The organism is Bacillus sp. PSXD-155 (assembly GCF_049310765.1).
GTDB classification, from domain to species: Bacteria; Bacillota; Bacilli; order Bacillales; family Bacillaceae_G; genus Bacillus_A; species Bacillus_A cereus.
The window spans coordinates 1-57,671 of record NZ_JBMOWC010000005.1; the positions used below are offsets into that span (position 1 = coordinate 1).

Below are 57,671 nucleotides of genomic sequence, written 5' to 3' on the forward strand. Positions count from 1 at the left end.
CCCATCTGTTTGTTCAATACGTCCCAAAAGATAAGAAGGTTTTTTTTCATTAGTAATACCTGTTAAAAAAACATAATGATTTTCCGGTATAACCCCTAGTTTTAAATTTTTATTTGAAAGTTTATCTTCTATTGTAATATCATTTGTATCTATCTGCCCCTCGTAGAAATCATCACCAGTTTTATTCCCAAAAAATACTTGTTCAAAAATAGTATTTTTCTTAACTTCTTTTAACTCAATGCTTTTTAAATTTTCTTTTTCCGTTAAAGTATCTTCAATATTTACAATTGGTTCATTCACTTCTTTTTGACAAGAAACTAAAAAACAAATACCCAATAAAAAAAAACTAAATAAAATATATCTTGAAATAAACTTCACTATAGCTCCTCCGATTTTTGATTTAAATATTAGAAAAAGTCGTATAATTCCTGATCTGGATTATACGACTTTTTCTAGTATTATAAAAGTAAATAATTTCAAATCAATATTCAGTATAAGATCCACCAGGTCTTCTGCTATCAGGACTCCAAGCAGTAGGATAAGCATTATTTTCCCTAGAATAACCACCAAATCTAACAGGAACATTTTTCCCATAGTCTTCATATGCAGAATTTTGGAAAAGATAAGTTTTACCAGGTTTAACTGTTCCTTCATGATCACCTGATACATTTACCCATTTTCTATTATTTGCTTTTCTATTTTTATCCGCTTCTGCCCAAACGTTGAAAGAACCACCGCCATTATCACTACTCTTAACACGCATATACATAGAAGAAGGATTTTCTTTAGCACGTGCAGTAGTATAATCATATGCATTCCAAAGTCTAAAAGTAAAACTCACATGACTATCACTAGTATCAGCTTTAGCTGGTTCAGTTAAAGCGAAACTACTAGCTAAAATACCTAAAGATAAAACAGATCCAAACATAAAACGACTTTTTTTCTTAATACTCAATACAAGCACCTCCAAAAATTTAAAATATTTCAATTGGTTTTATTTTTTCCCACACAAGGAATAAATTAACAAATTTAAAATACTTAAATATTATATCAAGATAAAGTGATATTAACAAAACAATATTTAAGATATGCAATATTACATATTTCCTTCCTATGCCTGTTTCAAATAATAAAGAGCCACTCTCCCTTGCAAGTTTTCAATTCCCTCACATTGTTTTGACAAAACAATGTCTAAAAATAGCTTCTTAACAAAATGAGCTACTTATAAAGTTTTAACACTTGCATTGCAACATAAATCTTCAAAATCTCAATACAAAAACAAAAATATACAAAAAAGCGCAGCCTCATTCGGCTGCGCTTTTGAATTATTATTTAGTTTCGATTAAACCGTATTTCCCATCTTTACGGCCATATACAACATTAGTTTCATTTGTATCAGCATTTGTGAAGACGAAGAAATTATGTCCTAGCATATCCATTTGTAGGATCGCTTCTTCAACGTCCATCGGTTTTAAATCGAATCGTTTTGTACGTACAAGTTCTAATTCATCCTCTTCTACCGCATCCAGAACAGCTACTGCTTCTGGAAGGATAAAGTTCGTTTTCACAGAACCTTTCTCACGTAACTTACGATTTACCTTTGTTTTATGTTTACGAATTTGTCGCTCAAGTTTATCAACTACTAAATCGATAGCAGCGTACATATCGCTATTAGTTTCTTCTGCACGAAGTAATAAATCAGTAAATGGTATTGTTACCTCGACACGTTGCTTGTCAGAGTATACTTTTAAATTAACTTTAATCTCTGGGAATGTATCAAAATAACGCTCTAACTTACTTAGTTTTTTCTCTACATATTCCTTTAATGCTGGAGTTACTTCAATATTTTCACCACGAATGTTGAATTTCATAGATGAATTCCTCCTTTCAAGCCTATGTACTATAATTTCGACACTGGCTTAAAAACTCCTTCTAACTTTTTTAAAAAAATTAGTGGAATTGCGATTTTTTTATCGTTTTTTGTTGAAATGAAAAGATGCATCGTTTCTATCTTTATTTTATCCTATTAACATCGTGAATAACGAATATAACTGTGGACAATTCGTTACAGAAAAGAAACAACTTTTTGACAACTTACCCTATAACAAAAAACCCCTTGCGAAAAACAAGAGGTTCTACTACATATATATAACGTTGCCACAAACGCAGCTTTCTCTTCCCAAAACAATATCCCCTACAGTTTCACAACATTAGCTGCTTGTGGTCCACGTGCTCCATCTACAATGTCAAACTCTACTTGTTGCCCTTCTTCTAATGACTTATACCCATCTTGTTGAATAGCAGAAAAATGGACAAATACATCGTCACCATCTTCACGCTCAATAAATCCAAATCCCTTTTCTGCATTGAACCATTTCACTCTTCCTTGCATGTTCATTCCATTCCCTTCACTCTAAAAATCAGGGCATTCGCCCCATATTTTGACTATAACGAATGACAACATATGAAGTCAAAGAAGACTTATCGCCTTTTTATTATCCCTTTCGACACTGCCATATTAACTTCTACAAAGTGTCAAACTAGATACTTCCCTTGCCCCTCTTTCATATAACAAACTTCCGATTTGCCTAACTGTAATTCCAGTCGTATACACATCATCAACGAGTAAAATATGTTGCCCAGAAAACATCTCTTCTCCCTGAAAATAAAAAGGATTGCTTCCTGACACCCTTTCTTTACGTGTCTTCTTACTTTGCTTTTCTGTTTCCCTTCTTCTTAATGATGGATAAGAAATTTTGACAGGTAAACAAGTTGCTAATAACTCAGATTGATTAAAACCACGTTCAACTTCCCTTTCCTTACTAAGCGGAACAGCGATAACGGTTGAAACATTAGCAAAATACTTTTGAAATAAACTTCGAAAAGGACGATAAAAAATGCGCACTAGCTCTGCATCCCCCCGAAACTTAAACTGCGCTACTATTTCTTTCATCTCATCATCATACATATATAACGAACGGTTTTTAAAAGAACGATACTTCGCCTCTTTCATCCACCTTAGACAATCTATACAAATACCGTCTTCTTGAAATGAGGCAGGAACATATTCTAAAGGCCGCCCACACTCCATGCAAATTTCTCCTATAATATAGGAAAGTTTCTGCTCACATCTATCACATATATATTTTCTATGACACTTTACAAAAAAATTGTACCAACTAACCGTTTCTACAAAACACTCATCACAAAGTAAACAATGCATTAATCGATCAATCCTTGTTCTTTCGCATTTTTATTCATACCTTGAATATGTTTTTTCGCGCGCACCATCGCCTCTGTCTTACCATAGTGAAAATAAACGACCTCTCCATACGGTGCTTCAAAGCTCCGCCCTGCTCGGCCCGCAATTTGTACGAGTGCACTTTCTGAGAATATTTCTTCTTCCGCCCCTAAAACCGCTACTTGCAATTTTTTTACTGTTACGCCTCGCTCTAAAATTGTCGTTGTAACTAATAATGGGATTTCTCCTTTTCTGAAAGCCGCTACTTTTTCTTTTCTACCCGGATCTTCTGCATGTACACCTTCAATTCGCTTGTTTAATGACTTTAACAACAGGCTTATCTCTTCTATATATCGCACATGGGGGACAAATAAAAAAATAGGATATTTTTTATTTAAGTACGTTTGTAACCACTGTAGTAAAACTCGAGGAATTCTTTTATGAATGAGGCTTTTTTTCCAATTCCCGCACCAACAAAATAAAGGAACTGGCAAAGGATGACGGTGATATCGTCCAGAAACAATAACACCTTTTTGTTCACCTCTTCTAAATTTTCGCTTCCACGTTTTATCTGGAGTCGCAGTTAAATAAATACGCGCCGCTCTTTCTTTCATCGCTTGTTTTACCGCGTACTGTAACATTTGATCTGCACAATATGGAAAAGCATCTATCTCATCTACAACCATGACATGAAACGCCCTATAATAACGCAATAATTGATGCGTGGTTGCAACGACTAGTACTGCATCTTTTTCTTTATCCACACTCCCTCCATATAAAGCCGCTACCTTTATATATGGAAATACTTCTTGTAATCTCGGTGCTAATTCCAGAACAACATCCGTTCTCGGCGTTGCGATACAAACTCTTTCTCCTTTTTGAAGCGCTTCGTTAATACCGTAAAACAACATCTCTGTTTTCCCAGCCCCGCATACAGCCCAAATAAAAAATGATTCTTTTCGCTTAATAGCCTCTATAACTCCTTGCGCCGCCAAATTCTGACCAGTAGACAACGTTCCGCTCCACCGTAACAAGTTTAAATTCTTTTCTCTCTTTCTTTCAGCAATCCCGCGAACAAGTAAAGCACATTCACTTACCCTCCCCATCGTTATACACTTCCGGCAATATGTGCACACTTTACTGCATCTTTTACATAAAAACGATGCAAATAGCCGCTGTTCTATATTTCCACAGCGCTGACATACATATTTAGAAGCCTTCTTTTTTACACCTTGTACACACACGACCTCTCCCTTCTTTTTCAAATCATTTAATTCCCTCTGTAAATCTGAAGAAAGTTCGTCTAATAGCAACTGTTTCCCCGCTAGCATCGACAATCACCTCCAGCACTACTATAAACCCTTCTTCAAATCCCGTAAAAACTCAAAAAAGCCGATAACCTACTTATAAAATAGTAAGCTATCGACTTTATACACGTTTTTTATTCTTTTATAAATCCTAGAATCGACCGTAACCTAAGAAATGTTTTTGGTTATATGAGCTGTTGATATCACCGTATGCAATTCCTTTATCACTAGCATGAATCATTTGGCCATTACCAACGTAAATACCGATGTGAGATGGACCTGCTTTATAAGTACCTTGGAAGAATACTAAGTCTCCTGGTTGTGGGCTACCTACTTTAGAAACTGAGTTCCAGTAACCTGCAACGTCTTGACGACCTACACCAAAAATGTAAGAAATGAATCCACTACAATCAAAACCACCGTTTGATGGAGATGCACTTCCCCAAACATATGGTAAACCTAAGTAGCTTTGCGCTTTACCAATTACGCCACCCACATTTGGAGCTGGCTTTTTCTCTTCTTGTTTAGGTGCTTCTTTCTTAGGCTCTTCTTTTTTTGGTTCCTCTTTTTTAGGTTCTTCTTTTTTAGGCTCTTCTTTTTGAGCTTGTCCACCATTGTTTGCTGGTGCAGCTTGCTCTGCAGGTGCTTGTGCTGGCTGAGCTTGCGCAGCTTTAGCAGCTTGCTCTGCTTGTTTTTGAGCAGCAGCTTCTTGTGCAGCTTTTGCTTGTGCTTCTTCTTCTGCAATGCGTTGTAATTGTAACGCTTGTTTCTCAAGCTCTTTCAATTGACCTTCCGTACTTGTCATTGAAGTTACAACTGTATCCATTTTACCGCTTAAATCGTTTACCGCTGTTGCTTTTTTCTCTTTTTCAGCGTCAAGTTCTTTCTTAGCAGTTTCAATTTGAGCTTGTGCTTCTTTTAATTCTTTTTGTTTCTCTTTTACCGTTGCAACATCTTTTTTCACACTAGCTTGATCTTCTTGCTGTGTTTTCATGATATCTTCATCAGACTCAAGAATTTTAGAAACAGAAGTTAAACGATCAACTAAATCTGCAACGTTTTTAGAGTTTACAAGAACTTCTGTTACAACGTTCGTATTTGGCTGTTCTTGAAGTGCAACTAAACGCTTTCTTAATAACTCTTCACGTTTTGCAATCTTCGTTTGTAATTCTGCAATATCTTTATTTTTCTTTTCAATTAATTGCTCAGTATCAGAAACTTTTTTCGTTGTTTCATCAAGCTTTGCAGCATTCTCTTGAACAGACTTATCTAAACCTTGAATTGTTTTGTTTAAGTCATTCATTTGTTTTTGTAATTCATCACGTTCTTGTTGTTGTTTATGTAAAGTGTCATTTTGTGTATTAATTTGTGATTTCACGTCAGAAATTTTATCTTCTGCAAATACATTTGGTGTTAGCCCTGAAAACATTAACCCTGCAACTAATGCGCAAGATGCCATTTTTAGCTTTTTCATTTTATTTTTTACACCGCTTTCTTTTTTCTTTTTCCGTATATAACCTATAAAATTTATACCATAATTCGGGATTTTTTTTGCTAATGTTACGTTTTTGTAAAACAAATGTAATATTATTTGTAGCTCTAGCGCAAAATTCGTATATTTTTGTATGTATGTGTAGAAATTTATATACTTTTCTCACTTCTGTGAACAAAGAAAAAACGTAAGGAATCCCTTACGTTTTATTAAATATACGAATACAAATGAAATGCTACTTCATCCATTTCTCAGCCCAATTTTGGACCTCATCCATAACACTTTCTAACGCTTTTCCCTTGTCAGTTAAGCCATACTCGATTCGAACTGGTACTTCTGGATAAACATTACGAACTACAATGCCCTCGCTTTCCAATTCCTTCAAACGCTCTGACAACATACGATCACTCATATTTGGGATGATATCTGCGATTTCTCTAAAACGTTTCGACTCTTCAAGCAAAGATTTAATAATTAAGCCAGTCCATTTCTTACTAAGCAAAGTAAAAGCTGACTCAAACTTTGGACATAAACAAGAATTATGCTCCATATGTTTCACCTCTCTTCTATTATAATATAGTTTCTTGTAAAAAGTAAGTTATAAAACTTTCCTCATTATTTTATTTTACGTACATTTTACCATTTCCAAATATTAACTTGTCAACTAAACGTAACATACCCGTAAAAAAACCCTCTTAAAAAGAGAGCTTTTTATATCTTTATTACTTCGTATACCATCCAAGACCTAATGCACCTTCACCTAAGTGCGTACCAATTACAGCTCCAAAATAACCTGTACGAATTGTGACGTGAGGATATTTTGCTTCTAATTCTTTCTTCCATTCATTCGCTTCCTCTTCACGTTGCGCATGAATGATAACTGCTTCCATAGGTACACCTTTACTTGCTTGCTCATCAAAAATTTCAATGATACGTTTTAATGCTTTTTTACGTGTACGAATCTTTTCAAACGGAATAATGATTTTATCTCTAAAATATAAAACTGGCTTCACTTGTAACAGACTGCCGATGAAAGCTTGCGCGCTATTTAATCGACCACCACGTTGCAAATGATGTAAATCATCAACTACAAAATAGGCGTCCATCGTTTTCTTCATTTCATCAAAACGAGCGATAATCTCTTTTGGATTCTTTCCTTCACTTGCTAACTTTGCACCTTCACGCACATAAAATCCTTGTACTTCACAACTAATTTCAGAGTCATACGTATATACATCAATACCCTCTACCATCTGTCCAGCTGTTGTTGATGTTTGATATGTACCACTAATTCCACTTGATAGGTGAATACTAATAACTGCATCATAATCTTTAGCTAGTTCTTCATATAGCTCAACAAACTTTCCGATTGCTGGTTGAGAAGTTTTTGGAAGTTCCTCTTGTTCACGTACTTTCACATAAAAATCATCTGCTGAAATTTCAGCTTCTTCTTGATAAGATTCTGTTCCAAACACAACGTTTAATGGAATCATATATATATTGAGTTCATCACGAATTTGCTTCGGTATATATGCTGTACTATCAGTAACAATAGCTATTTTCATTTTCGTACCTGCCTTATAAAAAGTTTTATTTCCTAATTTTACACGAAAACTACAAATGGTGCATCCATACAGGGAAATGCCGGTTGAAATTATACTCACCATCTCGACAAATTACAACAAAAAGATAAAATACTCACCAAAAACTTCAACGTATTTAGAAAAAATGTTTGAATATAAAAAGGCTCGCTTTTAAAATGGAAAGTACTAGTCATTTTGATAGATAGGGGCGTATACAAGTGCTATTACAATATTTAACAATCAAAGACTACGGCGAACACGAAATCGTCATTCAAAAATCAAGATTTATTTGTTATATTAGTCGAGCAACGACTGAGGAAGAGGCTCAAGAATTTATACAAAAAATAAAAAAACAACATTGGAATGCAACACATAATTGTTCCGCTTATTTAATTGGCGAACAAGATCATATTCAAAAAGCAAATGATGACGGCGAGCCTAGCGGTACAGCTGGCGTACCAATGCTAGAAGTACTTAAAAAACGTGGACTAAAAGATACCGTTGTTGTCGTAACACGCTATTTTGGTGGCATTAAACTTGGCGCAGGTGGATTAATTCGTGCATATGGAAAGTGTACAAGCGAAGGCATTAATCATGTCGGTGTTGTCCAGCGAAAACTAATGCGTGTGATGCAAACCGAGATTGATTACACATTACTTGGCAAAGTGGAAAATGAATTACGCAATTCAAAATATGCCATTAAAGATATACATTATCTAGAAAATGTCACATTTGATACGTATGTTGAAGAAGACGGCAAACAAGCCTTTACAGATTGGATGATTGAATTAACAAACGGGAAATGTACAATTACAGAAGGAGATATGTTGTACTTAGAACAAGATGTTATCTAAGCATAACTCTTTTATCACCTTTAAAGATTAATGTAGTGAATTACTTCCCTACAAATGAACTAACGAACTAAGGAGATTATATATGGAAGAACGTTATTATCATCTCCAAAATAGCAGAATAAAAAAGAAACGAAGAAGGAAACTTTTCTTCTTCCTTATTTTCGCATTTTTATTTGGCAGTATAGGAGTTTATGTGTTAAATTCTTACTCTTCTCTTATGGGGATGTATAGTGGTTTTACTCGTGAAAAATCGGATTTAAGAAACAAAGATGTAGAAATTACAAAGGAACCTTTTACAATTCTCATTATGGGTATAGAAGATTATGCGACAGACGGTCAAAATGGTCGTACAGACTCATTAATGTTTGCAACAGTCAACCCGAAAACGCAAAAGATTTCACTTATGAGTATTCCTCGTGATTCTCGAGTTACAATTGTTGGTAAAAATAAAGAAGACAAAATTAACGCTGCCCATGCTTACGGCGGAGAAGAAATGGCAATCAAAACTGTCGAAGGCTTTCTAAAAGTTCCTGTAGACCATTATCTTAAAATTGATTTCCAAGGCTTTAAAGGTATCGTTGATGCTGTTGGCGGTGTTACTGTTGACGTACCCTTCGATTTCTGGGAGCGCTCTGACGTGGATTACTACAAAAAAATTCAATTTAAGCAAGGACAGCAAAACTTAAACGGTGAAGAAGCACTTGCTTACGTCCGTATGCGAAAGCAAGATCCAAATGGCGATTATGGTCGAGCTGCTAGACAAAGACAATTACTGGCCGCTGTTGCTCATAAACTAAACTCCACATCTACTGTATTTAAAATTAAAGATTTAACGGCTGTCGTTGGAAAATATATAAAAACCGACATTCCTATTTCAGACGGACTTGCTCTTTACAATAAAATTTCTGGATTTGATCCTTCTACAATGCAAACGTTAAAGCTTGAAGGCGAAGACAAAAAGATAGGCGGTATTTATTACTTCCTTCCAGATCCAATCAGTGTAGAAACGGTGCGTAACGAAATTGAAAAAGAATTAGGAGAAAAAGCAAAAAATCCAACTACAAAAAACAACTCAAATCCTGATTCAAATTCAAGTTCTAACGAACAAACAAAAAAAGAAACAAACCAAAATAAAACACCAACTGATCCGCCACCTTCTACAAATGCTCATGCAGAGTGGATTATGCGCAATCAGCCATAACAAAAAGGCCCAATCTATCCGATTGGGCCTTTTTTATTTACTTATTAAAGTGTTGTAAAATTGCTTCTACAATACGCTCTGATGCACGACCATCACCGTAAGGATTAGATGCTTTCGCCATCTTATCATGAGCTTCTTTATCTGATAACAACTCATCAGCAAGACCAAAGATTGTCTCTTCGTCTGTTCCTGCTAATTTCAGCGTACCTGCTTCAATACCTTCAGGGCGCTCTGTTGTATCACGAAGAACAAGAACTGGTACCCCAAGTGATGGAGCTTCTTCTTGTACACCACCAGAATCAGTTAACATTAAGTATGAACGAGCTGCAACATTGTGGAAATCAATTACATCTAGCGGCTCAATTAAATGAATACGGTTATGTTCACCTAAAATTTCATTTGCTATTTCACGAACAACAGGGTTCATATGAACAGGGTACACAACTTGTACATCTTCATGCTTATCAACAAGACGCTTAATTGCACGGAACATATTACGCATCGGTTCACCTAAGTTTTCACGACGGTGAGCTGTCATAAGTACAAGACGATCATTTCCAAGTTTCTCTAGTACAGGATGACTATATGTTTCTTTTACAGTCGTTTGTAGCGCGTCAATCGCTGTATTTCCTGTGATGAAAATACGTGACTCATCTTTATTTTCCTTCTGTAAGTTCGTTGCTGATTTTGCTGTTGGTGAGAAATGAAGATCCGCCATTACACCTGTTAATTGACGATTCATCTCTTCTGGGTATGGAGAATACTTATCCCACGTACGAAGGCCCGCCTCAACATGACCTACTGGAATTTGATTATAAAAAGCAGCTAAGCTTGCAATAAATGTTGTTGTTGTATCACCATGTACAAGTACAATATCCGGCTTCGCTTCTTTCATTACTTTATCCAAACCTTCTAAACCACGCGTTGTAACATCAATTAAAGTTTGGCGGTCTTTCATGATATTTAAATCGAAATCTGGCGTAATTCCAAAGATATTTAATACTTGATCTAACATTTGGCGATGCTGTGCTGTTACAGTCACAATCGATTCAATTTTTTCTGGGTGTTTTTGCAACTCTAATACAAGAGGTGCCATTTTAATTGCTTCTGGACGTGTCCCGAAAATTGTCATTACTTTTAAACGTTCAGTCATGTGATTGCCTCTTTTCTTTCACTAATTACAGCTTCTATTATGACATATAAAAATATGCATGAGTACATCCCTTTTTAACGCATAACAGAAACTTTTCTATTACAAATACTTTTTCTTCCCACCGAGTAATAATCTATCTTTTGTTTCTTAACATCTTCATCAGTATAACAATTTCTCCCATCAAATAAAATAGGCTCCCTCATAAGTTGTACGTACTTTTCTAACGGATAAGTTTGAATATCTTCCCATTCTGTTACGATAAAAACCGCACTCGCATCTCTAATCGATTCATCTATACATCTACTATATTGTATAGCATCTCCAAATATATTTTTCACATATTGAATTGCTTTTGGGTCGTAAAGAACAATATCTGCACCTATATTAATTAATGCTTCTATTATAATAAGAGATGATGCCTCTCTAATATCATCCGTATTCGGTTTAAAGGATGCGCCAAGAACTGCAATCCGCTTTTTATTCATGTTCATAACTTTTTTCGCTTTTTCAATCAATAGCAGCTGTTGCTTATTATTTACTTCAATAACCGCTTTTAACAAACGAAAATCATGAGCAACATTTCCCGCAATTTGCACCAGTGCTTTCGTATCTTTCGGGAAACATGATCCCCCATATCCAATGCCCGCATTTAAAAAAGATGCACCAATTCTCTTATCCATTCCCATCCCTTTAGCAACATCCAATACATTTGCGCCTACCTTCTCACATATATTTGAAATTTCATTAATGAAACTAATCTTTGTAGCTAAAAAGGCATTCGATGCGTATTTAATCATCTCTGCACTTTTAATATCTGTAACATACGTTTCTAAGCATAATTGGCTATACAAACTCTCTACTCTTCTTGCTACTTCCTCACTATCCGCTCCAATTACAATACGATCTCCATGAAAGAAATCATAAATACCTGAACCTTCACGCAAAAACTCTGGATTCGATACGATATGTACTGTATGCCTCCCTTTTAAATTCCCCTCAATCCATCCCTTCATTACATCATTTGTACCTACTGGAACTGTACTTTTCGTAACAACAATAATATCGTTCGTCGCATATAATCCAATATCGTTACAAGCACTCTGAATATACGTTAAATCCGCCGTCCCATCTAATAAAGGTGGTGTTCCAACTGCAATAAATATAAACTCTACATCATCAAATGCCTCTTCTTTATTTGATGTAAAAGTTAAAGCATTATTCTCATATGCATAATTTATTAATTCATGTAATCTAACTTCATAAATAGGTAAATCCCCTTGTTTTATCCGTTCAATTTTTTCATCATCTATATCAAAACATGTAACTGAATGCCCCAACTTTGCCAATCCTACTCCTGTAATCAATCCAACATATCCAGTACCTATTATCGTAATTTTCATTTCCTTTTCGCACAGGAATTTACAATAGAAAAGATATGAAATACAGAATTCTCCCTGTGCTTCCCCCTCTCACATTAAAAATGAGAAAACCCTTTTCCTTCTTCATTATATGAATTACTTCCCTCATTCTTTTTAAAGTTTTTGTAAAATTAAATGCACTATAATATAAAGTGAAACTTTAATCAGTGGGGCTTTTACGGGCAGTTGATCCCCACCTAACTTCTTTGCTTCGCTGAATTTTGAGGTGGGGGGCTTACTGCCCGTTAATGCGGGATAAAGTGAAACTTTAATTAGTAGGAATGGGGCTACTAGTTGACGCGAGATAAATTCCCACATTTTAACATGAAACTTACTCATTTCTACGTGTAACACTTATAATACTGAACTAAAAGTATTCACTATCGAAGAAAAAAAGGAAATGTCATATTCCAAAGTCCAGTACGATTAACCTTCTCATATGATGCAACATTCTATATACAATTGTCATATATTCTATCCGCTTCCATTAACCGTAAAGAGAAAAAAAGATTGAATTCTAATCTTTTTGTGATACCATATGTTATGAGCCTGTAAATAAACATCATAATTTTCAGATAAATATATTTTCAAAAAAAAAATTACGTTAGAATATAAAGGGTGGGGTATTAATGGACTCACAAGTGATTTATGCCATTTTGGCATCTTTCATCACTGTACTCGTCGTTACTCCTTTAGTTATTAAATTAGCTTTTAAAATAGGAGCGACAGATAAGCCAAACGCACGTAAAGTGCACCAAAAGATTATGCCACGTCTTGGCGGGTTAGCAATATTTATTGGTGTAGCTGTAGGATTTGTTGTCGGCGGCTTATATGAACAAAGAATGTTATCGATAACACTAGGTGCAATTATCATTGTAATCATCGGAATTTTAGATGATATGTACGAGTTATCTGCGAGAGTAAAATTCGGTGGACAACTGTTAGTTGCCATTATGATTGTAAAAAGTGGATTATTAGTGCAAGTATTATATATCCCATTCCTTGGGGATACTGAACTTGGATGGCTTGCTTATCCAATTACAGTATTTTGGCTTGTAGGTATTACGAATGCAATCAACTTAATTGACGGCTTAGATGGATTATCTGCTGGTATTTCATCTATCGTACTTGCAACGCTAGCATATATGGCCTTCACTAGCCCATGGGGTACTGGAACAGCTATTATCTTGCCACTCGCATTAATTATATTAGCAAGTACAATTGGATTTTTATTCTACAACTTCCATCCAGCAAAAATTTTCATGGGAGATACAGGGGCACTATTTTTAGGATACTGTATTTCTGTTATATCGTTACTTGGATTATACAAAAGTGTAACGTTATTCAGTTTTATCGTTCCAATTATCATTTTAGGTGTACCTATATTTGATACGATATTTGCAATCATCCGTCGTATCGTAAATAAAAAACCTATTTCAGCACCGGATAAATCGCATTTACATCACCGCTTACTTGCAATGGGATTCTCTCATCGCAAAACGGTACTAATTATATACGCATTCGGTATTTTCTTTAGTGTAAATGCCATTATTTTCACTAGTGCAACGTTATGGTTATCCATTATTCTTCTTTTCGCTTTGATTTTCTTCACAGAAATCATTGCCGAAATAATCGGGCTTGTACACGAACGTTACAAACCACTTATTTCCTTTTATAAAAAAGTGAAAAAACGCGAAGACTAATTGTAGTATAGCCTTTTCAATTATGAAATATTCAAATAGCATCCTTTAGGATGCTATTTTTTATTCCTTATTTTATATTTCCAAAATATAGATTGTTTGAGAGTTCCTCTATTGGAGAAAGATATACATAATAAGAAAAGTATCAAGTTTTTTTACATCTTGATTGTCAAACTGAGGGTGAATGTTATGATCAAGCGAATATTTCAATGTATTATTTTATTCTTAACAATTACTATGTACGCATCATCTAATACTGAAGCAACAACCGTTATTCCTGCTGAACATCATCCAAATACTGAAACGACCTCTCCTACACAAAAAATTGCGTACTTAACATTTGATGACGGGCCAAACAAATACACTACACAAATTTTAAACATCTTAAAAGAAAAGAACGGAAAAGCAACTTTCTTTGTTATTGGCGGAAAAGTGCCGCATTACAGAAAAACGATGCAACGATTAATTAAAGAAGGACATTATATCGGGCTCCATAGCATGTCACATGATGTAAAACGCCTTTACACTGGTGACCCTTCCACTTTAATTGCAGAAATGGAACAAACACAAAGTATTGTCCAGCAAGTTACGAAATTAAATACACATCTCGTTCGCGTTCCATATGGTAGTATGCCTTACTTAAAAAAGAATTACCGTGACGCACTTGTATCAGCCCAGTATAAAATGTGGGATTGGACAATCGATACTTATGACTGGAAAAGCTATGATAATCCTTCTGCCATACTCGAAAGAGTGCGTAATCAAAGTGATGAACAAGTCGAAGTTATTTTGATGCATGATTCGAGTGTGACCGTACAAATACTGCCAAAAGTAATTGATTATTTACAGTCACAAGGATACAAACTTCTTCCCTATAATCCATCTTCTCATCTCGAGGTAAATTTTTGGAAAGACACAAGATTGTAACAGCTTTAGTACTTCTAGACTAAAGCTGTTTTATTTTTCTCTTCCCACCCTTCCCATTTTTGTGTAAAATTTTAAATAGTGATGAAGTTTCGAGGTGAATGGAAATGAAACGAATAGATCTCATTTTTAATGCAATACAAGAAGGAAATTATACAGAAGGTGTAACCGCATCAGAACTCGCTACATTTCTACAACTAGATCGCGCCAATGTAAGTAGCGACTTAAACAAACTTGTAAAAGATAAACGGTTATTAAAAACAAATACGCGACCTGTTCGTTTTTACATAGAAACGAACACTTCGTTGGAAACGCATTCAAAAGACATAACTTCATTAGATACATTTGCAATTGAAAATACGAGCCTTAAAATCGCAATTGAAAAAGCGAAAGCTTCTATTCTCTACCCTCCAAACGGTATGCATACTTTACTACTAGGAGAAACAGGGGTCGGAAAGTCTATGTTTGCTTCTTTAATGCACGAATATGCAATTGAAGTTGAACAGCTTCCCAAAAATGCACCATTTATCGTATTTAACTGTGCTGATTACGCAAACAATCCACAACTACTACTTGGACAGTTATTTGGGATTAAAAAAGGAGCTTACACAGGTGCGAGTGATCAAAAAGGGTTAATTGAAAAAGCTCATGAAGGAATTCTCTTCTTAGATGAAGTACATCGTCTTCCTCCAGAGGGACAAGAAATGCTTTTCACCTTTATTGACCGCGGAGTATACCGCCGCCTTGGAGAAACAGAGAATGAGCGTAAAGCACAAGTATTAATCATTACTGCAACAACAGAAGAACCAAATTCCTTTTTATTAAAAACATTTACAAGACGTATACCGATGACTGTTACGCTTCCACCACTTCGTGAGCGTACACATAAAGAGCGCTTTGCTTTACTACAGCTATTTTTCACAAATGAAGCAATTCGTCTAAGGAAAGAAATTCACGTTAGCCCAAATGCAATGCGTGCTTTCGTCTTTTATAATTGTCCCAATAACATTGGTCAATTAAAAACAGATGTTCAAATTGCCTGTGCGAAAGCCTATTCTGATTTGGTCACAAAGAAACGTGATTCTGTCTATGTTTCAAGTACAGATTTACCTTGGTATATGAAAGAAGGGTTGTTCATTGAAAGGAAGAGCCGTCACTTATACCAAATACCAAATGAAACATTTGTATTTACAGGTGAGGAAGGTTGGAGTAATCATAAAACAGAAGATGAAAAACGCTCTTCTATTTACGATTATATTGACTATAAATACGAAGAACTTCAAGCCCGTGGTATTGAAGAGGAAGAATTAGAATTACTAATAGAAAATGATGTTCAAAGCTTTTTCGTACAATATTTTAACCAAATATCCAAAAAAACAAGCCATGAAAATGTTTTTAAAATTGTGGATCGTAATATCGTTTCCGTATGTGAAAAAATAGCGGAACTTGCTGAAAAGCATTTATCTAAGACGTTTGATGAAAAAGTATTTCTCGCTTTAAGTTTACATGTACAGACAACTCTACAACGTTTACAAAGCGGAAAACAAATACATCACCCACAATTAAATCAAATTCGTACGAAATATAAAGAAGCTTTTTCCGTAGCTATGCAATGCATTCAACTACTGGAGGAAGAATTACAAATAACAATGCCTATTGATGAAGCTGGCTTTTTAACAATGTTCTTCGTTGTTGATCCAATTCCTGCCTCACAAACAGAAGTAAAAGTATTAATATTAGCACACGGTAATGGCATCGCAACTGAAATGGCAAACGTTGCAAACGAACTTCTCGGCATTGAGGAAGTAACCGGTATTGATATGCCGTTACACGAATCACCGAAAGATTTCTTGGAACGTGTGAAAGTGTATATGAAAACACTACAAAATGTAAATGGGCTTCTCTTACTTGTCGATATGGGGTCACTTGCTTATATCGGTGACATATTAGAAACGGAGTTCAAAATCCCTGTACGTGTTCTCTCGATGACGAGCACACCACATGCACTAGAAGCAGCTCGAAAAGCTCAGCTCGGTTATTCATTAGATGCGCTGTATGAAACAGTAAAAAATTTAACACCATTTTACTTAAACGTACAAGAAGAAAAGAAAAAACCTCTCTCTCCAATGAAATCTGTTATTTTAACAGCTTGTTTAACTGGTGAAGGAAGTGCTTTAGCTATTCAAAAAATGTTAGAGAACTATTTACGATTTGATAAAGACTTAATTGAAATTATTCCGATTAGTATCGTCCATGAAAAAGATTTAACGAAAATGATCGAGAACATAAAAAAAGAGCGTAACATCATTTGTATCGTTACGAATTTCGATGTGCAAGTACCATGCTTAACATATCATTTCCAAGACATCGTAAACTACACAGCGATTCAGCCCATTCAAGAATTAATTACGTATGAAGAAACATATGCAAAAATGGCGGATATTCTTGAACAACAAATGCAACGTAACGATGGGGCATTACTGATCAAAACAATTCGTTACGCATTAAATACAATCCAAGAATTAATTTCCTTACAGCTAACTCCTGATAGCTTAATGGGTGTTATTCTGCATATGAGCTGTATGGTTGACCGTCTCCAAAAAGGAGAAAGCCTTCTCCCTCATCCTGATAAGGAGAAAAGGAGACAAGATGAATACTGGATGTATATGAAAGTAAAAAAAGCATTGCAACCAATTGAAAATACATTTGAAATACAAATACCAGATGACGAAGTATTTTACGTTATGGACTTCTTTATTAAAAATCAACCTGTTAAAAATTAATCGAGGCAGTTTTTAAAAATATCGACCGTAACGCGAGTTATATCAGCGATTATTGAAATATATCGGCGCAACTCAGATTATATCAGCGATTTTCAAAATATATCGATTTACCGACAATAATCGCTAAAACTGGCACCTTATATAATGAGAAAAGGCTGTTCCAACATATGGACAGCCTTTTCCTCTACTTCTTTACTTTTCTAACTCGCCCTCTTATTTCTCCTCTTTTTTGTGATTTCGTATGAACATTAACATATACATTTGCTTGAATAATTTCTTGAAGTAAATGTACAAATGATTTCCCTTGTAAAGGTCCCTCAAAATCCTCCACATTCACTACACCAGTAATACTTCCCTCGTTCAAGCTAATCCCTTGCTCCAGTGGACCATACAAATATAAAACAACAGGGCCAATTTGAGTAGACTTCCCTAAATGAATTTGACACGATGTAACCTTTTCTATATTTTTTAGTATTACTCTGTAATGCAATTTCGTTAAATCATCACTAAAAATAAACTCTGCTACCCCAAAAGCTTCTGTATTTACAGGAGGCACTTCCCTCTTACCTGTTAACCTGGCAAAGAAATGTGTTGTCATAAGGCATTCTCCTTATATAAATTTCCCAGCACTACTTCTACTACTTTATGGTTTAGACATAATCATTTATGACTTTTTCAATTTTAATTACAAAGAAAAGATTCACAAAATCTTTACATTAGATTTGTTCCTTTTGCTTTACCACTTCTTGTATAATGCACATAGCAAAAACATTCTAGGAGGTTATTTTGAAAAAAAACAAACACACCTTTCACACATTATTAGAGATTTTTCTCGTCTCATTTAAATTAGGACTTACTTCATTCGGCGGTCCTGTCGCTCATCTCGGCTATTTTCACCACGAATACGTGCAAAAAAGAAAATGGATGGATGAACGAAGCTATGGAGATTTAGTAGCGCTATGTCAATTCCTTCCTGGTCCTGCCAGCAGTCAAGTCGGTATGGGGGTTGGATTATTACGGGGCGGGCTTTTAGGAGCTATTATTTCATGGATTGGATTCACTTTACCGTCTGTCCTTGTTTTAGTTTTCTTCGCCTCATTCCTTAATCAGTTCGATCTTGGGAGTGCTGGCTGGATTCATGGACTAAAACTTGTAGCAGTCGCTATTGTCGCTCACGCCATATGGGGAATGGCGCAAAAGTTAACTCCAGATCGCAACCGTGCGACGATTGCGATTGTAACTGCCGCAATCGCCTTATTATGGCCAAGTAGCTGGACGCAAGTGATCCTCATTATAATATGTGGCTTTATCGGCTGGTTTTTATATCGCAACCAACCAATTAGCCAATCTCAACATATAAAAGTACCTATTCCAAAAAAGATAGCAGTTTCTTGTCTCGTCTTATTCTTTGGACTCTTACTACTGCTACCAATATTAAGACCGTTCTCTTATTATATCGCTTTATTTGATAGTTTCTATCGCTCTGGCGCACTTGTATTTGGAGGAGGACACGTCTTGCTGCCCCTTCTCGAAGGTGAGTTCGTACAAAACGGCATGATGACGAAAGAACAGTTCCTAGCTGGATACGGATTAACACAAGCAGTACCAGGACCACTATTTACATTCGCCTCTTATATAGGAGCAGTGTTAAACGGGACGATTGGGGCAATACTCGCAACAATTGCAATTTTCTTCCCTGCTTTCTTACTCGTTATTGGTGTTTTACCATTTTGGAACAGCGTGAGAAAAATATCATTCATACAAGGCGCACTACTTGGAGTCAATGCCGCTGTTGTCGGTATTTTAATTGCCGCTTTTTACGATCCCATTTGGACGAGTACAGTTATAAATGCTTCAGATTTCGTTTTCGCTTCGCTTCTTTTTTGCTTACTAGCTTTTTGGAAAACACCACCTTGGGTTATCGTTATACTCGGGGCATTTGGCGGATATGCTCTATCCATTTTATAAATAAAAAACGACGGCATGATGTAGCCGTCGTTTTTCTATTAAAACTTCACAAGCTCTATTCCTTCTGGTAATTCGCTCTCTGTTAAAATACGCAATTCCTTCACACGATCCATTACGTAAGAAGAACGCTTCACAAGCTCTGGATCAATATAAGCTGGATGAACCATAATTTCTACCGTTTGTTCACCTTGTACTCTTTCTTTTAACTTCACAAAGTAATCTTCCGTCACACCATCCGCATAAAAGTCACTGTAAAACACATCAGAAAATGGGCGCACCGCTCTATCTTCCTCACAACGACGAATCGGAACATTATATTTAGCCGCTAATCTCTCAAGAACATCATGTAAAATCGGTAAACCATGCACATGATGATGACTATCTAAATGAGTTGGTGTTAATCCGTAAGATAGGAATTTCTCAATTTGAGCAGTCCACTCTCTCTCAACTTCTTCTGGATTTATATTCCCTTCCCTTACGACACCTTGTTTATGAAACAATCCATCTGTCCCTACAAGTGATGGTACATTCTTTAAAAGTGGTTCTCCTGCTGTTAATACGAGGTGTACTCCTACTCCCAGCGTTTTATACTCTTTTGCTAAATGTACCGCATGCTCTGTCCCCGGCATATTCATCATCATCGTCGTTGAATTTACAATTCCATTTATATGTCCATCAATAATGCCGTAATTTGTACCTTCTGTAAGCCCGAAATCATCTGCATTTACGATTAATTGAATCACTTGAATCCCTCCTACTAATATAAGAAAAAAAGCGGGCTAAATAGCGCCGCTTTTTATTTCTCTACCTTTTTGAAGAATTGTGGAAGATATTCTTTATGTGCTTCCAACATTTCATCTAAAATTTGTTTTGCAACTTTATCTGATGGTACAAGTGGATTGATTGTCATAGCAAGCAGCGCCTTATGATAATCCCCTGTAACAGCAGCTTCAATTGTTGTGCGCTCAAATGATTTAATTTGTTGTACTAAGCCGCGAACTGGTACTGGAAGATCTCCGACCGCAATTGGTTTTGGACCTTCTTTCGTAATAATACAGTTCACTTCAACAGCAGAATCATGTGGTAAGCTTGCAATTGTTCCGTTGTTTCGTGTATTAACAGGCTGGATATCACCTTTATTATTGTAAATAGACGTAATTAAGCTACATGCTGCATCACTATAATAAGCGCCTCCACGTTTTTCTAATTGTGGTGGTTTAATATCTAAGTTCGGGTCTTTATATAACTCGAATAAATCATCTTCTAATTGTTTTACTACTTCTGCACGTGTACCTTTTTCAACCGAAGCTTCTTTCTCTTCTTCTAACATTTCACGTGTTTTGTAGTAGTAACGGTGGTATGGGCACGGAATTGCACGAAGGCCGCGAATAAAGTCTGGCTCCCAGTTAAGCGCTGCAATATTTTCCATCGTAATTTGCTTTTCCGGATCTGTTACAAGCTCTAACACACGATCCATTACACTTACGCCATCTAAATATACGTCTAGTCCGTATACCATGTGATTTAAACCTGCAAAATCAACGTGGACACGACTTGCATCTACTTCCAGTAATCTTGCAAGACCCATGCGAATTCCGATTGGAACGTTACATAGACCGACTACTCTTTGAATATTTGTATAACGAAGAACAGCTTCTGTTACCATACCTGCTGGGTTCGCAAAGTTAATTAACCATGCATTCGGACAAAGCTCCTCCATATCCTTACAAATATCTAAAATAACAGGAATCGTTCTCAGCGCTTTGAATAAACCACCAGGACCATTCGTTTCCTGACCGATTACATCATATTTTAACGGGATCGCTTCATCTTTTGCACGTGCTTCTAATAAACCAACGCGAAGCTGTGTTGTTACGAAGTCAGCATCCTTCAATGCCTCGCGGCGATCAAGTGTTAAATGTACCTCGATTGGTAAACCTGATTTTTTCACCATACGTTTCGCTAAGTTACCAACAATTTCTAACTTTTCTTTTCCTGCCTCAATATCTACTAACCAAATTTCACGAACAGGAAGCTCATCATAACGCTTAATAAATCCTTCAATTAACTCTGGTGTATAACTAGATCCACCGCCGATTGTAGCAATTTTAATTCCAGTCATGCTTTATTCCCCTTTCGCTTCAAGCTTTTTATAAAGATCGATAAACTCTGCTGCTAATTCTTTCACTGTAATCGCATTCATTAAATGATCTTGTGCGTGAATTAAAAGAACACTAACCTCTGTTTTTTCTCCTCTTGCTTCTGATTGTATGAGCTCTGTTTGGAAATGATGCGCTTCATTAATCGCTTCTTTCGCCTTTACCATCGCTTCATCTGCTTCTACCATTTTCCCCTGTTTGGCAAATTGAAGTGCCTCCATCGCAAAGCTTCGTGCGTTACCACTATTTAAAATCAATTGGAATGGAATTTGTTCTGCTGTAGTCATCATAATTACCGCCCTCTCTATAAGGTTCAACCGATTTAAATACCCCTTCAGTTTGAACATGTCTATTAAAGTATGAATTTATTAATGATAGTTTAGTGTTCATATAGATGTTTTTCATCTTTTTGAACATGATATAAAGGTAATTGTTCTCACAGGTATCGTTGTCTATGAGAACAATTACTATGTTACATAGGTACAGAGTTGTTATTTTCTTGTGCTGCTTTCTCAGTACGGATAACTGAACGATCGCATGCGACAACGAATGGGAAGTAAATCGCCATTGCAACAACAAAGTTGAATAATTGTAAAATCGCACCAGAAGGATGTAAACCTGTTACAAGATACCCACTAATAATTGGTGGAACGTTCCATGGAACCATCGCTACTGTTTTTGGTACCCATCCTAAGTAAATTGCTGTATAAGATGTAATAACTAACACAACAGGTGTTAATACGAACGGGATGAATAAAATTGGATTTAATACGATTGGTGTACCAAAGATTACTGGTTCGTTAATGTTAAATGCACCAGGTCCAATTGATAGACGAGATACACCGCGTAATTGTGCACTTTTCGCTACAATTAATACAACTACTAAAAACGCTAATGTTGCACCAGAACCACCAAGATATACGAAAGTATCAAAGAATGGTTTTGTAATAATGTTTGGAACATCAAATGCAGATGTTCCATCTTGGAATAACTTAATATTTTTCTCTAATGCTGGTAAATAAAGTGGCTCAATAATACCACCAACAATATTTGGACCATGTAAACCGAAGAACCAAAGTACATGTACTAATAACGCAATAAAGATTGCACTTGGTAACGTACCCGCTAAACCTTGTAATGGAACTTGTAATGTATTAAAGATATACTCATGAACACTTGTACCTGCTAGTTTTACTGCTAATTGAATACTTGCAATACCTGTTAAAATCACAAATGCTGGAACTAAAGCAGCGAAAGATTTCATTACTGCTGGTGGTACACCGTCAGGCATTTTAATTGTAATGTTTCTTTGAACAAAGAAGCGGAATATCTCCGTTACGAGTATGGAGACAATAAGTGAAACGAACAAACCCTGTGCGCCTGTCCAAAGCATATTTATTCCAGCTTCTTTTGGTGTTGTTGGTGTAAGAATAATTAATGCACCAAACGAAATAATACCTGCTGACAATCCATCAACACCGTAAGATTTTGCTAAGTTATAACTTATGGTAACCGCCACCATCAGAGCTAATACCCCGAAGGACCCTGTCCACATACCAGCACCAATTTGTGTCCAAGTTTCACCGAATAAATCTTTCATAAAATTTTGGAATGCTGGAATTGGTAAACCATTAACTAGTACTGCCATCGAACCAACTAAAATAAGTGGCATAACTGCAATAAATCCATCTCGGATCGCAGCTAAGTGACGTTGCGATCCGATTTTACCAGCAATCGGAACCATGTACTTCTCCATAAATGCAATAAACTTTTGCATTTTACTTCCCCCCTAATTATTTTTTAAGTGTTAATGCGTGATCTAAAACTGCTTCTCCATTCATCATGCCGTAGTGCATTGGATTGATAACGTCGATTCCAACGTTTCTCTCGTCAGCAAGCGTTTTCATTGAAGAAAGCATGTAACGAACTTGTGGTCCTAGTAATAACACATCTGCTTGATCGATATTCGTTTTTACTGCATCCCCAGATACAGCCCAAATCTTTCCTTCTAGACCGCGAGCTTTTGCAGCCGCTTCCATTTTTGTAACTAGTAAACTTGTAGACATCCCTGCTGAGCAACATAATAAAATATTCATTTGAAAATCCCCCTTGTGTAGTATAAAAAATTTATGTTTTATTTATTTTTCTTTACGCTATTTATTAATGCAATTAGCGTGCCAACTTTTTAAAACCACTAAAATCAGTGCTTTTTCGAGCATTTTCTTTGTGTGTTAACGCTTTCAATTAGTGTGTTACTCAAAAAACACACAGTGTGTTATAAAACAACACGCTTTTAACACATAACTGTATGAAAATAGATTAGTGTTTAGTTGTCTAGTTATGCCTAACATAAAAAAACACTAAAAAATTTTTTTATCGTAGAAATCTAGTAAAAAACAACATTTTCTTGAGCTCAGTCTTCTATCTATTCTATTGTCCAAGCAAACTCTACTAAATTACATAAAATAAAATAGAATAAAATAACACAATTCGAAAGGGGATTCCTATGCCAAAACATAGAAAACAAAGCAAAATAAAGATTTATAGAATAACAAGCTATAAAAAAGGTAAGCATTCTGAATTAGACTCTGACAAAATTAAACTAGAACAGCAGGAAACAGAAAATAAGCAAGACAAACATGGTAAACAGGAAAAACAAAATAAACAAGAACAGTTGGAACCCATAATAGAAACAAGTTCACACAACTTAGATGTATGGGATGAAATTTCTTTAAAAGAAATACAAGCTGGTGAACATACAAATTTATTTAAAGAAAAGAGTAATTACCAAAATATTAATTTAGTCCAAGTAAACGATGTTCGCTTATACTTGGACAAGCAACTACAATTCAGCTCCGTCGATGAGCAAATTTATCATGAAGCACTTGTACATCCAATTATGTCAAAAGTAATTGATCCAAAACGTGTTCTCATATTAGGCGGTGGCGATGGTCTTGCCCTGCGAGAAGTTTTAAAATATGAAACTGTACTACATGTAGACCTTGTTGACTTAGATGGATTGATGATTGATATGGCTCGTAATGTTCCAGAATTAGTTTCTTTAAACAAAAGTGCATTTTTTGATAATCGTGTAAATACACACGTATGCGATGCAAAAGAATTTCTAAATTCACCTTCATCTTTATACGATGTAATCATTATTGATTTTCCAGATCCAGCGACAGAGTTGTTAAGTACTTTATATACAAGCGAACTATTTGCTCGTATAGCTACATTCTTAACAAAAGATGGTGCTTTTGTCTGTCAATCTAATTCACCTGCTGATGCACCTCTAGTATATTGGAGTATCGGTAATACAATTGAACACGCTGGATTAACTGTGAAGAGTTATCATACAATAGTCCCTTCTTTCGGAACTGATTGGGGATTTCATATCGCTGCTAATTCTGCACATGTACTCGATCAAATTGAACAATTATATGTAGTACCAACTCCTCGAACATTGCCTTCTCTTCTTTTTCCTTTATTTCAATTTAAAGAAGAACATCTAGAACAACGCAACCTCGCTCTTTTAAATTCAGAATCGAACCTTATCCTACATCAATGCTACAAACAGGAAATGAAGTTTTGACGATATTATAGTAAGGAGTGTTGCCTATGGAATATTCTACTTTTGGCAAGCATATAATAGTAGATTTATGGGGAGTAGATTTTTCTCTACTAGATGATACGCACTTTTTAGAATATCATTTAGTTACAGCTGCAGATTGCTCTGGTGCCCATGTTTTAAACGTAAGTAAAAAAGAATTCCAGCCATATGGTGTTACTGTATTAGTGTTATTATCAGAAAGCCATCTTTCCATTCACACTTACCCGGAACAAAATTTTGCAGCTATTGACTGTTATACTTGCGGTACAACCGTTGAACCACAAATTGCGATTGATTATATCGTAAATATATTAAAACCGGAGCGGATGCATATAAAAAGATTAATTCGTGGTATAGGAGAAATTGTTACTGCCGATTAATTATAACTCTTACTCATCCGGAAAAAGGAGGTTTGTAAATACCATCAGTGGGATAAACATTCCACTGATGGTACAGGCATATACATAAAGTGAAACTTTAATTAGTGGGGGTTTTGTTCATCTCCCACTAATTATTAGTTGAACCAATCGGGCCTTTACGGACAGTTAAGCTCCCTCCTAACTTCCTTGCTCCAGCCACATTTTGAGGTGGGAGTTTTACTGCCCGTTAATGCGGGATAAAAAAACCTTGCATAAGCAAGGTTCATTCATCCACCGACATCTTCCTATATAACTCTACAAACTCACTCGCTAATTCTTTCACTGTAATTGCATTCATTAAATGATCTTGCGCGTGTACCATTAAAAGAGTAACTTCGGTCTTTTCGCCACCAGCCTCTTTCTGGATAAGCTCCGTTTGTACACGGTGCGCCTCTTTTAATTCCTCTAGCGCTTCTTGTAATTTAGCTTCTGCTTCTGTAAACTCCCCACGCTTCGCACAATCAATTGCTTCCATTGAACAACTTCTCGCGTTTCCTCCATGCAAAATTAAATGAAAAGCTTTCGTCTCTATCGTATCCATTTTACTTCTTTACTCCCCCTTTTCTTCTGCTACTTTTTGTTTATCCCATATTTTTAAGAACGGTAAATAAATGAAGAATGCAAGCGCAAAGTTGACGAGTTGTAAAACAACACCTGAAATTTTCCCACCCGATCCTAAATATCCACTGAAAAGAATAGGTGTCGTCCAAGGTACAGCCGCCCCACTCGGACGTGCGACCCATCCCCATTCCATTGCAAAGTAAGAAACAATTGTTAACACAACTGGAACCAATATAAATGGAATTAATAAAATTGGGTTCATTACAATTGGCATACCAAAAGTTACCATCTCATTAATATTAAATATACCAGGCGCGATTGACAATCTCCCTAAACTTTTTAATTGTTGACTTCGTGCAAATAGTAACATTCCGACAACTAGAGCCAGCGTTGCACCAGAACCGCCCATATAAATCCATAAGTCAAAAAACTGTGCCGTAATGGTATTTGGTACATCTTGCCCAGCTTGAAAAGCAACTCGATTTTGATCCATTAACGACAACCAAACAGGGCTCATTACACCACCAACAATAGTAGCACCATGAATTCCACAAGACCAAAGAACATGAACGAGAATAACTGCTATTATTGCGCCCCAAAGACTAGCACCAAGTACACTAAGTGGTTCCTGTAAAATTTGTCCTACAATATTATGGATACTGCCAAAAGAAGTATTTTCTATAATTAAGCGTAAAATCCAAATAACTGTTACAACAATAAAACCTGGAACAAGTGCCGCAAATGAACGCGTGACAGCTGGTGGAACTGTCTCTGGCATCTTTATAATTATCTTTTTTTGTACAATAAACCGATAAAGTTCAGTAGATATAAGTGCAATAATCATTGCTACAAATAACCCTTGGCTTCCCATTAATGCAGCTGGGATAACGCCTTCTACAAGTACACTCTCTTTTGTACTTGGTATAATATATGCAACTTGAAATGGAGTCGCAAGTAAAAACGTCACAAGCGACAATGCCCCGGATGCTAAAGCATCCACTTTATAATACTCTCCAAGCCTGTAAGCGATTCCAAAAACAGCTATTAAAGCCATTATATTAAAAGTTGCACTAACTGGATACCCTAAAGCTCTCTGCCAATTCTCACCAAACAAACCTGCCATAAACTCGTTATATCCCGGTATCGGCAGTGCACTAATAATGAGGAAAAACGATCCAATAATTAAGAAAGGCATCGTTAAAATAATTCCATCTCGAATTGCTTGTAAATGCCTCTGCTCTGCAACCTTCCCTGCCACCGGCATCACATACTTCTCTAAAAACCGTATCATCTATCCCACTCTCCTCATGGTTTCATTGACAAAGCTGCTTGCAAGATAGCTTCTCCATTACAAAGTCCGTAATGGACGGATTGAATAACATCAACAGGTACCCCTTTCTCCTTACATAATTCTTTCATTTTCGGTAATAAATAACGTACTTGCGGTCCAAGTAAAAGGACATCAGCTTTATCAATATGACTATTCACTTCAGAACCTGATACTGCCCAGATTTTCACTTCTATCCCTCTTGCCTCTGCTGCTTTCTCCATCTTTGTAACAATCAAACTGGAAGACATTCCCGCTGCACAGCAAAGCAAAATATTCATTCCGCTTCCCTCCCCCTTTTTCTAAACCTAAGTTATGGTGCATCCCCTGCCACCACTAGGTTACAAATATATATGTCTAGATTTCCTGCTGTATGCCGAGCTTAAAAACAAAAATTTCTTGGTTTTCACGCTATTCCATTTATCCGTATTCTCCTAGTAAAGAGGACTCTAACTCGCTATAATGATTCAGTATGATTTTTTAATTGATAGGAGGATATATTTATGAAGGCATATCGCTTTCCACTTATTTTATTATCTTCTATCCTAATTGGTGGTTTCATTGGTTATTTCATGGGTGCCGATGCAGTTGCTTTAAAGCCGCTTGGTGATATTTTCTTAAACTTAATGTTTACGATTGTTGTACCTCTAGTGTTCTTTAGCATCGCATCGTCTATTGCTAATATGGATGGATTAAAACGTTTCGGTAAAATTATGTCTAGTATGGCTGGGACTTTCTTATTTACAAGTATTTTAGCTGCTATTTTTATGATTATTGTCGTGAAAGTATTCCCGCCAGCACAAGGTGTTGTACTAGAACTAACACAACCTGACAAAGCCGGCAAAGCTGTTAGTGTTGCAGATCAAATCGTCGGTATTTTAACAGTATCTGACTTCTCGAAGTTACTATCTCGTGAAAATATGTTAGCTCTTATTTTCTTCTCTATCTTAATGGGGATTGCAACTTCAGCAGTTGGCGAAAAAGGAAAGCCATTCGCTACATTCCTACAAGCTGGTGCAGAAATTTCAATGAAAGTTGTATCTTTCATTATGTACTATGCTCCAATCGGACTTGCTGCTTACTTCGCAGCATTAGTTGGTGAATTCGGACCACAACTTCTTGGAACTTACTTCCGAGCAGCAATGGTATACTATCCAGCTTCTCTTATCTACTTCTTTGTATTCTTCACGTTCTATGCATACCTTGCAGGTCGCAAACAAGGTGTACAAGTATTTTGGAAGAACATGGTCTCTCCTACAGTTACATCACTTGCAACTTGTAGTAGTGCCGCAAGTATTCCAGCGAACTTAGAAGCAACGAAGAAAATGGGTATTTCTTCAGACGTTCGTGAAACAGTTGTCCTTCTTGGATCTACACTTCATAAAGATGGATCTGTTTTAGGCGGCGTATTAAAAATTGCTTTCTTATTCGGTATTTTCAACATGGAATTCGAAGGACCGAAAACATTAGCAATCGCACTTGTTGTTTCTTTATTAGTAGGAACAGTAATGGGTGCTATTCCAGGCGGTGGTATGATTGGTGAAATGTTAATCGTATCTCTATACGGTTTCCCGCCAGAAGCATTGCCAATTATTGCAGCAATTAGTACAATCATTGATCCACCTGCAACGATGTTAAACGTAACAGCAGATAACGCTTGTGCGGTAATGACAGCTCGCCTTGTAGAAGGTAAGAATTGGATCAAAAACAAATTTGCTTAATAGATAGAAAGAGGATGCTCGTTTAGAGCATCCTCTTTTTGTCGTTATTTGTTGATAAGTTGATATCTCCTCTCGCCACAAATTTGTTACAATCTTCACAAATATTCCACATCCATTATCCATTCTCCGTACTATAATCATGTATGGAAAAGGAGATGGAAATAATGACTCAAAGCGCACCAGAATTTAAAGTTTTGCAAAGCATTGCATTTCTCGCTGTTGTTTTGCAAAGTTCCTTATTATATACAATGAATCAAGGAAATGTCTTACTTGAGCAATCTCTCATTATGGGCATGCTATTCAACCTTGCAAAATTCTCAGCACCAGCATTCATATTTATCGTTGGATTTCACTTAATTCGGCACTATACGAAGCAATTAGTATATAAAGAATATATTTCTGAAAAAGCGACACACTTACTCATTCCTTATTTCTTTTGGTCTATTCTTTACCTATTAACAACAAACGATCTTATTACATTACAAAGTGGAATAAAAAGTTTATTACTCGGAACAGCCGCGCCCCATCTTTGGTACGTTATTATGATGTTCCAAATTCACTTATTGTTCCCTTTACTATGCACACTTTTTTATTGGTTTCAAAAACGAACAGAAAATAAAAAAGACATATATAAATATATGACCTTTTTCGCGTGCCTATATTTTCTATTAATGTGGTTCTCTTCTCACTATATTTTTAATGGAGAAAAATTAACAAGTTCAACAATTTTACATTATACAGATCGATCATTTCTATTCTACTCATTCTATTTCGTTATGGGTGGCATTGCCGCTGTAGCACTAAAAACTTGGCGTCTATTCGTCATGAAACATATCCCGCTTATAACAATATTATTTTTCATCTTATTTTTATTCATCAATTATGAGTTGTTTAGTTTTCACGGAGCAAACTCTATTCATTTAACTGTTTCTACCTATTTAAAACCATCTATGTTTTTATATATCGTATGCGAAATTATCATACTGTATGTGTTATCTATTATGATAGTACAGCGTCGTGGTTTCTTATATAAAACGTTACGTTTCATTGGAAATTACACGTATGGTGCTTATTTAGCTCACTTATTCTTCTTGCAACTATGCACAAAGTTTCTTTCTTTATTCACACTGCAAGAAAATACTATATTATATAGCCTATTACTATTTGTGTTAACGGCTATTATCTCTATTTCAACAATGGTCATTTGTAGCACAATACCATTTCATACTTGGATTACAGGGCCTTCTCCTACAACAAAGATGAAATGGACGAAGGTTGTATTCCGAAAAAATCATAAAAAACTATTCAAGCCATATATTTGATATAATGATACGCATATAAAAAGAAAGCGAGAGACACCTATGATTAATCAAGTTGGACAAATTATGCTATATGTAAATAACCAAGACGAAACAGTACAATTTTGGACAGAAAAAGTAGGGTTCCAAATCATTGCGGAAGAAAATAACGGAAACGGATTCCGCTGGATTGAAATTGCACCGGCGAAAGAAGCAGGAACAAGCATCGTCCTTCACGATAAAGCGTTAATCGCGAAGATGCAACCTGAACTAAACCTTAATACGCCTTCCCTTATGTTCTTCTCAAATGACTTAGACCGTCTATATAAAGATCTTTCTGAGAAAAATGTCACAGTTGGACAGGTTGTAGATTTACCTACTGGTAGAGCATTCAACTTTGCTGATAATGAAAATAATTACTTTGCAGTAATGGAACGTAAATAAAAAAGAAGCTATCCGAAAAAATCGGATAGCTTCTTTCATTTTAAGAAACTTGTTCTACATTCGTTTCTCTATGCTGTATATGGCTCGTAATCCAAGCAATTCCACCGGCAACAACGAGATAACATAACAATATTAAAATTTGCATTTGTAATTGCGACCAATCTCCTAAAGAGATAACATCTTGTAATCCTCTAAGAGAATGAGACATTGGGAGAAACTGTCCAATTTTGCTAAGAACAGCTATGTTTAATTCTCCTGGGAAAGTACCTCCGCTCGTCGCTAATTGCAGGACAAGAAGGGTTACCGCTAAGAACTTTCCAACAAGACCAAATACTGTTACTAACATAAGAATAAATGTCATGAACGTAAAGGAAATAACAATACTTGATAAAACAAAGAGTGGCACACTGGCAACTGCTAATTTCATAACACCTAGCACAACTACATCTACGAGTAGCGCTTGAATAAATCCAATTAAATATACCAATCCTAGTTTATTAATAAAATGTACCGTTCCGCTTACCTTCATATTTTGTCTGCGGCCAAGAGGTAAAATATTCGATGCCATAATTCCGCCAACATAAAATGCAAGTGATAAGAAATATGGCGCAATGCCTGAACCGTAGTTAGGAACGTCAGAAACTGTTGACTTCACTAACTGAACTGGCTCTGAGAACATCGTATTACGTGCATCATCATTACGAACATCCGCTATCTTCTCTGCGCCCTCTCCCAATTTCGTAGAAAGTTCTTTCGCACCATCATCCAGTTTAACAAGTCCATTTGTTAATTTACCAGCACCGTTATTCAGCTCCGTTCCACCACTCGCAAGCTGGTTTACACCTTCTTGCAGGGATGTAAATCCATTTCCCCACTTCGTAAATCCATCAGCCAAATTCGAAGCACCATCTGCTATCTTTTGCGTTCCAGCAGTAGCTTCATTTAACTTAACTCCGAATGTATTTATGCCTTCTTCAATCTTATGTTGACCGTCAGTAAGCTTCTTCGCACCTTGTGTCAATTGTTGTTGGCTATTATTTAAAGTACTTGTTGCTTTAGCTAGTCCATTAGACGTAGCAACAATTTTTTGAAAAGCGGGATCTTGCTGCACTTCTGGATGATTTTTCACGTACTCTTCTAATTGTTGTTTTACACTATTTGCCGCATTGTCCGCTTTCGCTTGCCCTTCAGCAAGTTTTTCATTTCCATTCACCCATTCATTTGTACCAGCACTTAATTCACTAATTCCTGATTGTAACGTTTTTTCACCTTGTGCTAGTAATTCCATACCACTATGAAGTGATGTCGCTCCTTGACTCAGCTCATTTGCTCCCCCGGTTAAAGCAGATTGACTGGATGCAAGCTTTTCACTTCCTTCTTTCAATTTCGATGTCCCATTACTTAAACGATCAATACCATCCGCAAGCTGATTCGCTCCATTTTTTGCATCGGTCGTTCCTTCATGTAACTTCTCAGCACCATTACTTGCATCACTCAATCCTTGTGCCAAATCTTGAAACTTTGAAAAGACACCTTCTGTATAAGATTTCGTAATACTATTTGAGATTTTTGTTTTCATATTTTCAACAGCTGTCGTTCCAATTTGAGCTGCTACAAAGTTTTTACCTGGATTTACTTTGTACTGTAACTTTGCTGGCTCTGGTTTCTCATCCATAAGTGTACTTACCTTTTTAGAGAAATTCTCTGGAATCGTAACAACCATATAATATTTATCTTCTTTTAACCCTTCATCAGCATTTTTTTCTGATACGAAATGAAAAGCCAATTCCTTATTCTCTTTTAAATTTTTAACAAAATCGTCTCCTGCATGAATTGTTTTTTCATCCATCACAGCACCCTTATCTAAATTCACAACTGCAACAGGTAATTTATCTAATTTTCCGTACGGATCCCAATATCCAGCCAAGAAGAATCCTGAATAAATTAACGGAACGATTAATAAAAAAATTAAAGCGATACGTCCATGTTTATGGTGCCACATCGCTTTCCAATCTTTAAATATAAGTTGAATTCCTTTCATGAAACATACTCCTTCTCCTAATTTCAAACCATTACAATGGTTTAACAGATTTACTATACACGTCACTTTCCATACTGTATAATACATCTTTAATTATCAATTCATTCCTTTTGGTCTATAGAAAGGAGATTCGAAATGGAACTGCTCCAGTTAAAATACTTTCAGACAGTTGCACGACTAGAACATATGACAAAGGCAGCTGAAGAATTGCATATCGCGCAACCTTCACTCAGCAAAACAATCGCTAGACTCGAAAAGGATTTAGGCGTCCCTTTATTTGATCGCCAAGGCCGACAGATTACTTTAAATTCTTTCGGAAAAGTATTTTTAAAACGGGTAGAACGTATTTTTCATGAATTAAGTGAAGGGGAACGAGAAATTAAAGATTTAGCCGAATTACAACAAGGCTCTATTACAATGGCCGTTTCTATTCCAAGAATATTACCAGAACTACTAGGTTCTTTTTTACGAGAACATCCTAATGTTCGATTCCAGCAATTTCTTGCGTCTACTCCTTCTATGAAACGACAACTGGAAAATATGGAAATTGACTTTTGTCTTTCCTCTGTACCAGTTGAAGGAGAAGAAATTGTTTGGGAACCACTTATTACAGAAGAAATTTTCTTAGTCGTTCCTTCAGGCCATCGGTTATCAAACCGCGAAAGTATCCACCTGCATGAAGTAAAAGACGAACCGTTTATTAGTATGAATACTGGCTATGGATTTCGGCACTTAACGGATGAATTTTGTAAAGAAGCTGGTTTCACTCCGCATATTGCTTTTGAAGTCGATGAACCGACAGTGATTAGCGACCTCATTAAGCAAGGTCTCGGCATCGCTTTTGTTCCAAATTTAACTTTATTAAAAAACTCTACTTTAGCAGCAAACAAGTTGCGTATTATTGAACCCGCTTGTAAGCGAACCATCGGATTAAGTTGGTCAAAAAAACGATACTTATCAAAAACAGCTCAGCAATTCCGTGAATTCGTGATTGACTACTTCTCTAATATTAGGACGCAAAATTATATCAACCAATAAAAGGTGCCACCCTCATATGGTGGCACCTTTTATTGTTCACTCTTTTTTAATTCCATTTCAGCTAAAAGTGGTAGTACATTATCAAAAATATGCGTATTATTATTTTCACCTGTTACATATCCACCATAATATCTACTAAATACGTTGTCATTTCGGAATGTGGACATATGATCATACAATTCCTTCGCAAACTTTGTATCACCTGTTTGTAGTACGTACAAAATCGTTAGTCCATACGCGGCTGGCGATTCATAATTCACAGTTTGTTTTCCCGTTTCTAAATTGTAACGACCGTATAGCTTTCCATCCTCCTGGAATCTCTTCTTTATAAATTCCAAATAAGCAGCTGATGAAAGACCACCTAAACTTCGATGATATGCAACGTATGATTGGTCAATAAGATTCACTTCTTTATCGTACGTAAATGTACCATCTTCTTTATATTCTTTTGGGAATGCCCAGCCATGCCTTGGATAATCCGCTAAAAATTGAACGATTTCCTGATATTGCTGAGCAGAAACTTTACCGTACTTCTTCATATAAGAGAATGCACGCGGATTTATGTATGATGTTGTTACAAAATTATTTTGTTTCCCTGCATCTGCGTCATAATAATCAACATAATAATTATCTTTTTTATTATAACGAAGTACAGCATCACTTAATTGATCGGCAAGGTTTTTATAACGCTCTTCCTTATACATTTCATAAGCACGATATAATTGTTCTATAATACGAAGATCATCTATAAGTGCATTTGTAGCTGACTGCCTCTCTCCCTTTTCAGAGAGTTTCCATAAAACGATATGATTCTTATATACGAAATTATCTTGAATAACCTTTACTTGCTCATCAAATAACGCCTGGTCATCTTTATCAAGTGTATATTGTAACCATAATCCCGCCGATTCTGATAAAGCTTCACGTCCCTTTGCTTCACCCGTACCTGCCTTAGTATCTACTAAACGATACGTGGCAAGCGTTCCATTTTCATTCACCATATGTCTTAAAATAAAATTTTCTGTACGGTTTCCTTGTAAAGCTGACCAAAATACAATTCCACCTAAAGCGATTAAGAAGATAACTCCAATCCCTATATATAAACGTTTCCGCAATCTTTTCACCTCCCTAGTAAGGCTAACCTTAATTTTATCAGAACATACATAAATTTAAAAAAGACAATCTATTAGATTGTCTCCCCCATTTCTATCCCCCACAAACCTCTTTAGAAGGTTTATATAGCGATTGTACAAGTCGATCATATTCACGACGTGTAATTTCTTTATTATATAGCTTCAATAATAAATCTCTATGCTCTTTTGAAAATGCCATCTTTTTAATGACTTCAGGATACATAAAACACCCTCTCCATTTCACATAAACTTCTTTTTCGAAAAACAGAACTTATGTTCGCATAAAAGATTATAAAAGATTCCTGCGCAAAAAACAAACAAAATATAAGCAACTACTTATTTCTTTCTATTCAAAATATTACAACATTATATTATCATATTCACTTTTTAAATACATATATATTTTTGGTAGTTTTTTTGAATAAATCTTCCAATTCAATCAGAAAATAATGGCAAAAAAGAAGAGGAGTTTACATATGGATACGGTAACATTAGCAAGAGCATTTTTTGGTTCTTCATTAGCATTCCACATTATCTTTGCAACACTTGGCGTTGGACTTTCATTGATGATTTTTATAAGCGAAATACTCTATCACTGGAAGAAAGACTCCGACTATGCCATTATGGCGAAAAGATGGACAAAGGCGTTTGCTATTCTTCTCGGTGTAGCAATTCCAACTGGAACAATTGTCGGTGTGCAAATCTCACTTCTTTGGCCTGGTTTTGCCAAAATTGTTGGGCAAGTTATTTCTGTTCCCTTCCAAATTGAGATTTTTGCCTTCTTTTTGGAGGCTTTATTCATGTCGATTTACGTATATGCAGCCGATAAACTTCCTCCATTTATGAGATTAATCTCGCTATTTTTCGTCATGCTTGGTGCCACGGCATCCGCCGTTCTTATTACATCAGCAAATACATGGATGAATACACCAGCAGGATTTTCAATGAATCCAGATGGATCTGTTTTTAACGTTGATCCTTGGAAAGCTTTCTTTAATCCGAGTTTTGGCACAAGTGCATTCCATGTCGTTATTACGGCTTATGCAACTGGTGCGGCTGTCATTGCTTCTATCGCTGGATTTAAATTATTGAAGAAAAATTTAAGTACACGTGAAATTGCTTATCATAAAAAGGGGCTACTATTAGGGCTTGTCGTGACATTTATTACAGGCGCTACGATGTGGCTTTCAGGGCACGAATCGGCAATCGCCCTACATAAACACTCACCTGAAAAACTTGCATCTGCTGAAGCTTTATTTGAAACGACATCACACGCACCGCTATCCATTGGCGGGATTGTGGATCCTAATACGCTTGAACTAAACTATGCACTTGAAATTCCAAACATGCTTAGCTTATTAGTGGGACTAGACCCTAGCACTGTCGTAAAAGGTCTAAATGAATTCCCACAAGAAACATGGCCACCATTTTATACACATACACTGTTCAACTTAATGGTCGGCACTGCTGCGTTTACCTTTGCAGTTGCAGCAATTGCTCTCTTATATTGGTACTTCGTTTACCGAAAAAAGGGGACAGAACTACCGAAGTGGCTACTTTGGGGGGCTGCCGCATGCGGACCAATTATGATGCTCGGTATTGAATTCGGATGGATTTTCAGTTGTAGCGGTCGTCAGCCATGGACAATTTATGGTATGCAACGTACAGTCGATGCTTCTACTCGCGCTGATTTCGTCGGTCCTTTATTTGTTTTATTCATCATTTTATATATTGGACTCGCTATTTTAACAGTCTTTGTTCTACGGACATTCTTTAGAAGACATCCATTAAAGAATGATTTACAACACCAAGGAGGCGATTCTCGTGCATGAGGAAAGTATTGCAATCATCATCTTATGGGCCCTTATTTTCGTATACAGTATATTAGGGTCCATCGATTTTGGAGCTGGTTTTTGGGGCATGGTATACGCAAAACATCCAACGCTCGCTGCCAAACTTGCCAATCGGTACTTATCACCAACTTGGGAAGTAACAAATACGTTTCTCGTTTTCGTCGTTGTCGCATTTCTCGGCTTCTTTCCGAAAGCGGCCTTTACTCTTGCAACCGTTATGTTCGTACCAGTTATGTTAATTTTAGTACTCGTTGCAGTACGTAGTACATTTATGGTATTTGCTTACTCCTTGCCAAAATATCAGTACCTTCTTCGGGTTATTTCAGGTATTACTGGTCTCTTAATTCCAGCACTATTAATTACCGTTTTACCCGTTACAGAGGGAGCGTATATTACAATGTCTGAAGGAAGAGAAGTACTCCTGTATGGAAAACTTCTTTCTAGCCCGGTTATCTATTGTTATATGCTCTTCGGACTAACGTCTGAACTATTTCTCTCCTCTCTCTTTCTTGCTGATTTTGCGAGAGAGCAAGGTTCAGAAGATGCATACAAACTTTATAGAAGGAATGCCATCATACTTGGCCCTGCAACACTTGTTACGGCGATTATCGCTCTCGTTGTAATGGATCCAGAAACACATTGGCTTATGCAAGGATTAATAAAGCAATTCCCATGGTTTACAGTTTCTATTGTTCTATTCGTTATCGGATACTCGTCCCTTTGGTGGACAAACAAGAAGTATAACACACTAGGATTCCCTCGCATTGCTGTTTTAGCTGTCGTCGCTCAATATGCATTTGCAAGCTATGCTTACGGGGTCGCGCATTTACCGTATATTATTTATCCTGACGTAACTGTATTTACAAGCTTTACAACGAAAGAAACGTTCTATGCACTGCTCATTCTATACGCAATTGGGATTGCAATTTTATTACCAGGATTTATTTTCTTCTGGAATTTATTCTTGAAGGATCGTACTTTTTTGAAGGAAAAATAATATAGCCTTGGAGTCTGTTCCAAAAGGTATTTTGGGATAGACTCCTCTTATTATATTTTGTCGTTAAGTCGATATATTTTAAAAATTTCCGATATAAATCTCATTTCCTACCTTACTACCCAATCGATTTATAGACTCCTATCACAATAGTTATTTCACTACTAGTGACACTTGTCCTTTAGCATGAAAAACACATATTCGCTTCATCTCGTTATACGTCTAGTTCTTCTTATTTTTTGCTGAATATACTACCAATATAAACTTGAGACAAGCTACATCTGTTTAAGGGAAAATAGAAAGGTAGGCAAAATATGAGCATTGAAATATGGATTACTATTATTGTATTCTTCTTAACAATGATTGTTATCTTTTGGCGGCCTCGAGGTTTAAATGAGGCGTGGCCAGCAGCAATCGGTGCTGGCATTATCCTAATTACTGGACTTGTGTCAAAACCAGACGTCATAGATATTGTTAGTAAAATAGGAGGAGCCTCCATAACAATATTAGCGACTATTGTTATGGCAGTTATATTAGAAAGCTTCGGCTTCTTCCATTGGTCCGCAGCGAAACTAGCAAATTTAGCAAAAGGGTCCGGTCACCGTTTATATTGGTATATTCAATTACTATGTTTTCTTATGACTCTTTTATTTAATAACGACGGCAGTATTTTAATTACAACTCCAATTTTAATTCTTCTTCTAAAAAACCTTCAATTAAAACCACATCAACAAATTCCTTATTTATTAAGTGGCGCTTTAATCGCTACTGCGTCTAGTGCACCAATTGGTGTAAGTAATATCGTAAACTTAATTGCATTAAATATCGTTAATATGACTCTTTATATGCATACTGCTATGATGTTTGTACCTGCAACATTAGGCTTATTATTTATGTCATGGCTCATGTATACAGTTTTGAAGAAAAAACTTCCGAAAAAATTACCTGTTTCTTCATATGATATTGAAGAAATTTTTTTCACGAAAAACTTCCATCCACTAAAAGGAAATAATTCTGTTGATACGAAACAAAAACGGACAAGATTCATGTTAAAAGTATTAGGTTTTGTCTTCCTTATGCGCTGTCTTCTATTCGTTGCATCCTTCTTATCCATACCAATTGAAATCGTTGCGGTACTCGGTTCACTCGTTCTTCTCATTTGGAGATGGTACTACTTACGAACAAATCCTGTCGACATTTTGAAAAAGACACCGTGGCACATTTTAATTTTCGCCTTCTCTATGTACGTCATTATTTACGGACTCCACAACGCAGGATTAACAGCTGCACTTGTACAATGGCTCGAGCCAGTTGTGAATCAGCATCTACTCTATGCTAGCTTTGCGATGGGCGGACTTGTATCCATCCTCTCTAACGTCTTCAATAACCATCCTGCCCTTATGATTGGTACGATCACATTAACAGAAATGGGACTAGATCCAGTCACATTAAAAACAATCTATCTCGCAAACATCATTGGTAGTGACATCGGTTCACTATTACTACCAATTGGTACGCTAGCTTCACTCATTTGGATGTATATTCTGAAACAAAACAAAATTAAAGTAAAATGGAAAGACTATTTAAGTGTATCCCTTATCGTTATCCCGCTCACAACAGTCGTCACACTATTCCTCTTATTCTACTGGGTACACCTCTTCTTTGCCCTATAAACAACAGAATCCCCATTTGCTACCGTCTTAGCAAATGGGGATTCTTCTATAATAAAGTTAGGTACTACAGTGTGATCAATCAAGTAAAGAGGTGTAACGTGTTATTGATATAAATGACTACCAGCTTCTTTAAATTCTTCTGCTTTCTCTTTCATTCCTTTTTCAATTGCTTCTGTCGTTTCTAAATCATTTTCTTTTGCATATTCACGAATATCATGTGAAATTCTCATACTACAAAACTTCGGTCCACACATTGAACAGAAGTGAGCTGTCTTTGCCCCTTCTGCAGGCAACGTTTCATCGTGATATTCCATCGCACGTTCAGGATCTAAAGATAGATTAAATTGATCGCGCCAACGGAATTCGAAGCGTGCTTTTGAAAGTGCATCATCACGCTGATGAGCCGTTTTATGTCCTTTCGCAAGATCAGCCGCATGCGCTGCAATTTTGTACGTAATAACACCCGTGCGTACATCATCTTTATTCGGTAAACCTAAATGTTCTTTCGGCGTTACATAACAAAGCATCGCCGTTCCAAACCAACCGATCATCGCAGCTCCAATCGCCGATGTAATATGGTCATAACCTGGTGCAATATCTGTTGTTAGTGGCCCAAGTGTGTAAAACGGCGCGCCCTGACAAATATCAAGCTCTTTCTCCATATTCTCTTTAATTAAGTGCATCGGTACGTGTCCAGGTCCTTCGATCATAACTTGCACATCATGTTTCCAAGCAATTTTGGTTAATTCACCAAGTGTTTCAAGCTCAGAAAACTGTGCTTCATCATTTGCATCTGCAATAGACCCTGGACGTAATCCATCTCCAAGAGAGAACGAAACATCGTACTGTTTCATAATTTCACAAATCTCTTCAAAATGAGTATATAGGAAGTTTTCTTTATGATGGAATAAACACCACTGCGCCATAATCGAACCACCGCGTGAAACGATACCTGTCGTACGCTTTGCCGTGATTGGAATGTAACGAAGCAATACACCAGCGTGAATCGTAAAGTAATCAACGCCTTGCTCCGCCTGCTCAATTAACGTATCACGATATACTTCCCACGTTAAATCTTCTGCAATTCCGTTTACTTTTTCCAGCGCTTGATAGATCGGTACAGTTCCAACTGGTACAGGCGCGTTACGAATAATCCACTCACGCGTCGTATGAATATTTTTACCTGTAGATAAATCCATAATCGTATCTGCACCCCAGCGAGTAGCCCACGTCATCTTCTCTACTTCTTCTGCAATAGAAGAAGATACAGCAGAGTTTCCGATATTTGCATTGACCTTCACATGGAAGTTACGCCCGATAATCATCGGTTCAGCTTCTGGATGATTAATATTCGCTGGTAAAATAGCGCGGCCTTCTGCGATTTCCTTACGAACAAACTCCGGCTCTACCCCTTCACGAATCGCAACGTATTCCATCTCAGACGTAATAATGCCATTACGTGCATAGTGCATTTGCGTAACATTTGCACCTTGCTTTGCTCTAAGCGGCTTACGATCCATTTGCGGGAAAACAGGTGTATGCTTCGAAGCTACTTTCACACCGTCATCCTCTGGTTTCACTTCACGCCCTTCGTATGCTTCTACATCACCACGCCCCATAATCCAAGAGTGGCGCGGCGTTGGAATGCCTTTTTCCAGCTCGACCTTATACGCAGGATCTGTATAAGGACCGCTCGTATCATACACACGGATTGGTGGATTTGGGACGCCATTCGTTTCGCTTTGTTCAATCTCACGCATCGGTACTTTCATGCCTTCTCGTGGTCCATCCACATATACTTTCTTACTCCCTGGTAAACTCGATTTCAATTCAATTTGCTCAGCTGAAACAGATTGTTTCATAATTTTTGTTGCCCCCCTGTTCGTGACAAGGACGAGATATGGCCAGCGCATGCCAAAATAAAAAGAGCCAGGTCCATAAAAAAATAAGGACCTGGCTCATAAAGACATCATTATGTAAAGCCGTTAACTTCCCTACGCTGGTACGAGCCAGATCAGGTCCAAAGGGTTAAGAAGTTCACGCGCTTCTCTCTCAGCCTACGCATACGTTAGGCACCCCTAGTTTATCACTGATTTAATTTTCAATACTTTCCCATCATACACTATAATCTGAAAAATTCAAAGTTTATTTCTTTTGTTTTTTATGGAATCATCCACGTTAAATAATACGCCTGCACATACGTCATAATACCAACAATAATTACGAAGAATAAGCTATGCTTCACTGTAAAACGGAACAAATCCGATTCTTTTCCAGCAAGACCAACCGCCGCACAAGCAATCGCAATCGACTGCGGAGAAATCATTTTACCTGTTACACCGCCTGTTGTATTTGCTGCAACGAGAAGCACTTCAGATACGCCGACTTGCTGCGCTGTAATGGCTTGTAAATTTGAGAATAATGCATTCGCTGACGTATCAGACCCTGTTAGGAATACGCCAATCCAGCCTAAGAATGGTGAGAAGAACGGGAATAGTCCACCAGTTCCGGCTAATGCTAACGCTAACGTGGAAGATAGACCAGAATAGTTTGCGATAAATGCAAACCCTAGTACGAATCCAATAGATAGAATTGGCATTTTTAATTCACTTAACGTTTCTTTAAATGTCACTACTGCATCTTTTACATTCATTTTCAAAATAAACATGGAAATGATACAAGCAATTAAAATCGCTGTTCCGGTTGCCGATAATACATCAAACTTCAGAATTGCCTCGTAAGGCGTTGGTTTATTTACAATTGGCTCTGCTTTCATTACTAAATTATGCAGACCTGGAATTTCAAACTTAAATACAAGACTTTCTAAAGCCCCTCCTGGAGCGAATAATGCCTTAAAGAAACTTTGGCTCCAAATGACTACCATAACCGTTAATACGATAAATGGAGACCATGCCTTCACTACTTTTCCAAACGTTAATTTCGGCATCGATGCCGCTGTCGTTGTTGCTGCTACTTCACTATTTGCTTGCCCGGATTGATAAATTTCTTTCGGCTGCCAAACTTTTAAGAATAGCGATAAACTCACTAAACTTACTAGTGCTGACGTAATATCCGGAAGTTCTGGTCCTAAGAATGTCGCTGTAATGAACTGCGTAATTGCAAATGAACTACCCGCTACAAATAGAGCCGGCCATGTTTGTCTTACCCCTTTAAATCCATCCATTAAAAATACAATAAAGAATGGAACAAATAATGATAAGAACGGTAATTGATGTCCAGCCATTTGGCCAATTTTATTTGGATCAATACCAGTTACTTGTCCAGCAACTGTAATCGGAATTCCCATCGCTCCGAACGCCACTGGTGCAGTATTTGCAATTAAACAAAGACCTGCTGCGTATAAAGGATTTAACCCAAGACCCGCAAGAAGCGCTGCTGTAATCGCTACTGGTGCTCCAAATCCTGCCGCTCCTTCTAAAAATGCTCCAAATGAAAATCCAATTAAAATAACGAGTAGACGATGATCGTTCGTAATCGATAATACCGATGCACGAATCACATCGAATTGACCTGTTTTTACAGAAATTTTATATAAAAATACCGACATAATGATAATCCAAGCAATCGGCCATAATCCGTATAAAAAACCATATCCGGTCGCTGCCATTGCCATCGTGAACGGCATTTTATAAGCGAATAACGCTACTAAAACTGTAAGTACAACTGTAATAAATCCTGCCACATACCCTTTCATGCGGAAAACTGCTAAAGCTAAGAAAAAAAAGATAATCGGAATAAGTGCGACCGCTGCCGAAATCCAAATGTTTCCGAATGGATCATAAACTTGTGTCCATGTGTTCATTGTTCTCTCCCCCTAAAGAATCCCCTTTTAAATAGAATAACCTCATCAATAGACTATCAGGTCATCATACCTTTAAGCCTAAAATAAAAAAACGTTTAAGAAAACGTTTTCAACAACTTCCATTTATACTGTACCATAACAATTTCCATTAAAAAAGATTTTTTTGAAAATTTTATCATTTAATAAAAAAATCTTACAAAATCGTCATGTTCCTGTAATGTTCATCGATAGAAAGCTTGCAAAAATTATTGCATAATAATAGTATAACAACGGACATTATTTATGAGGTGATATATATGAATGGAAACAAAATATTAGCTGCTTTATCGTACTTTAGTGTACTATTTGCCCCTATCTTATTCCCAATTATCGTTTGGATTGTGGGGGACGCTGAAACAAAGCCACATGCAAAACGTGCTCTATGGACACACATCATCCCAAGTATCGCTACATTTATCGGCGTAGCCATTTTAGGAATTATGGGTATGGGATCTGACCAAGCAGATGTAACACTTGGAATTGGATCAATGATTGTCTTAGCTATTTGCGGAATCATCAGCTTATACTACTTCATCTGGAACATTGTAAAAGGAATTAAAGTACTGAAAGCTTAATTTTAAACAAACGTTTGTTTAAAAAAGGACCCTTGCAAATTGCAAGGGTCCTTTTCCCGATTCGTTCACTTTATCTTCTGCGTTTCTTCTTTTTTCTCATCATTTTCTTTCGGCGCGTATTCACTTTATCCGCTATAATGTGGAGCGTACTTGCCACAACAATTCCCATTAAGAACGTTACAATTTCAACCTCATGCTTCTTCGCAATTTCTATTAAATTACCATCCAGTGCGATTACATTTAATAGGAATAAAAATGGAGAAAAGACGATTAACATGTACGCAATACGAATCACATCACCAAGTATAATCGTATGCGTAAAGAAAGATCGATGCGGCATTACTTTCTTATAAGGATACCAAAATATACGTAAGAAACCCCATTTGTTATAAGCATTACTGTACGTATCTAAATCTGGTGTTAAAAATGAAGTACCTACTAAAAAACCAATTGCAAAAGTTAATAAAAAATCAAAATTTGTTAATCCATACGAAAAAAGCAAAAACAAAACAGCCGGAAGGGATATTAAGTTTATTTTCGTATGCGTTCTTCCTGATGGCATAATGCACTTCCTCGCTTACGTTCGTCCTGTCACCTTATGACAGGTTTCACCTATTGACCTAATTTCTGATCGATAAATGTTGTGTCTATATCCGAACCAAACCATTCTGCCAACTTCACTCGTGCCTTATCTTTCACATCTTCATTGACGTATAACGACACCTGTATTAGTGCGGCCGTTAACGCCCCTAAATCATCCGTATAACCAATTCCAGCAATGAAATCTGGAATCGCATCAATCGGTGCAATAAAATAAGCAAGTGCTCCAATTACAATAATTTTCACTCGTTTTGGAACATCGGGTCTTTGCAAAACGTAAAACAGTAATAAACTTGTATAAATGACCGACTGCCCTGCTTGCTTTGCAACATGTTTTACTTTCTTCCAAAACGCTTCAACTGAAAATTTTTGTTTCATGTAAAAGCCTCCCTATTTTTAAAAAGAAATAAGCTACAATATGTTATCAGTAAAAGTTCATAGAAATTACACAAAACCTATCAATGAACTTTCATTGTAACAAACAAACTAAAAAAGAACAAGTGTTCGTTAATTTTTACACAATTTCCTTCATATAATAGATTTCTAGATAACCCTTACCCATCTTCGTTTCTTATTTCTCAACAAAGAAAATTTTCACTTCCACTTAACATTCTGCTCTATCTTTGTTATATTTTCTAGTTGACGGACATATAAACGAATGTTAAAGTTTTCTCTGGTAGTGACAAACCTTATACAAAAAATGTAAAATGTTATAGTGTTTCTCAGAAATGAATTTTGTTGTATAATACAGAAATGACGTTATGCTTATGAGCAACAAAAGAAACCAAAAGGGTATGCATAGTTATAGTCGTATATGGGTGAATATAGAACCTTTAATTATGGCCAAGAAAACTATGTATTTTTTATTTTAGCATTTTTCGCTCCAAAATCGACCAAGCCTGATAGAGAAAGGGTGGAAATGAATGAAAGAAACCTTGAAATCACAATTTCAAAATGTGCGTTTCACTGTATTCGTAGCATTAGCCTTATGGCTGAAAACTTACATTATTACACGCACAAGCTTTGATTTAAAACTTGAATCTTTCATGCAAGAATTCATTTTATTCCTTAGCCCATTAGCAGCATCATTACTGCTTGTTGGTCTTGCATTATTTGCAAAAGGGAAAAAACGTAACTATATAGCACTAGGAATTAATTTTATCTTAACAATCGTTCTTGTTGGTAACGTAATGTTCTACGGATTCTACAATGACTTCGTTACTTTACCAGTACTCGGACAAACATCTAACTTCGGAAGTTTAGGTTCTAGTGTGCAAGAATTATTTAACTACAAAATTATTCTTGCATTTGCAGACATTATCATATTCTTCGTTCTGTTGAAGAAAATGAAAAACTTTGCACCTACAGAGCGTGTAGCACGCCCGATGCGTTCTCTATACTTCGTATCAACAGTTGCTATTTTCTTCGCAAACTTAGGACTTGCAGAAGCTGAACGCCCAGAACTATTAACACGTTCATTCGACCGCGTTATGCTTGTTAAAAACTTAGGATTATATGTACACCAAGTATACGATCTTGGCTTACAAGCGAAATCAAGTTCACAAAAAGCATTCGCTGACGGTAGTAAATTACAAGAAACAGAAAACTACGTGAAAACAACACAAAGTAAACCAGATCCAAATATGTTCGGTACTGCAAAAGGGAAAAACGTAATTGTTGTCTCTCTTGAGTCATTACAAACATTCTTAATTGGTGCAACAGTTAACGGACAAGAAGTTACACCATTCTTAAACCAATTTACGAAAGAAAGTTATTACTTTGATAACTTCTTCCATCAAACTGGTCAAGGTAAAACATCTGATGCTGAATTCCTAGTAGATACTTCTTTATATCCACTAGACCGCGGTGCTGTATTCTTCACACACGGTAACAATGAATATACAGCAACTCCAGAAATTTTACGTCAGCAAGGGTATCACACGTCGGTATTCCACGCAAACAACGCAACATTCTGGAACCGTAACATTATGTATCCAGCACTTGGTTATGATCGTTACTACAACGAGCTTGATTACAAGATTACGCCGGAAACAAAATTAAACTGGGGATTAAAAGATATCGAATACTTCGATCAATCTATTGATATGTTGAAAGAAGTGAAGCAACCATTCTATACTCGCTTCCTTACTTTAACAAATCATTACCCATTCACTTACGATGACAGTACAAAATTAATCGACGAATATAATTCTGGTGATGGAGTATTTGACCGTTACATGGTAACTGCTCGTTACTTAGACGAAGCAATGAAACACTTTATTGAGCGTCTAAAAGCAGAAGGTATTTACGACAACTCAGTAATCGTATTCTACGGTGACCACTACGGTATTTCTGAAAACCATAACCGTGCAATGGCACAGTTCTTAGGAAAAGAAGAAATCACTGCATTTGACCATATGAACTTACAAAAAACACCGATGTTTATTCACGTTCCAGGTCAAAAAGAAGGTAAAACAATTTCGAAACCAACTGGTGAAATTGATATTAAACCAACTATTCTAAACTTACTTGGTGTAGATTCTACAAATGACGTTCGATTCGGTCATGACGTATTCTCACCTGATAATAAAGGATTTGTTGTTCTTCGTGACGGTAGCTTCGTTACAGATAAATACATGTACACAAACAGTACATTCTACGACCGTGCTACTGGCGAAGTTGTACAATTACCGAAAGAAGAATCTCAACCACTAATTGATCGTGCCCAAAATGAATTGAACATGTCTGATAAAATCATTGAAGGTGACTTACTTCGCTTCTCTGAAAGTAATAAGATCAAAACTGGTGAAGTAAAAACAGCTATTAAAGAAGAAAAGAAGAGCGCTGAGTAATCTCAGCCTCTTTTTTTATTTTCTTCCATACAACTACTTATATTCATTAACTTTAAAATTACATAACCTTTACCAAATATTCACATAGTATTAATGAAAAATCTCTATAATAAAATATGTAAACAAGGTTCTACATATTTCTTATCTCTCATCTTTCGTAAGATCCCTTAAAGAAATGTGTAAATCTTTTGTTTCTACTTTCTTATGATTGTCTTTCAACATGTTTTGTTTCCATACACAAAGCATTCAACGAGACAATGTCCCTATGAAAGATAGCTACCCTCCTTGCGCAGCATTCCATAAGAATGTTGCTTTTTTTTATTTAAAAGCAGGATTCTCATTCTTATTTTCGAATTTGTATATACAAAATGCTGTAAAGTGAAACTTTAATCAGCCCTCACCAATCGGGCATTTACGGGCATATGTAGAGAATTACTTACATAAAAATTACTATAGTGATTCTTATCTCGCATGAATGAAAGTTTCACGTTACTTACGTACTTACGAAAGGATGGGACGGAAATTGGCATACGAAAAATTTGTACTTTGGAATGATGAAGTTATTGATACAACAAAACAACAAACGTACATAGAACTTGAAGAAAGAGGTTTGCAGTTCGGAGATGGTGTCTACGAGGTTATTCGCCTATATAAAGGGAACTTTCACTTATTAGATCCGCACATAACGAGATTATATCGATCCATGGAAGAAATAGAATTATCGCTCCCTTTCTCAAAAGCTGAACTTATCACTTTACTTTACAAATTAATTGAAAGAAACCATTTCCACGAAGATGGCACAATTTATTTGCAAGTATCTCGCGGTGTACAAGCTCGCACACATATATTTTCATATGATAACCCTCCGACAATTTATGCCTATATTACAAAAAAAGAAAGACCAGCGTTATGGATCGAATATGGTATACGCGCTATATCAGAACCGGATACTCGATGGTTACGCTGTGACATTAAATCATTAAATTTATTACCAAACGTACTAGCTGCTACGAAAGCTGAACGGAAAGGCTGTAAAGAGGCACTTCTCGTAAGGAATGGTATTGTAACGGAAGGAAGTCATTCCAACTTCTTTTTAATTAAAAACGGAACCCTTTACACACATCCAGCCAATCACCTTATTTTAAATGGCATTATTCGTCAATATGTCCTTTCTTTAGCGAATACCCTTCACATACCTGTACAGGAAGAACTTTTCAGCGTTCGTGACGTTTATCAAGCAGATGAATGCTTTTTCACAGGCACAACGATTGAAATTTTACCAATGACCCACCTTGATGGAACCGCGATTCAAGATGGGCAAGTTGGACCTATCACCAAAAAACTGCAAAAATCTTTTAATAAAATCTTGTTACAATCCAATATGTCATCTTCTTAAACACGAATAATTTCTGTCCTTTCATATTCAATATATGCATTTAAATGGAACTCAAGGTGTAAATTTATGCCTTGATTTTTTCTTGTAATCTTTTTGTCATATTCAGATTCCCACATAAGCCTTGACAGTAATCGACATGCTCTTTAGAATTTTTAACAGTTGGTAAATATTTCTTCACTACATTACAGACAGAAAGGAATCGACAAATTATGAAAAAGTATCTTGCCGGTCTTGCGGCAGTGTCTGTAGCAGGAGGAGCAGCACCTACACTTGATAGTGTTCAAGCTGCACCTGAACAAAATACACAAAAAGCTGCTACAACTGTCCAAGCTTCTGCGTCAAACAGCTCATCTTATAAGGTAAACGCGAGCGTCTTACATGTTCGTGCGGGATCAAGCACTTCTCACGACATCATCTCACGCGTTTATAACGGTCAATCATTAAACGTGATTGGCGAAGAAAATGGTTGGTTCAAAATTAACATTAACGGACAAACAGGCTTTGTTAGTGGCGAATTTGTATCAAAAAGTGGAGCAGCAAACAACAATGTAAGCACAGGTGGAAACAATAAAGTTACTGCTGATGTATTACGTGTACGTACAGCTCCTAACACATCTAGTTCTGTTTCTGGACGTGTATATGAAGGACAAACATTAAACGTAATTGGACAAGAAAATGGTTGGGTGAAAATTAACCATAATGGACAAGTAGGTTATGTAAGTGGCGAATTCGTATCTGGCGTTTCTTCTAATGGGGGTTCTTCAAACAACAACACGAATAATAACAATAACAACCAAGAAGTAAAACCAGCAAGCGGAAACTATACAGTAAATGTATCTTCCCTTCGCGTTCGTACAGGTCCTAGTACTTCTCACACAACTGTAGGTTCTGTCAAAAAAGGACAAGTAGTACAAGTTGTCGGCGAAGTTCAAGATTGGTTCAAAATCAATTACGCAGGACAAACTGCTTATATAAGCAAAGACTACGTAACAAAAGGCGGTTCTAACGAAAACGTTACAGAAGGCAACAAACAAGAGCAAAACAATAATAATGGAACTATTCAAACTGGTGGTTCTTACGTAGTTAACGCTACATCTTTACGTGTTCGTACAGGCCCTGCCGCTTACCATAGTGTAATTGGTGGCGTTTTAAACGGTACAACATTAAACGTAGTTGGATCTGAAAACGGTTGGTTTAAAGTAAATTACCAAGGAAAAACAGGCTTTGTTAGTAGCGAATTTGTAAAATTCGTTAAAGGTGGCACTACTACTCCTGAGCAACCAAAACAACCTGAAAAACCTAACCAAGGTGCAATTGGCGACTATTACATTAATGCTTCTGCACTAAATGTACGTAGCGGCGAAGGTACAAATTATAGAATCATAGGTGCACTTCCACAAGGTCAGAAGGTTCAAGTAATCTCTGAAAACTCTGGATGGAGCAAAATTAACTACAACGGTCAAACTGGTTATATCGGAACACGTTACCTATCTAAAACACCAGTTGGAGGCGCAGTAGATAATAAGCCTAACAATAACCAAAATAACAATCAAAACAATAACAACAATAATAATACAGGCAATAATAGTGGCGACAGTTCTTCCGTACTTGCATATGCAAAATCAATGCAAGGTGTACCATACGTTTGGGGCGGAACTTCTGCTAACGGCGTAGATTGCAGTGGCTACATCTACCACGTATTTAAGAAATTTGGTCATAACATTAGCCGTCAAAGTGTTGCGGGATATTGGAGTAGCCTACCAAAAACTTCAAGTCCACAACCAGGTGACTTAATTTATTTCCAAAACACTTATAAATCTGGCCCTTCTCACATGGGTATTTACCTTGGGGGCGGATCATTTATCCAAGCTGGAGATAAAGGTGTAGCAATCGCTTCATTAAGTAACTCTTATTGGAAGAGCCACTTCTTAGGATACACGAAAGCACCTTAATTAATAGTTTCAAAGCCTTCTAGTTTACTAGAAGGCTTTTTTGTACGATTTCAACACATTACTCCCTTTCCCCTAGCTTTCCCTCTACAAAAATAATGTATCTATTCTTCCATTTCATACACTTTATTCTACAAAAACAATGCATAACGTTATCATAATGTATATATTTTCATAAAAAACATAACCTATTTCATGTCTATTTATTTTATATGTGTTTTTTTGAAGAATTTTCTTTTTATTTAAACTTTTCATTAGACGTTTGACCTCCGATGTCCATTATGATAAGTTACTTAAGATGTTATATTCGTAAACGTATAGACAACTGGTTTATACACTGTTTTTACTATGAGGAAGGAGCATACACTGCATGAATCTTTTATGGGGAATTGGCGGCGTGATTGGAGTATTAGCAATTGCTTTCTTACTATCTTCCAACCGCAAAGCTATTAATTGGCGCACAATTTTAATTGCGCTAGCATTACAAATGTCATTTTCATTTATCGTATTACGATGGGATGCTGGTAAAGCAGGTTTAAAACACGCTGCTGACGGTGTTCAAGGATTAATTAATTTTTCTTACGAGGGAATTAAGTTCGTTGCTGGGGATTTAGTCAACGCAAAAGGACCTTGGGGATTTGTATTCTTTATTCAAGCACTACTTCCAATCGTATTTATTAGTTCATTAGTAGCAATCTTATATTATTTTGGTATTATGCAGAAATTTGTTAGCGTCGTTGGTGGTGCATTAAGTAAACTTCTTGGAACTTCTAAAGCAGAAAGCTTAAACTCAGTAACGACTGTATTTTTAGGACAAACTGAAGCTCCAATCTTAATTAAACCTTACTTAGCACGCTTAACAAATAGTGAATTCTTCACTATTATGGTAAGCGGTATGACAGCTGTTGCCGGATCAGTTCTTGTCGGCTATGCAGCAATGGGTATTCCGTTAGAGCACTTATTAGCAGCTGCAATAATGGCAGCTCCATCAAGCTTATTAATTGCAAAACTAATCATGCCAGAGACAGAAAAAGTAGATAATAACGTTGAACTTTCTACAGAACGTGAAGATGCAAACGTTATCGATGCAGCTGCACGCGGTGCATCTGAAGGTATGCAACTTGTTATTAACGTAGCAGCAATGTTAATGGCTTTCATCGCATTAATCGCTTTATTAAATGGTTTATTAGGATTAGTTGGGTCTTTATTCCATATTAAACTTAGCCTTGATTTAATCTTCGGCTACTTACTATCACCATTTGCAATCTTAATCGGTGTTTCTCCAGGTGAAGCTGTACAAGCAGCAAGCTTTATCGGTCAAAAACTTGCAATCAACGAATTCGTTGCATACGCAAACTTAGGACCACACATGGCAGAGTTCTCTGACAAAACAAATCTAATTTTAACATTCGCAATCTGTGGATTCGCAAACTTCTCTTCTATCGCAATTCAATTAGGTGTAACAGGAACGCTAGCTCCTACTCGCCGTAAACAAATTGCACAATTAGGGATTAAAGCAGTTATCGCTGGTACATTAGCGAACTTCTTAAATGCAGCAGTTGCAGGTATGATGTTCCTATAAACTTATATAGAGTCTTCTCTTTCTACAAGAGAAGACTTTTTTCATGCAATCCAAACGTCTTTTATGTATCTATTAATCACCTTATCCCAAATATAAGTACATTATGATACAATAATGTTTAGGTCTTTTTATTTTTCTGATGAAAATAGAGATACTACTTGTGGTTGCCCTTCAAAAGAATTTAACGACATGGTCAATTTCTTAATAATTGCGCATACTACAAGTATCTATTGATGAAATAGCTTTAAGGAGGAAAGTTTTGTGAAAGATAAGTTCTATAAAATCCTCTCTATGTGGATTTTACAAATTGTATTTTATTTTACTACTGTACATGTGATGAATTATGAGCATGCGCTCATTTTTACAATAATATACGTAATCGTAAATGTACTATTCTTATTTTTAGCTGACAAAACAGCATTTATTTTCTTCATACTAGGAACCATTATTTCCGTATTTTATTTATTTTATGAAGCATGGCTTCATTTATGGAGTACATCAGTTCAATGGCAATATATGATTACCCACTTCCTGATGGCAGCTAACTTCTTCATTGTATACATAACAACTCACCTATTGAAAAAAGTGATTCATGAAAATAAAACTTTAACTGAGCGTGTGAGAACGTTGGAACAATATATTGGAGAATCAAAATTACTAACAAGACAAGAATTCGAGAGACGCCAAGCGTTATTAACGACTGCAATGAATCGTCGTAATGAAACAGGCTTTATTGTTTACTTTGATTTCACTTCCTTTAGTAAATATACGAAGGAAAGTGTTATGGACCGTGTAGCTTCCTTATTAGTTGAAACCGTAAGGAATGATTTTGACCTTGCTGCTGAATATGATAATAATACGCTAGTTATTTTATTACAAAACACAAATGAAGCTGGTGCTGATATTGTAATGAACCGCCTAAAGCCAAAAATGGAGCAATGGCTTGCAGCTGAAGCAATCCGAGATGTAAAAATTTCACGCGAGCAAATTGGAAACAAAGGACAGACATTGTTATGATGACTCTCGTTATACTTCTTTTATTTCTTCTGTTTTGCGTACTCGTTTTTTGGATCAGTATCACATTTTCAATTAAATATGTACTTATTTTTACAGCCTTTCTATTCTCTGGCTTACTCGTTTACTACTCTTTCTTAACAATCGCGGGCTTAATTCACCGAAATAGTAAACGAAAAGATCGTACGCTAGAACATTATCCGAGCGTTGATATTTTCATACCTGCTCATAATGAAGGGGTCGTTATTAAAGATACTTTAGAGGCGATGGCGAAGATTGAATATCCAGGAAAGCTAACCATTTATTTATTAAATGATAACTCTCAAGATGAAACACCTGAAATCGGCGATGATTTCGACAAAGCTTATGCCCACATTCGTCACATTCGTGTTCCGTCCGGTGAACCGAAGGGTAAATCACGCGTATTAAACTACGGCCTTAGTATTTCAGATGGTGAATACTTCTGTGTGTACGATGCAGATAACCAACCTGAACCACACGCACTGCGAATGCTTGTAGAGCACGCTGAAACAACTGAAGATGCTGTTGGAGCAGTTGGACATGTTCGTACAGTAAACGAAAAAAGAAACTGGCTGACGCGAATGATTTCGCTAGAATTTCAAATCTTCCAGCTCCTTATGCAATCTGGCCGCTGGTTACTATTCCAAACAGGCTCACTGACAGGAACAAACATGCTTCTTCGTCGCTCTGCACTAGAAGAGCTTGGTGGCTATGACCCTTATGCAATTGCAGAAGATGCCGAATTAACATTACGAATTACACAAAAAGGTTATCTCTTACCAATCGTCCCAGAATCAGTTACTTGGGAACAAGAACCAGAGCATTTAAAAATCCTTATTAAACAACGTACACGTTGGCTCCAAGGGAATTTATACATTTTAGAGAAAATGTTCTCGTCATTAAGCTTCTTTAAAGGAAAACTGCTCGTTCATTCCTTACAACAAGTTCTAGTGTATGTTGTATTTTGGCTATTCCTAATCATTTCGAACGTTTGGTTTGTAATTGGGCTACTCGGGATATTCCAAATTCAATATAGCATTCCGCTACTATTTATGTGGTATGTCGCATATATTACATATGTTTCTCAATTATTTAGTGCCCAGAGTGTCGAACGAACCTTTACACCGACTAATATTTTTATTAGCGTTATTATGTACTTTACGTACGCACAGCTCTTTACGTACTTATTTATTCGTAGCTTAATCTTATACTTACGTGCAAAGAGCAAGAAACAAGTCATTGGCTGGGATAAGACAGTTCGATTCAAAAAAGATAAATAAAAATAAGCACAGAGCGCCGTATGCTCTGTGCTTATTTATTGCCGTATAAATTATATATCAGACAATACCCCTTAGCTGAAAGTAATTTCACGTCCATCCCCCAACGAACGATCGACCTTCATTTATATACGAAAAAGTGATTGCTATTTTTGTAGAACCAATTGCTTCTCTTGCTGTTCTTTGCGCGTTTCAGTCTTAGGTTCCGTGCTTTCTTGGACACTACGATGTGCCACACGTTTCAAACAAATATGCTTCCACTTTCTTTCGTAACGTTTCATTATTCTAGATGTCCCCCTTGAATGCGCTTTAAAACTATTTGAAATCGCTTACAGGAAATAATATAGCACATATATATAAACGTGACAACACATTTCCGACATATTTTTGACAAAAATACGAATAGAATTCGTAAGGTATCGAATATTGTCGAAACCTATCGTTTTTTCTTCGTATAAAAGGCATACTACTTATATGGTAAAGTATTTTATTTCCCCTACCCGCATTTCAAATTCCTTCTATATAAAGTGAAACTTTCATTAGCCATCACCAATCGGGCTTTTACAAGCAGCTCGATTTATTTGCTTTTGCTGAATTTTGAGGTGGGGTTCTTACTGCTCAGCAAATAGAGGGATAAAAAAAGAGCTGATATGAAATCAGCTCTTTTCCTTCTATTATTAATGACGCTTCATACGTCCTTCTTTTTGTAACTCTTTAAATAATGCTGCCATCATAAAGAAAATAACAAAGACGAACGGGAATGCTGCAATGATAGCTGCTGTTTGTAATGCTTCTAATCCGCCAATATATAATAAGGTTGAAGCTATCGCGGCTAGAACGATACCCCAAATCATTTTAATACGATTTGGTGGGTTTAAACTACCATGTGTCGTTAACATCCCTAAAACGAATGTTGCAGAGTCTGCAGATGTAATAAAGAATGTTGCAATAAGTAAAATACCTAAAACCGATAAAGCTGATCCAAAGCTGCCCATCTGATCAAACATAGCGAATAATCCTACTTCTGTTCCCATTTCTTTCACTTTGTCGAAGATATGTGCATCACCAAACAGCTCCATATGAATACCAGTACCGCCGAACACAGAGAACCAAAGTGCACCAATTACGGTCGGCACAAGTAACACACCGATAACAAACTCACGAATTGTACGACCTCGTGAAACACGAGCAATAAACGTACCTACGAATGGTGACCATGCAATCCACCATGCCCAATAGAAAATTGTCCACGATTGAATCCATTGGTTTCCACCTTCGTCTAATGGACTTAAACGGAAGCTCATGCTTGGTAATTCCTGAATATAAGAACCGATTGTTGAAGTGAAGTAATTCATAATAAAGTTTGTTGGACCCGCAAATAATACAATAATCATAAGTGCAAACGCAAAAATAATATTCGTATTACTTAAATATTTAATTCCTTTATCAAGACCTGTTTGCGCAGATAACATAAATAATACTGTTACGATTGCAATAATAACTAACTGAGTCGTTAATGAGTTCGGGATAGATGTTAAATAACTAACACCACCTGCAATTTGTTTTGCACCGAGACCTAATGATGTTGCAACACCAAACACAGTTGCGAAAACAGCTAACACATCAAATGAATGAGCAATACGCCCGTGTTCCCCGCCCTTAAATAACGGACCTACTGTCGCACTAATCGTACTTGCTTTTCCTTTTCTAAAAGTAAAGTAAGCAATACATAACGCTACAAACGCATATAGTCCCCAAGGATGTAATCCCCAATGGAAAAATGAAAAACGCAGTGCAAGGCGCGCACTTTCCTCAGTTGCACTATCTCCAAACGGAGGTGCGTATAAATGGTTTAATGGTTCGGCAACGCCCCAGAAAACTAAGCCAATACCCATACCAGCACTAAATAACATAGCAAACCATGTCATATAACTATAATCAGGTTCGTCATCATCTTTACCTAAACGAATAGAACCGTATTTCGAAACAATTAAAAAGATAGATACACCTAAAATAATAGAAACGGAAATAATATAAAACCATCCAAACTTACTAACTAATGCAGTTTGAATTGCGGTTGTTACATTTCCTAAGCTACCTTTTCCAATAATAGATTCGGGAATAATCCCCCAAATTGTAAATGCAATACATAATGTTAATGAAACGATGAATGTTTTTGTCAGTTTCCTCATCAAATCCCCCTTCGTAGGTTTCGTTTTTGTAAATAACATAAATTCCGATATGTAAAATCGGATAGAAAACTATAATTTTGCGGTGATTTTCTTACTTTCACCTTCACCAATTCGAATTCTTATGGACAGCCTTACCTTTCGTATAACCTTTTCACTCTGCAAGAGCTACAAGTTAGAAATACTGCTGTCAAATTGTGTGAGAAAAACGCGGATAGGAATGTATTTTCCTAAAAAAGGATGTGTTACATATGTAAAAAAGGGCAAAGTTCTTCCTTGCAACCCTTTCGTTTTGTAACAATTATGCGGTTTTTTTGCTAGTATATAGCACGTGTTTATAGCTTCACAAACAAAATGTTTATGTTTATATAACTATATTACCCATAAAACGGTAAAATACTCAAGGAATGTAATCGTTTAGTAAACATCATGTAACATTCCTGTAATATTCTTATTTAC

General features: G+C 36.5%; 49 protein-coding genes, 1 pseudogene and 1 riboswitch. Of the genes and pseudogenes, 22 read left to right on the forward strand and 28 right to left on the reverse strand.

Going from position 1 to position 57,671, the window contains the following annotated elements; genetic code table 11:
* The 9 genes and pseudogenes from ACO6VI_RS06570 to ACO6VI_RS06610 form a co-directional block, all read right to left on the reverse strand.
* A pseudogene (locus ACO6VI_RS06570) lies at positions 1-378 on the reverse strand (hypothetical protein); the annotation flags it as partial.
* A 103-nt stretch (positions 379-481) separates the two neighbouring features.
* A complete protein-coding gene (locus ACO6VI_RS06575; RefSeq protein WP_088020995.1) occupies positions 482-955 on the reverse strand; it encodes a hypothetical protein in 474 nt (157 codons plus the stop codon).
* A 373-nt stretch (positions 956-1,328) separates the two neighbouring features.
* Positions 1,329-1,871: a ribosome hibernation-promoting factor, HPF/YfiA family gene (hpf, locus tag ACO6VI_RS06580; protein ID WP_000671193.1), complete on the reverse strand. Its 543-nt coding sequence runs from the start codon at positions 1,869-1,871 to the stop codon at positions 1,329-1,331.
* A gap of 323 nt (positions 1,872-2,194) precedes the next feature.
* The gene (cspC, locus tag ACO6VI_RS06585; RefSeq protein WP_001990088.1) at positions 2,195-2,392 is read right to left on the reverse strand and encodes a cold shock protein CspC; all 198 of its coding nucleotides are present in this window, start codon (positions 2,390-2,392) and stop codon (positions 2,195-2,197) included.
* Between the two features lie 126 nt (positions 2,393-2,518).
* Positions 2,519-3,223 (reverse strand): ComF family protein, encoded by a 705-nt coding sequence (locus tag ACO6VI_RS06590; RefSeq protein WP_088020994.1) that lies wholly within the window; start codon positions 3,221-3,223, stop codon positions 2,519-2,521.
* Positions 3,223-4,572 (reverse strand): ATP-dependent helicase ComFA, encoded by a 1,350-nt coding sequence (gene comFA, locus ACO6VI_RS06595; RefSeq protein ID WP_088020993.1) that lies wholly within the window; start codon positions 4,570-4,572, stop codon positions 3,223-3,225. Before comFA ends, ACO6VI_RS06590 begins: the two co-directional genes overlap by 1 nt.
* A 127-nt stretch (positions 4,573-4,699) precedes the next feature.
* Positions 4,700-6,127 (reverse strand): NlpC/P60 family protein, encoded by a 1,428-nt coding sequence (locus ACO6VI_RS06600; RefSeq protein WP_000499486.1) that lies wholly within the window; start codon positions 6,125-6,127, stop codon positions 4,700-4,702.
* Positions 6,128-6,275: 148 nt separating this feature from the next.
* A complete protein-coding gene (locus tag ACO6VI_RS06605; RefSeq protein WP_000400857.1) occupies positions 6,276-6,590 on the reverse strand; it encodes a winged helix-turn-helix transcriptional regulator in 315 nt (104 codons plus the stop codon).
* Between the two features lie 172 nt (positions 6,591-6,762).
* Positions 6,763-7,605, reverse strand: coding sequence for a DegV family protein (locus ACO6VI_RS06610; protein ID WP_000684725.1), 843 nt, complete (start codon positions 7,603-7,605; stop codon positions 6,763-6,765).
* Between the two features lie 236 nt (positions 7,606-7,841).
* Here ACO6VI_RS06610 and ACO6VI_RS06615 point away from each other — a divergent pair, with 236 nt between their 5' ends.
* Positions 7,842-8,477, forward strand: a complete 636-nt coding sequence (locus ACO6VI_RS06615) for a YigZ family protein (RefSeq protein ID WP_000926669.1) — start codon at positions 7,842-7,844, stop codon at positions 8,475-8,477.
* 82 nt (positions 8,478-8,559) lie between these two features.
* Positions 8,560-9,678, forward strand: a complete 1,119-nt coding sequence (locus ACO6VI_RS06620) for an LCP family protein (protein WP_000392802.1) — start codon at positions 8,560-8,562, stop codon at positions 9,676-9,678.
* Positions 9,679-9,715: 37 nt separating this feature from the next.
* Here the strand turns inward: ACO6VI_RS06620 and wecB are convergent, their stop codons facing one another.
* On the reverse strand, positions 9,716-10,831 hold the full coding sequence (gene wecB, locus ACO6VI_RS06625; RefSeq protein ID WP_000140121.1) for a non-hydrolyzing UDP-N-acetylglucosamine 2-epimerase: 1,116 nt from the start codon (positions 10,829-10,831) through the stop codon (positions 9,716-9,718).
* A gap of 74 nt (positions 10,832-10,905) precedes the next feature.
* Positions 10,906-12,231, reverse strand: coding sequence for a UDP-glucose dehydrogenase family protein (locus ACO6VI_RS06630; RefSeq protein WP_098355576.1), 1,326 nt, complete (start codon positions 12,229-12,231; stop codon positions 10,906-10,908).
* Between the two features lie 647 nt (positions 12,232-12,878).
* On the opposite strand from ACO6VI_RS06630, the gene ACO6VI_RS06635 reads away from it, so the two are divergent.
* The 3 genes from ACO6VI_RS06635 (at position 12,879) to ACO6VI_RS06645 (ending at position 17,656) form a co-directional block, all read left to right on the forward strand.
* Positions 12,879-13,952 carry a glycosyltransferase family 4 protein gene (locus ACO6VI_RS06635; RefSeq protein WP_000378320.1) on the forward strand — a complete coding sequence of 358 codons (1,074 nt, stop codon included), beginning with the start codon at positions 12,879-12,881 and terminating at the stop codon, positions 13,950-13,952.
* Positions 13,953-14,138: 186 nt separating this feature from the next.
* Positions 14,139-14,876 carry a polysaccharide deacetylase family protein gene (locus tag ACO6VI_RS06640; RefSeq protein ID WP_000595799.1) on the forward strand — a complete coding sequence of 246 codons (738 nt, stop codon included), beginning with the start codon at positions 14,139-14,141 and terminating at the stop codon, positions 14,874-14,876.
* 104 nt (positions 14,877-14,980) lie between these two features.
* Positions 14,981-17,656, forward strand: coding sequence for a PRD domain-containing protein (locus ACO6VI_RS06645; protein WP_161520121.1), 2,676 nt, complete (start codon positions 14,981-14,983; stop codon positions 17,654-17,656).
* 184 nt (positions 17,657-17,840) lie between these two features.
* Here the strand turns inward: ACO6VI_RS06645 and exsM are convergent, their stop codons facing one another.
* Positions 17,841-18,254 carry an exosporium regulatory protein ExsM gene (exsM, locus tag ACO6VI_RS06650; RefSeq protein ID WP_000207046.1) on the reverse strand — a complete coding sequence of 138 codons (414 nt, stop codon included), beginning with the start codon at positions 18,252-18,254 and terminating at the stop codon, positions 17,841-17,843.
* 188 nt (positions 18,255-18,442) lie between these two features.
* Between exsM and ACO6VI_RS06655 the strand changes: the two genes are divergently transcribed.
* Positions 18,443-19,624 carry a chromate transporter gene (locus tag ACO6VI_RS06655; RefSeq protein ID WP_161520122.1) on the forward strand — a complete coding sequence of 394 codons (1,182 nt, stop codon included), beginning with the start codon at positions 18,443-18,445 and terminating at the stop codon, positions 19,622-19,624.
* 38 nt (positions 19,625-19,662) lie between these two features.
* On the opposite strand, the gene chbG is transcribed toward ACO6VI_RS06655, so the two are convergent.
* The 5 genes from chbG to ACO6VI_RS06680 form a co-directional block, all read right to left on the reverse strand.
* Entirely contained in the window at positions 19,663-20,367 is a 705-nt protein-coding gene (chbG, locus tag ACO6VI_RS06660) for a chitin disaccharide deacetylase (protein WP_088020988.1), read from the reverse strand.
* Between the two features lie 53 nt (positions 20,368-20,420).
* Positions 20,421-21,746, reverse strand: coding sequence for a 6-phospho-beta-glucosidase (gene celF / locus ACO6VI_RS06665; RefSeq protein WP_000145757.1), 1,326 nt, complete (start codon positions 21,744-21,746; stop codon positions 20,421-20,423).
* Between the two features lie 3 nt (positions 21,747-21,749).
* The gene (locus ACO6VI_RS06670) at positions 21,750-22,073 is read right to left on the reverse strand and encodes a PTS lactose/cellobiose transporter subunit IIA (RefSeq protein WP_000989059.1); all 324 of its coding nucleotides are present in this window, start codon (positions 22,071-22,073) and stop codon (positions 21,750-21,752) included.
* 182 nt (positions 22,074-22,255) lie between these two features.
* Positions 22,256-23,560, reverse strand: a complete 1,305-nt coding sequence (celB, locus tag ACO6VI_RS06675; protein ID WP_001168857.1) for a PTS cellobiose transporter subunit IIC — start codon at positions 23,558-23,560, stop codon at positions 22,256-22,258.
* 16 nt (positions 23,561-23,576) lie between these two features.
* Positions 23,577-23,879: a PTS sugar transporter subunit IIB gene (locus ACO6VI_RS06680; protein ID WP_001023569.1), complete on the reverse strand. Its 303-nt coding sequence runs from the start codon at positions 23,877-23,879 to the stop codon at positions 23,577-23,579.
* A 410-nt stretch (positions 23,880-24,289) separates the two neighbouring features.
* Here ACO6VI_RS06680 and ACO6VI_RS06685 point away from each other — a divergent pair, with 410 nt between their 5' ends.
* Both ACO6VI_RS06685 and speD read left to right on the forward strand, forming a co-directional pair.
* Positions 24,290-25,375, forward strand: coding sequence for a polyamine aminopropyltransferase (locus ACO6VI_RS06685; RefSeq protein ID WP_088020987.1), 1,086 nt, complete (start codon positions 24,290-24,292; stop codon positions 25,373-25,375).
* A gap of 26 nt (positions 25,376-25,401) precedes the next feature.
* Entirely contained in the window at positions 25,402-25,773 is a 372-nt protein-coding gene (speD, locus tag ACO6VI_RS06690) for an adenosylmethionine decarboxylase (RefSeq protein WP_000456838.1), read from the forward strand.
* Positions 25,774-26,035: 262 nt separating this feature from the next.
* Here the strand turns inward: speD and ACO6VI_RS06695 are convergent, their stop codons facing one another.
* From ACO6VI_RS06695 to ACO6VI_RS06705, 3 genes are read right to left on the reverse strand one after another with little or no spacing between them, the layout of a single operon-like run.
* Entirely contained in the window at positions 26,036-26,353 is a 318-nt protein-coding gene (locus tag ACO6VI_RS06695) for a PTS lactose/cellobiose transporter subunit IIA (RefSeq protein ID WP_000379645.1), read from the reverse strand.
* 9 nt (positions 26,354-26,362) lie between these two features.
* Positions 26,363-27,664, reverse strand: coding sequence for a PTS cellobiose transporter subunit IIC (celB, locus tag ACO6VI_RS06700; RefSeq protein ID WP_063549069.1), 1,302 nt, complete (start codon positions 27,662-27,664; stop codon positions 26,363-26,365).
* A 14-nt stretch (positions 27,665-27,678) separates the two neighbouring features.
* Positions 27,679-27,981, reverse strand: a complete 303-nt coding sequence (locus tag ACO6VI_RS06705; RefSeq protein ID WP_001023546.1) for a PTS sugar transporter subunit IIB — start codon at positions 27,979-27,981, stop codon at positions 27,679-27,681.
* A gap of 222 nt (positions 27,982-28,203) precedes the next feature.
* Here ACO6VI_RS06705 and ACO6VI_RS06710 point away from each other — a divergent pair, with 222 nt between their 5' ends.
* The 3 genes from ACO6VI_RS06710 to ACO6VI_RS06720 all read left to right on the forward strand — a co-directional run bounded on the left by ACO6VI_RS06710 (position 28,204) and on the right by ACO6VI_RS06720 (position 31,163).
* Positions 28,204-29,421, forward strand: a complete 1,218-nt coding sequence (locus ACO6VI_RS06710) for a dicarboxylate/amino acid:cation symporter (protein ID WP_000649376.1) — start codon at positions 28,204-28,206, stop codon at positions 29,419-29,421.
* 164 nt (positions 29,422-29,585) lie between these two features.
* The gene (locus tag ACO6VI_RS06715; RefSeq protein ID WP_000194339.1) at positions 29,586-30,743 is read left to right on the forward strand and encodes an acyltransferase; all 1,158 of its coding nucleotides are present in this window, start codon (positions 29,586-29,588) and stop codon (positions 30,741-30,743) included.
* Between the two features lie 39 nt (positions 30,744-30,782).
* Positions 30,783-31,163, forward strand: a complete 381-nt coding sequence (locus tag ACO6VI_RS06720) for a VOC family protein (RefSeq protein WP_000610162.1) — start codon at positions 30,783-30,785, stop codon at positions 31,161-31,163.
* Between the two features lie 40 nt (positions 31,164-31,203).
* Here the strand turns inward: ACO6VI_RS06720 and ACO6VI_RS06725 are convergent, their stop codons facing one another.
* Entirely contained in the window at positions 31,204-33,204 is a 2,001-nt protein-coding gene (locus tag ACO6VI_RS06725) for a YhgE/Pip domain-containing protein (RefSeq protein WP_063549073.1), read from the reverse strand.
* 135 nt (positions 33,205-33,339) lie between these two features.
* Between ACO6VI_RS06725 and ACO6VI_RS06730 the strand changes: the two genes are divergently transcribed.
* Positions 33,340-34,242 (forward strand): LysR family transcriptional regulator, encoded by a 903-nt coding sequence (locus tag ACO6VI_RS06730; protein WP_000421919.1) that lies wholly within the window; start codon positions 33,340-33,342, stop codon positions 34,240-34,242.
* A gap of 29 nt (positions 34,243-34,271) precedes the next feature.
* Here ACO6VI_RS06730 and ACO6VI_RS06735 read toward each other — a convergent pair whose 3' ends face one another.
* On the reverse strand, positions 34,272-35,357 hold the full coding sequence (locus ACO6VI_RS06735) for a transcriptional regulator (protein ID WP_140157117.1): 1,086 nt from the start codon (positions 35,355-35,357) through the stop codon (positions 34,272-34,274).
* Positions 35,358-35,448: 91 nt separating this feature from the next.
* On the reverse strand, positions 35,449-35,598 hold the full coding sequence (locus ACO6VI_RS06740; RefSeq protein WP_000283180.1) for a hypothetical protein: 150 nt from the start codon (positions 35,596-35,598) through the stop codon (positions 35,449-35,451).
* Positions 35,599-35,851: 253 nt separating this feature from the next.
* Here ACO6VI_RS06740 and cydA point away from each other — a divergent pair, with 253 nt between their 5' ends.
* From cydA to ACO6VI_RS06755, 3 genes are all read left to right on the forward strand, one after another.
* Positions 35,852-37,207: a cytochrome ubiquinol oxidase subunit I gene (cydA, locus tag ACO6VI_RS06745; protein ID WP_000381974.1), complete on the forward strand. Its 1,356-nt coding sequence runs from the start codon at positions 35,852-35,854 to the stop codon at positions 37,205-37,207.
* Entirely contained in the window at positions 37,200-38,225 is a 1,026-nt protein-coding gene (locus tag ACO6VI_RS06750; RefSeq protein WP_000544189.1) for a cytochrome d ubiquinol oxidase subunit II, read from the forward strand. The genes cydA and ACO6VI_RS06750 overlap by 8 nt, the downstream gene beginning before the upstream one ends.
* 311 nt (positions 38,226-38,536) lie before the next feature.
* Positions 38,537-39,895, forward strand: a complete 1,359-nt coding sequence (locus ACO6VI_RS06755; RefSeq protein WP_000021125.1) for an arsenic transporter — start codon at positions 38,537-38,539, stop codon at positions 39,893-39,895.
* Positions 39,896-39,996: 101 nt separating this feature from the next.
* Here the strand turns inward: ACO6VI_RS06755 and thiC are convergent, their stop codons facing one another.
* Together thiC and lldP are read right to left on the reverse strand one after the other, a co-directional pair.
* On the reverse strand, positions 39,997-41,757 hold the full coding sequence (gene thiC, locus ACO6VI_RS06760) for a phosphomethylpyrimidine synthase ThiC (protein ID WP_000814477.1): 1,761 nt from the start codon (positions 41,755-41,757) through the stop codon (positions 39,997-39,999).
* A 112-nt stretch (positions 41,758-41,869) separates the two neighbouring features.
* A riboswitch (TPP riboswitch) is annotated at positions 41,870-41,985 on the reverse strand.
* A 71-nt stretch (positions 41,986-42,056) separates the two neighbouring features.
* A complete protein-coding gene (lldP, locus tag ACO6VI_RS06765; protein WP_422423013.1) occupies positions 42,057-43,718 on the reverse strand; it encodes an L-lactate permease in 1,662 nt (553 codons plus the stop codon).
* Positions 43,719-44,014: 296 nt separating this feature from the next.
* Between lldP and ACO6VI_RS06770 the strand changes: the two genes are divergently transcribed.
* Positions 44,015-44,332 (forward strand): DUF4870 domain-containing protein, encoded by a 318-nt coding sequence (locus ACO6VI_RS06770; RefSeq protein ID WP_001014096.1) that lies wholly within the window; start codon positions 44,015-44,017, stop codon positions 44,330-44,332.
* 70 nt (positions 44,333-44,402) lie between these two features.
* On the opposite strand, the gene ACO6VI_RS06775 is transcribed toward ACO6VI_RS06770, so the two are convergent.
* Both ACO6VI_RS06775 and ACO6VI_RS06780 read right to left on the reverse strand, forming a co-directional pair.
* On the reverse strand, positions 44,403-44,894 hold the full coding sequence (locus ACO6VI_RS06775) for a metal-binding protein (protein ID WP_063549077.1): 492 nt from the start codon (positions 44,892-44,894) through the stop codon (positions 44,403-44,405).
* Between the two features lie 50 nt (positions 44,895-44,944).
* The gene (locus ACO6VI_RS06780) at positions 44,945-45,310 is read right to left on the reverse strand and encodes a YkvA family protein (RefSeq protein ID WP_000810378.1); all 366 of its coding nucleotides are present in this window, start codon (positions 45,308-45,310) and stop codon (positions 44,945-44,947) included.
* A 545-nt stretch (positions 45,311-45,855) separates the two neighbouring features.
* Between ACO6VI_RS06780 and ACO6VI_RS06785 the strand changes: the two genes are divergently transcribed.
* From ACO6VI_RS06785 to ACO6VI_RS06810, 6 genes are all read left to right on the forward strand, one after another.
* Entirely contained in the window at positions 45,856-47,784 is a 1,929-nt protein-coding gene (locus ACO6VI_RS06785; protein WP_063549079.1) for an LTA synthase family protein, read from the forward strand.
* Between the two features lie 511 nt (positions 47,785-48,295).
* Complete coding sequence (locus tag ACO6VI_RS06790) at positions 48,296-49,180, forward strand: D-amino-acid transaminase (RefSeq protein ID WP_075717958.1); 885 nt, start codon at positions 48,296-48,298, stop codon at positions 49,178-49,180.
* Positions 49,181-49,389: 209 nt separating this feature from the next.
* The gene (locus tag ACO6VI_RS06795) at positions 49,390-51,132 is read left to right on the forward strand and encodes an SH3 domain-containing protein (RefSeq protein ID WP_422423014.1); all 1,743 of its coding nucleotides are present in this window, start codon (positions 49,390-49,392) and stop codon (positions 51,130-51,132) included.
* Positions 51,133-51,499: 367 nt separating this feature from the next.
* Entirely contained in the window at positions 51,500-52,711 is a 1,212-nt protein-coding gene (locus ACO6VI_RS06800; RefSeq protein WP_088020982.1) for a NupC/NupG family nucleoside CNT transporter, read from the forward strand.
* Between the two features lie 261 nt (positions 52,712-52,972).
* A complete protein-coding gene (locus tag ACO6VI_RS06805; protein WP_088020981.1) occupies positions 52,973-53,728 on the forward strand; it encodes a diguanylate cyclase in 756 nt (251 codons plus the stop codon).
* Positions 53,725-55,026, forward strand: coding sequence for a glycosyltransferase family 2 protein (locus ACO6VI_RS06810; protein WP_000988755.1), 1,302 nt, complete (start codon positions 53,725-53,727; stop codon positions 55,024-55,026). The genes ACO6VI_RS06805 and ACO6VI_RS06810 overlap by 4 nt, the downstream gene beginning before the upstream one ends.
* 674 nt (positions 55,027-55,700) lie before the next feature.
* On the opposite strand, the gene opuD is transcribed toward ACO6VI_RS06810, so the two are convergent.
* The gene (gene opuD / locus ACO6VI_RS06815) at positions 55,701-57,215 is read right to left on the reverse strand and encodes a glycine betaine transporter OpuD (protein WP_001229103.1); all 1,515 of its coding nucleotides are present in this window, start codon (positions 57,213-57,215) and stop codon (positions 55,701-55,703) included.
* Between the last annotated feature and the right edge of the window lie 456 nt (positions 57,216-57,671).

What these genes read in the sequence shown, in the direction of transcription:
- hpf (WP_000671193.1), bottom strand. Translation starts at nt 1,871, where the DNA reads ATGAAATTCAACATTCGTGGTGAAAATATTGAAGTAACTCCAGCATTA.
- cspC (WP_001990088.1), bottom strand. Translation starts at nt 2,392, where the DNA reads ATGCAAGGAAGAGTGAAATGGTTCAATGCAGAAAAGGGATTTGGATTT.
- ACO6VI_RS06590 (WP_088020994.1), bottom strand. Translation starts at nt 3,223, where the DNA reads ATGCATTGTTTACTTTGTGATGAGTGTTTTGTAGAAACGGTTAGTTGG.
- comFA (WP_088020993.1), bottom strand. Translation starts at nt 4,572, where the DNA reads ATGCTAGCGGGGAAACAGTTGCTATTAGACGAACTTTCTTCAGATTTA.
- ACO6VI_RS06605 (WP_000400857.1), bottom strand. Translation starts at nt 6,590, where the DNA reads ATGGAGCATAATTCTTGTTTATGTCCAAAGTTTGAGTCAGCTTTTACT.
- ACO6VI_RS06610 (WP_000684725.1), bottom strand. Translation starts at nt 7,605, where the DNA reads ATGAAAATAGCTATTGTTACTGATAGTACAGCATATATACCGAAGCAA.
- ACO6VI_RS06620 (WP_000392802.1), top strand. Translation starts at nt 8,560, where the DNA reads ATGGAAGAACGTTATTATCATCTCCAAAATAGCAGAATAAAAAAGAAA.
- wecB (WP_000140121.1), bottom strand. Translation starts at nt 10,831, where the DNA reads ATGACTGAACGTTTAAAAGTAATGACAATTTTCGGGACACGTCCAGAA.
- ACO6VI_RS06630 (WP_098355576.1), bottom strand. Translation starts at nt 12,231, where the DNA reads ATGAAAATTACGATAATAGGTACTGGATATGTTGGATTGATTACAGGA.
- ACO6VI_RS06635 (WP_000378320.1), top strand. Translation starts at nt 12,879, where the DNA reads ATGGACTCACAAGTGATTTATGCCATTTTGGCATCTTTCATCACTGTA.
- ACO6VI_RS06640 (WP_000595799.1), top strand. Translation starts at nt 14,139, where the DNA reads ATGATCAAGCGAATATTTCAATGTATTATTTTATTCTTAACAATTACT.
- ACO6VI_RS06645 (WP_161520121.1), top strand. Translation starts at nt 14,981, where the DNA reads ATGAAACGAATAGATCTCATTTTTAATGCAATACAAGAAGGAAATTAT.
- exsM (WP_000207046.1), bottom strand. Translation starts at nt 18,254, where the DNA reads ATGACAACACATTTCTTTGCCAGGTTAACAGGTAAGAGGGAAGTGCCT.
- celF (WP_000145757.1), bottom strand. Translation starts at nt 21,746, where the DNA reads ATGACTGGAATTAAAATTGCTACAATCGGCGGTGGATCTAGTTATACA.
- ACO6VI_RS06670 (WP_000989059.1), bottom strand. Translation starts at nt 22,073, where the DNA reads ATGATGACTACAGCAGAACAAATTCCATTCCAATTGATTTTAAATAGT.
- celB (WP_001168857.1), bottom strand. Translation starts at nt 23,560, where the DNA reads ATGCAAAAGTTTATTGCATTTATGGAGAAGTACATGGTTCCGATTGCT.
- ACO6VI_RS06680 (WP_001023569.1), bottom strand. Translation starts at nt 23,879, where the DNA reads ATGAATATTTTATTATGTTGCTCAGCAGGGATGTCTACAAGTTTACTA.
- ACO6VI_RS06685 (WP_088020987.1), top strand. Translation starts at nt 24,290, where the DNA reads ATGCCAAAACATAGAAAACAAAGCAAAATAAAGATTTATAGAATAACA.
- speD (WP_000456838.1), top strand. Translation starts at nt 25,402, where the DNA reads ATGGAATATTCTACTTTTGGCAAGCATATAATAGTAGATTTATGGGGA.
- ACO6VI_RS06695 (WP_000379645.1), bottom strand. Translation starts at nt 26,353, where the DNA reads ATGGATACGATAGAGACGAAAGCTTTTCATTTAATTTTGCATGGAGGA.
- celB (WP_063549069.1), bottom strand. Translation starts at nt 27,664, where the DNA reads ATGATACGGTTTTTAGAGAAGTATGTGATGCCGGTGGCAGGGAAGGTT.
- ACO6VI_RS06705 (WP_001023546.1), bottom strand. Translation starts at nt 27,981, where the DNA reads ATGAATATTTTGCTTTGCTGTGCAGCGGGAATGTCTTCCAGTTTGATT.
- ACO6VI_RS06710 (WP_000649376.1), top strand. Translation starts at nt 28,204, where the DNA reads ATGAAGGCATATCGCTTTCCACTTATTTTATTATCTTCTATCCTAATT.
- ACO6VI_RS06715 (WP_000194339.1), top strand. Translation starts at nt 29,586, where the DNA reads ATGACTCAAAGCGCACCAGAATTTAAAGTTTTGCAAAGCATTGCATTT.
- ACO6VI_RS06720 (WP_000610162.1), top strand. Translation starts at nt 30,783, where the DNA reads ATGATTAATCAAGTTGGACAAATTATGCTATATGTAAATAACCAAGAC.
- ACO6VI_RS06725 (WP_063549073.1), bottom strand. Translation starts at nt 33,204, where the DNA reads ATGAAAGGAATTCAACTTATATTTAAAGATTGGAAAGCGATGTGGCAC.
- ACO6VI_RS06730 (WP_000421919.1), top strand. Translation starts at nt 33,340, where the DNA reads ATGGAACTGCTCCAGTTAAAATACTTTCAGACAGTTGCACGACTAGAA.
- ACO6VI_RS06740 (WP_000283180.1), bottom strand. Translation starts at nt 35,598, where the DNA reads ATGTATCCTGAAGTCATTAAAAAGATGGCATTTTCAAAAGAGCATAGA.
- cydA (WP_000381974.1), top strand. Translation starts at nt 35,852, where the DNA reads ATGGATACGGTAACATTAGCAAGAGCATTTTTTGGTTCTTCATTAGCA.
- ACO6VI_RS06755 (WP_000021125.1), top strand. Translation starts at nt 38,537, where the DNA reads ATGAGCATTGAAATATGGATTACTATTATTGTATTCTTCTTAACAATG.
- thiC (WP_000814477.1), bottom strand. Translation starts at nt 41,757, where the DNA reads ATGAAACAATCTGTTTCAGCTGAGCAAATTGAATTGAAATCGAGTTTA.
- lldP (WP_422423013.1), bottom strand. Translation starts at nt 43,718, where the DNA reads ATGAACACATGGACACAAGTTTATGATCCATTCGGAAACATTTGGATT.
- ACO6VI_RS06770 (WP_001014096.1), top strand. Translation starts at nt 44,015, where the DNA reads ATGAATGGAAACAAAATATTAGCTGCTTTATCGTACTTTAGTGTACTA.
- ACO6VI_RS06775 (WP_063549077.1), bottom strand. Translation starts at nt 44,894, where the DNA reads ATGCCATCAGGAAGAACGCATACGAAAATAAACTTAATATCCCTTCCG.
- ACO6VI_RS06780 (WP_000810378.1), bottom strand. Translation starts at nt 45,310, where the DNA reads ATGAAACAAAAATTTTCAGTTGAAGCGTTTTGGAAGAAAGTAAAACAT.
- ACO6VI_RS06785 (WP_063549079.1), top strand. Translation starts at nt 45,856, where the DNA reads ATGAAAGAAACCTTGAAATCACAATTTCAAAATGTGCGTTTCACTGTA.
- ACO6VI_RS06790 (WP_075717958.1), top strand. Translation starts at nt 48,296, where the DNA reads ATGGGACGGAAATTGGCATACGAAAAATTTGTACTTTGGAATGATGAA.
- ACO6VI_RS06795 (WP_422423014.1), top strand. Translation starts at nt 49,390, where the DNA reads ATGAAAAAGTATCTTGCCGGTCTTGCGGCAGTGTCTGTAGCAGGAGGA.
- ACO6VI_RS06800 (WP_088020982.1), top strand. Translation starts at nt 51,500, where the DNA reads ATGAATCTTTTATGGGGAATTGGCGGCGTGATTGGAGTATTAGCAATT.
- ACO6VI_RS06810 (WP_000988755.1), top strand. Translation starts at nt 53,725, where the DNA reads ATGATGACTCTCGTTATACTTCTTTTATTTCTTCTGTTTTGCGTACTC.
- opuD (WP_001229103.1), bottom strand. Translation starts at nt 57,215, where the DNA reads ATGAGGAAACTGACAAAAACATTCATCGTTTCATTAACATTATGTATT.